This is a genomic window from Megamonas sp. Calf98-2 (assembly GCF_900110235.1).
Lineage (GTDB): Bacteria > Bacillota > Negativicutes > Selenomonadales > Selenomonadaceae > Megamonas > Megamonas funiformis.
The window spans coordinates 1-51,601 of the sequence record NZ_FOCY01000020.1 but is presented as its reverse complement, the minus strand read 5'-3'; the positions used below and the strand labels follow the sequence as shown (position 1 = coordinate 51,601).

General features: G+C 32.1%; 48 protein-coding genes and 1 tRNA gene. 19 read left to right on the top strand and 30 right to left on the bottom strand.

Annotation, left to right across the window (positions count from 1 at the left end; translation table 11 throughout):
* Together BMX03_RS07375 and gyrB are read right to left on the bottom strand one after the other, a co-directional pair.
* Positions 1–294: helix-turn-helix domain-containing protein (locus BMX03_RS07375; RefSeq protein ID WP_143052078.1), on the bottom strand; the 294-nt coding region annotated here is incomplete at its 3' end.
* Between the two features lie 80 nt (positions 295–374).
* Positions 375–2,372: a DNA topoisomerase (ATP-hydrolyzing) subunit B gene (gene gyrB, locus BMX03_RS07370; protein ID WP_008539117.1), complete on the bottom strand. Its 1,998-nt coding sequence runs from the start codon at positions 2,370–2,372 to the stop codon at positions 375–377.
* Between the two features lie 359 nt (positions 2,373–2,731).
* Between gyrB and BMX03_RS07365 the strand changes: the two genes are divergently transcribed.
* Entirely contained in the window at positions 2,732–4,078 is a 1,347-nt protein-coding gene (locus BMX03_RS07365; protein ID WP_008539118.1) for an alanine/glycine:cation symporter family protein, read from the top strand.
* A gap of 54 nt (positions 4,079–4,132) precedes the next feature.
* Here BMX03_RS07365 and BMX03_RS07360 read toward each other — a convergent pair whose 3' ends face one another.
* The 15 genes from BMX03_RS07360 to BMX03_RS07290 all read right to left on the bottom strand — a co-directional run bounded on the left by BMX03_RS07360 (position 4,133) and on the right by BMX03_RS07290 (position 16,617).
* Positions 4,133–4,339, bottom strand: coding sequence for an AbiH family protein (locus BMX03_RS07360; protein WP_177159368.1), 207 nt, complete (start codon positions 4,337–4,339; stop codon positions 4,133–4,135).
* Positions 4,336–4,998: an AbiH family protein gene (locus BMX03_RS07355; protein ID WP_091694640.1), complete on the bottom strand. Its 663-nt coding sequence runs from the start codon at positions 4,996–4,998 to the stop codon at positions 4,336–4,338. The genes BMX03_RS07360 and BMX03_RS07355 overlap by 4 nt, the downstream gene beginning before the upstream one ends.
* An 83-nt stretch (positions 4,999–5,081) precedes the next feature.
* Positions 5,082–5,157: transfer RNA gene (locus BMX03_RS07350), tRNA-Gln, on the bottom strand.
* A 76-nt stretch (positions 5,158–5,233) separates the two neighbouring features.
* Positions 5,234–6,223, bottom strand: a complete 990-nt coding sequence (hypE, locus tag BMX03_RS07345; protein WP_039881468.1) for a hydrogenase expression/formation protein HypE — start codon at positions 6,221–6,223, stop codon at positions 5,234–5,236.
* Between the two features lie 62 nt (positions 6,224–6,285).
* Complete coding sequence (gene hypD / locus BMX03_RS07340; protein WP_075555031.1) at positions 6,286–7,383, bottom strand: hydrogenase formation protein HypD; 1,098 nt, start codon at positions 7,381–7,383, stop codon at positions 6,286–6,288.
* Positions 7,334–7,597 carry a HypC/HybG/HupF family hydrogenase formation chaperone gene (locus BMX03_RS07335; protein WP_075555030.1) on the bottom strand — a complete coding sequence of 88 codons (264 nt, stop codon included), beginning with the start codon at positions 7,595–7,597 and terminating at the stop codon, positions 7,334–7,336. The genes hypD and BMX03_RS07335 overlap by 50 nt, the downstream gene beginning before the upstream one ends.
* 15 nt (positions 7,598–7,612) lie before the next feature.
* Positions 7,613–9,922 (bottom strand): carbamoyltransferase HypF, encoded by a 2,310-nt coding sequence (hypF, locus tag BMX03_RS07330; RefSeq protein ID WP_091694637.1) that lies wholly within the window; start codon positions 9,920–9,922, stop codon positions 7,613–7,615.
* Positions 9,898–10,374: a HyaD/HybD family hydrogenase maturation endopeptidase gene (locus tag BMX03_RS07325; protein ID WP_008539123.1), complete on the bottom strand. Its 477-nt coding sequence runs from the start codon at positions 10,372–10,374 to the stop codon at positions 9,898–9,900. The genes hypF and BMX03_RS07325 overlap by 25 nt, the downstream gene beginning before the upstream one ends.
* A gap of 2 nt (positions 10,375–10,376) precedes the next feature.
* Positions 10,377–11,051 carry a hydrogenase nickel incorporation protein HypB gene (hypB, locus tag BMX03_RS07320; RefSeq protein ID WP_022228428.1) on the bottom strand — a complete coding sequence of 225 codons (675 nt, stop codon included), beginning with the start codon at positions 11,049–11,051 and terminating at the stop codon, positions 10,377–10,379.
* On the bottom strand, positions 11,052–11,393 hold the full coding sequence (gene hypA, locus BMX03_RS07315; protein ID WP_008539125.1) for a hydrogenase maturation nickel metallochaperone HypA: 342 nt from the start codon (positions 11,391–11,393) through the stop codon (positions 11,052–11,054).
* Positions 11,394–11,443: 50 nt separating this feature from the next.
* Positions 11,444–11,686 (bottom strand): cation transporter, encoded by a 243-nt coding sequence (locus tag BMX03_RS07310; RefSeq protein WP_015562036.1) that lies wholly within the window; start codon positions 11,684–11,686, stop codon positions 11,444–11,446.
* 15 nt (positions 11,687–11,701) lie between these two features.
* Positions 11,702–12,433, bottom strand: a complete 732-nt coding sequence (gene cybH, locus BMX03_RS07305; RefSeq protein WP_022228427.1) for a Ni/Fe-hydrogenase, b-type cytochrome subunit — start codon at positions 12,431–12,433, stop codon at positions 11,702–11,704.
* Complete coding sequence (locus BMX03_RS07300; protein ID WP_008539131.1) at positions 12,426–14,327, bottom strand: nickel-dependent hydrogenase large subunit; 1,902 nt, start codon at positions 14,325–14,327, stop codon at positions 12,426–12,428. Before BMX03_RS07300 ends, cybH begins: the two co-directional genes overlap by 8 nt.
* 6 nt (positions 14,328–14,333) lie before the next feature.
* Complete coding sequence (locus tag BMX03_RS07295) at positions 14,334–15,440, bottom strand: hydrogenase small subunit (protein ID WP_008539132.1); 1,107 nt, start codon at positions 15,438–15,440, stop codon at positions 14,334–14,336.
* A gap of 316 nt (positions 15,441–15,756) precedes the next feature.
* Positions 15,757–16,617, bottom strand: a complete 861-nt coding sequence (locus BMX03_RS07290) for a YitT family protein (RefSeq protein WP_008539133.1) — start codon at positions 16,615–16,617, stop codon at positions 15,757–15,759.
* 188 nt (positions 16,618–16,805) lie between these two features.
* Between BMX03_RS07290 and BMX03_RS07285 the strand changes: the two genes are divergently transcribed.
* The 6 genes from BMX03_RS07285 (at position 16,806) to BMX03_RS07260 (ending at position 23,613) form a co-directional block, all read left to right on the top strand.
* The gene (locus tag BMX03_RS07285) at positions 16,806–17,549 is read left to right on the top strand and encodes a DeoR/GlpR family DNA-binding transcription regulator (RefSeq protein ID WP_015562034.1); all 744 of its coding nucleotides are present in this window, start codon (positions 16,806–16,808) and stop codon (positions 17,547–17,549) included.
* Entirely contained in the window at positions 17,550–18,461 is a 912-nt protein-coding gene (gene pfkB, locus BMX03_RS07280) for a 1-phosphofructokinase (protein WP_075555028.1), read from the top strand.
* Positions 18,462–18,498: 37 nt separating this feature from the next.
* Complete coding sequence (locus BMX03_RS07275; protein ID WP_015562032.1) at positions 18,499–20,403, top strand: PTS fructose transporter subunit IIABC; 1,905 nt, start codon at positions 18,499–18,501, stop codon at positions 20,401–20,403.
* 357 nt (positions 20,404–20,760) lie between these two features.
* The gene (locus BMX03_RS07270; protein WP_018999264.1) at positions 20,761–21,102 is read left to right on the top strand and encodes an STAS domain-containing protein; all 342 of its coding nucleotides are present in this window, start codon (positions 20,761–20,763) and stop codon (positions 21,100–21,102) included.
* Positions 21,103–21,114: 12 nt separating this feature from the next.
* Positions 21,115–23,211: a glycogen debranching protein gene (locus BMX03_RS07265; RefSeq protein WP_022227830.1), complete on the top strand. Its 2,097-nt coding sequence runs from the start codon at positions 21,115–21,117 to the stop codon at positions 23,209–23,211.
* 27 nt (positions 23,212–23,238) lie between these two features.
* On the top strand, positions 23,239–23,613 hold the full coding sequence (locus tag BMX03_RS07260) for a desulfoferrodoxin family protein (protein ID WP_091694634.1): 375 nt from the start codon (positions 23,239–23,241) through the stop codon (positions 23,611–23,613).
* 50 nt (positions 23,614–23,663) lie between these two features.
* Here the strand turns inward: BMX03_RS07260 and BMX03_RS07255 are convergent, their stop codons facing one another.
* From BMX03_RS07255 to BMX03_RS07245, 3 genes are all read right to left on the bottom strand, one after another.
* A complete protein-coding gene (locus BMX03_RS07255; protein ID WP_091694632.1) occupies positions 23,664–24,611 on the bottom strand; it encodes a D-2-hydroxyacid dehydrogenase in 948 nt (315 codons plus the stop codon).
* An 18-nt stretch (positions 24,612–24,629) separates the two neighbouring features.
* Positions 24,630–25,934 (bottom strand): M18 family aminopeptidase, encoded by a 1,305-nt coding sequence (locus BMX03_RS07250; RefSeq protein WP_091694629.1) that lies wholly within the window; start codon positions 25,932–25,934, stop codon positions 24,630–24,632.
* 143 nt (positions 25,935–26,077) lie between these two features.
* Positions 26,078–26,623: an NADH peroxidase gene (locus BMX03_RS07245; protein ID WP_008539147.1), complete on the bottom strand. Its 546-nt coding sequence runs from the start codon at positions 26,621–26,623 to the stop codon at positions 26,078–26,080.
* A gap of 362 nt (positions 26,624–26,985) precedes the next feature.
* Here BMX03_RS07245 and agaF point away from each other — a divergent pair, with 362 nt between their 5' ends.
* The 9 genes from agaF (at position 26,986) to BMX03_RS07200 (ending at position 38,291) form a co-directional block, all read left to right on the top strand.
* A complete protein-coding gene (gene agaF / locus BMX03_RS07240; RefSeq protein ID WP_039881461.1) occupies positions 26,986–27,414 on the top strand; it encodes a PTS galactosamine/N-acetylgalactosamine transporter subunit IIA in 429 nt (142 codons plus the stop codon).
* Positions 27,407–28,561, top strand: a complete 1,155-nt coding sequence (nagA, locus tag BMX03_RS07235; RefSeq protein ID WP_091694626.1) for an N-acetylglucosamine-6-phosphate deacetylase — start codon at positions 27,407–27,409, stop codon at positions 28,559–28,561. Before agaF ends, nagA begins: the two co-directional genes overlap by 8 nt.
* A gap of 134 nt (positions 28,562–28,695) precedes the next feature.
* On the top strand, positions 28,696–29,649 hold the full coding sequence (locus BMX03_RS07230; protein ID WP_022227823.1) for a YybS family protein: 954 nt from the start codon (positions 28,696–28,698) through the stop codon (positions 29,647–29,649).
* Between the two features lie 11 nt (positions 29,650–29,660).
* Complete coding sequence (locus tag BMX03_RS07225; RefSeq protein WP_015562025.1) at positions 29,661–31,670, top strand: DHH family phosphoesterase; 2,010 nt, start codon at positions 29,661–29,663, stop codon at positions 31,668–31,670.
* Complete coding sequence (gene rplI, locus BMX03_RS07220; RefSeq protein WP_075555022.1) at positions 31,642–32,085, top strand: 50S ribosomal protein L9; 444 nt, start codon at positions 31,642–31,644, stop codon at positions 32,083–32,085. The genes BMX03_RS07225 and rplI overlap by 29 nt, the downstream gene beginning before the upstream one ends.
* Before the next feature lie 9 nt (positions 32,086–32,094).
* Complete coding sequence (gene lonC / locus BMX03_RS07215; RefSeq protein ID WP_075555021.1) at positions 32,095–34,074, top strand: Lon family ATP-dependent protease; 1,980 nt, start codon at positions 32,095–32,097, stop codon at positions 34,072–34,074.
* Positions 34,075–34,087: 13 nt separating this feature from the next.
* Entirely contained in the window at positions 34,088–35,425 is a 1,338-nt protein-coding gene (gene dnaB, locus BMX03_RS07210; protein ID WP_008539154.1) for a replicative DNA helicase, read from the top strand.
* A 244-nt stretch (positions 35,426–35,669) separates the two neighbouring features.
* Positions 35,670–36,965 carry an adenylosuccinate lyase gene (gene purB / locus BMX03_RS07205; RefSeq protein WP_015562021.1) on the top strand — a complete coding sequence of 432 codons (1,296 nt, stop codon included), beginning with the start codon at positions 35,670–35,672 and terminating at the stop codon, positions 36,963–36,965.
* Between the two features lie 42 nt (positions 36,966–37,007).
* A complete protein-coding gene (locus BMX03_RS07200) occupies positions 37,008–38,291 on the top strand; it encodes an adenylosuccinate synthase (protein WP_015562020.1) in 1,284 nt (427 codons plus the stop codon).
* Positions 38,292–38,340: 49 nt separating this feature from the next.
* Here the strand turns inward: BMX03_RS07200 and BMX03_RS07195 are convergent, their stop codons facing one another.
* Positions 38,341–38,661 (bottom strand): hypothetical protein, encoded by a 321-nt coding sequence (locus BMX03_RS07195; RefSeq protein WP_091694624.1) that lies wholly within the window; start codon positions 38,659–38,661, stop codon positions 38,341–38,343.
* A 186-nt stretch (positions 38,662–38,847) separates the two neighbouring features.
* Between BMX03_RS07195 and BMX03_RS07190 the strand changes: the two genes are divergently transcribed.
* Both BMX03_RS07190 and BMX03_RS07185 read left to right on the top strand, forming a co-directional pair.
* Positions 38,848–40,257 carry a tetratricopeptide repeat protein gene (locus tag BMX03_RS07190; protein WP_167625299.1) on the top strand — a complete coding sequence of 470 codons (1,410 nt, stop codon included), beginning with the start codon at positions 38,848–38,850 and terminating at the stop codon, positions 40,255–40,257.
* Positions 40,258–40,737: 480 nt separating this feature from the next.
* Positions 40,738–41,172, top strand: a complete 435-nt coding sequence (locus tag BMX03_RS07185) for a hypothetical protein (protein WP_143052077.1) — start codon at positions 40,738–40,740, stop codon at positions 41,170–41,172.
* A 900-nt stretch (positions 41,173–42,072) separates the two neighbouring features.
* Here BMX03_RS07185 and BMX03_RS07175 read toward each other — a convergent pair.
* The 6 genes from BMX03_RS07175 to BMX03_RS07155 form a co-directional block, all read right to left on the bottom strand.
* Positions 42,073–42,648 carry an HD domain-containing protein gene (locus BMX03_RS07175; protein WP_091694645.1) on the bottom strand — a complete coding sequence of 192 codons (576 nt, stop codon included), beginning with the start codon at positions 42,646–42,648 and terminating at the stop codon, positions 42,073–42,075.
* 104 nt (positions 42,649–42,752) lie between these two features.
* Positions 42,753–43,244, bottom strand: coding sequence for a YczE/YyaS/YitT family protein (locus tag BMX03_RS07170; protein ID WP_255361446.1), 492 nt, complete (start codon positions 43,242–43,244; stop codon positions 42,753–42,755).
* A 6-nt stretch (positions 43,245–43,250) separates the two neighbouring features.
* On the bottom strand, positions 43,251–43,436 hold the full coding sequence (locus BMX03_RS11415; protein WP_255361444.1) for a DUF6198 family protein: 186 nt from the start codon (positions 43,434–43,436) through the stop codon (positions 43,251–43,253).
* A 241-nt stretch (positions 43,437–43,677) separates the two neighbouring features.
* Positions 43,678–44,805 carry a DUF362 domain-containing protein gene (locus tag BMX03_RS07165; RefSeq protein ID WP_091694616.1) on the bottom strand — a complete coding sequence of 376 codons (1,128 nt, stop codon included), beginning with the start codon at positions 44,803–44,805 and terminating at the stop codon, positions 43,678–43,680.
* A gap of 147 nt (positions 44,806–44,952) precedes the next feature.
* The gene (locus tag BMX03_RS07160; RefSeq protein WP_022228483.1) at positions 44,953–45,384 is read right to left on the bottom strand and encodes a flavodoxin; all 432 of its coding nucleotides are present in this window, start codon (positions 45,382–45,384) and stop codon (positions 44,953–44,955) included.
* 23 nt (positions 45,385–45,407) lie between these two features.
* Complete coding sequence (locus BMX03_RS07155; RefSeq protein ID WP_015562016.1) at positions 45,408–45,977, bottom strand: DUF3793 family protein; 570 nt, start codon at positions 45,975–45,977, stop codon at positions 45,408–45,410.
* Positions 45,978–46,171: 194 nt separating this feature from the next.
* On the opposite strand from BMX03_RS07155, the gene BMX03_RS07150 reads away from it, so the two are divergent.
* Entirely contained in the window at positions 46,172–47,089 is a 918-nt protein-coding gene (locus BMX03_RS07150) for an NUDIX hydrolase N-terminal domain-containing protein (protein ID WP_091694613.1), read from the top strand.
* Between the two features lie 65 nt (positions 47,090–47,154).
* Here the strand turns inward: BMX03_RS07150 and BMX03_RS07145 are convergent, their stop codons facing one another.
* The 3 genes from BMX03_RS07145 to BMX03_RS07135 all read right to left on the bottom strand — a co-directional run.
* Positions 47,155–49,944, bottom strand: a complete 2,790-nt coding sequence (locus tag BMX03_RS07145) for a DNA methyltransferase (RefSeq protein ID WP_022228485.1) — start codon at positions 49,942–49,944, stop codon at positions 47,155–47,157.
* A 125-nt stretch (positions 49,945–50,069) separates the two neighbouring features.
* A complete protein-coding gene (locus tag BMX03_RS07140; protein ID WP_091694611.1) occupies positions 50,070–50,639 on the bottom strand; it encodes a sugar O-acetyltransferase in 570 nt (189 codons plus the stop codon).
* Positions 50,640–50,754: 115 nt separating this feature from the next.
* A partial coding sequence (locus tag BMX03_RS07135; protein WP_091694608.1) for an RNA-guided endonuclease TnpB family protein occupies positions 50,755–51,601 on the bottom strand: 847 nt, incomplete at its 5' end.

Genomic DNA, 51,601 nt, shown 5'->3' with positions numbered 1-51,601 from the left:
CTTTTCCCATGTAGAAATTGTACCAGTATTAGGAATGGAAAATTTGGCTGCTGATTGATTTAATGATAAATGATGTAGCCATTTATATTCAATAACTTTTTGCTTAAAGATAGGAGTATATTTACGATTTTTATGAAGAAGTTGTGGAATACCACCATGTTCATAATGAGATATCCATCTGCAAAGAGGAGCTATATCTGGCATGTTTAGAATTTTAACTACATGAGAAATAGAATTTCCTTTTAAAACCATTTTAATTGCTTTAACTTTAAATTCATTTGAGTATTTAGTCATAAAAAAACTGCACCTCCAAAAGTTGTTTTGTGTCCAACTTTTGGGGTGCAGTTCAATTTAAGTAGTAAGTCTTTTTATTTTTATAAATCGAGATTTCTAACTAGATTTGCATGTTCTTCAATAAAACGACGACGAGGTTCTACTTTATCACCCATTAAGATAGTAAAAATAGAATCTGCTTCTTCTGCTTCACGAAGATGTACTTGCAATACTGTACGTTTTTCAGGGTCCATAGTTGTTTCCCACAACTGTTCTGGATTCATTTCCCCTAAACCTTTATAACGTTGTACAGTGATACCATCTCTACCAATTTCATCTAATTTTTGCGCTAATTCTTCATCGCTATAAGTGTACCAATGGCTACGACCTTTTCTTATCTGATAAAGTGGTGGTTGCGCAATATATACATGACCATTTTCAATTAATGGTCTCATATAACGATAGAAGAAAGTCAATAACAATGTACGAATATGAGCACCATCGACATCGGCATCTGTCATAATGATGATTTTTCCATAACGACGTTTTGTAATATCAAATTCAGAACCAATACCACTACCAAATGCAGTAATCATAGTGCGAATTTCTTCATTGTTAAGGATTTTATCTAAACGTGCTTTTTCTACATTTAAAATTTTCCCACGAAGTGGCAATATAGCTTGGAAACGACGGTCACGACCTTGTTTTGCACTACCACCCGCACTATCACCTTCGACAAGATAAATTTCTGCTTGTTCTGGGTCTTTTACAGAGCAATCAGCTAATTTACCAGGAAGAGAGCTAACTTCTAAGGCATTTTTACGTCTAGTTAATTCACGAGCTTTACGCGCAGCTTCTCTAGCACGAGATGCCATGATGGATTTTTCAATGATTTTTTTAGAAATGACAGGATTTTCTTCAAAGTATTCAGATAAGCCTTCACTAACAATAGAATCTACAATTCCACGAACTTCAGAATTACCTAATTTTGTTTTTGTCTGTCCTTCAAACTGTGGTTCACGAAGTTTAATGCTAATTACACAAGTTAAACCTTCGCGAATATCTTCACCCACTAAGTTATCTTCGTTATTTTTGATAATACCTTGTCTGCGTGCAAAATCATTAGCAGCACGAGTCAACGCACTTTTAAAACCAGCTAAATGAGTACCGCCTTCTTCAGTATTGATATTGTTAACAAAGCTATAAATATTTTCACTATAGCTTGTATTATACTGAAGTGCAATTTCTACAACAGTAGTATCTTTTGTGCCATTGAAATATACAGGCTCTGGATTGATTACTTCTTTATTACGATTTAAATGTTCTACAAAGGAACTAATACCGCCTTCAAAATAGAAAGTTTCTTGACGAACTTCTTCAGGACGTTCATCAGTCAAAATAATAGTAATACCTCTATTTAAGAAGGATAATTCACGTAAACGATGTCTTAAAGTATCATAATCATAAACAGTTTCATCAAAAATTTCTGCATCTGGTACAAAATGAACTAATGTACCTGTTTCATCAGTTTGACCTACTACTTTTAATGGTTCTTTAGTTACACCTTTTTCAAAAGTAATTTCGTGAATTTTGCCATCACGTTTTACTTTTACTTCCATATTTGTGCTAAGTGCATTAACTACAGATACACCTACACCATGTAAACCACCGGATACTTTGTATCCAGAACCACCAAATTTACCACCAGCATGAAGTACAGTAAGAACTACTTCTACTGCTGGTTTTCCACTTTCGTGCATATCTACAGGAATACCACGACCGTTATCTGTTACTGTAATACTATTATCTTTATGAATTGTTACTTCTATATGAGTACAATATCCTGCTAAAGCTTCATCAATACTGTTATCTACAACTTCATATACTAAATGATGTAATCCACGAGCTGATGTACTACCAATATACATACCTGGGCGTTTACGTACTGCTTCTAAGCCTTCCAAAATCTGGATTTGATTTGCACCATAATCGCCTTCTACAGCAGTTACTTCTGCACTTTCTTCATCTAAATGAATCTTTACAGGTTCATCATGTTTAATATCTATTTCATTATTTATATTTTCTTCCAAATTAGCCATGTCGTTCCTCCTATTCTCTTTAATATTGTACCATTTATAAGCCTTCTAAGCAATTAATCTCTTTTTTCGTTCAGATTTTCCTTGATTTTCTTTTGCTTAAAATTCTACTTAAAAGTTCACATATCAATATAGCATTTAAAAAGTAAATAAGCATAGGAAAAATATATACATTAAGTCAAAAATTTTTACTTTCTTGCTATTGTAAGTGGATTTTTATAATTATTTTTGCTATTTTTTCAAATAAAAATGTATTTTTGTGTTTTTTACAGTGACATTTGTCTTTTTTTATGCTATGATAGAAAATATTTTTGTATCACTATACTAAACAAATGTATTTATCTAAGAGGAGGACTTTTTTCATGGACTTTTTTTCTATTATTTCCGCTATTGATAGCTTCCTTTGGGGACCACCTTTAATCATCTTATTGGTTGGTACAGGTATTTATTTGACACTGCGTTTAAAATTATTACAAGTTGCTAAATTGCCTTTAGCTATGAAACTCATCTTGAGTGCTAAAAATAAAGGCGATGGCGATATCAGTAGTTTCAAAGCACTTTGTCTTGCTTTATCTGCTACTGTAGGTACTGGTAATATCGTCGGTGTTGCTACTGCTGTTGAAGTCGGTGGCCCTGGTGCTATTTTCTGGATGTGGGTTGCAGCATTTTTTGGTATGGCTACAAAATATGCCGAAGGTTTACTCGCTATAAAATATCGTTCTAAAGACGAAATTGGTCAAGTTGCTGGTGGACCTATGTACTATATCGAACTCGGTATGGGTAAAAAATATAAACCTTTAGCTGTTATCTTTGCTGTTTTTTGTATTTTAGTTGCATTCTTTGGTATTGGTACATTTGCTCAAGTAAATGCTATTGTTGATAGTGTTTCTTTGACTTTTGGCGTTCCAGTTTACATAACTGATATTATTCTTACTTTATTAGTTGCTGGTATTACTTTAGGTGGTTTAAAAAGTATTGCTCGTGCAGCTTCAGCTATTGTTCCTTTTATGGCTGTTTTATACTTCGTAACTTGCTTAGGTATTATTTTACTTCATATCTCAGATGTTCCTGCTGCTGTTGCACTCATTATTGATAGTGCTTTCAATGGTCATGCTGCTGTTGGTGGTTTTGCTGGTTCAACAATCATGATGGCTATGAAAAATGGTATCGCACGTGGTGTATTCTCCAACGAATCCGGTCTTGGTTCTGCACCAATCGCAGCTGCTGCCGCAAAAACACATTGGCCTGCTGAACAAGGTTTAATCTCTATGACTGGTACTTTCATTGATACTATCATTATCTGTAGTATGACTGGTTTGACTTTAGTTTTAACTGGTGTTTGGTCTGGAGACCTTTCTGGTGCTGCTATGACTAATACAGCATTTAGCATGGATTATGGTTTTATGGGTGGTATTTTCCTTACAGTTTCTTTAGCTTTATTTGCTTTCACTACAATCTTAGGCTGGAATTATTACGGTGAACGTGCTTGCCAATATTTATTCGGCATTAAAGGTATCCTACCTTATCGCATCATCTTCATCTGCTTAGTTGCTTCTGGTGCCTTCTTAAAACTCGAAGCAATTTGGATTTTAGCCGATATCGTAAATGGCTTGATGGCTATTCCAAACTTAATTGCTATCATCGCTCTTTCCGGTGTGATTTCTCTTGAAACTAAAAAATACTTTGAACATCTAAAAGAAAATAAATAATGAAATTTTTTATCTTATATAAAAAGCTAGTGTAAAATATTTTACACTAGCTTTTTAACAATGAAAACTATCATATTGTCCGTTAAATCCACACGATTTAACTAAATTTTTATATTTTTTATTTTCATCAATATTATAATCATAAAAAAACCATTTACTATTTTTATTATTAGATATATTATTAATAATTTCTTTTATATATGGTAAATCTACTTTTCCATATGAAAAGCCATAAGAATACACTTGTTCTACATCTTTCAATTGCTCAAAAAATTTTCTATTTTTTTTAATAAGCTATATACATCTTTTTTTAATATATTATGAATAAAATCTATATTATTTTGCATTTCTATTAATTCACTAAAAGTAGCATAATTATCTGTATAATCTTTAATATTACATTCTTTTGTATGAATATATTTTTCACCATGACCTAGTATCAATTTCCCTTTTAGATTACCATGTATATGACAAACTCTTCTTATATTATATTTTTTCTCTAATGTATCTGTATAATTAAAAGACAAAAAATAACATTCATTATTCTTTATTAAATCAAAAAATCTTTTTCGCTTTATAGCTTTAGAAGTATCTATTGTTTTTATCCATTTTTTAACAAAATAATTCATAGATTCCATTATTTTTCTACACTCATATAATGTTACTACCATATTATTAACGGCACTATAACTATCAAAACCATCTTCTATTTCTCTATAATAATACGATATTTCATCTGAAAAATCTAAATATCCTAAATCTTCTTCAAAATTACTCCATAAAAAATCAGACATTTTGTTTTTCAATAAATCATATAAAACACTATCAGTTTCATATAAATATTCTTTAAAATCATTATAGCAAGTATGTAAACCATGTGATAAATCAAATCCATTACCTATTATAAATAAAACTTTCATACTTTATCATACATACCTTTCTATATATATCTATATATAAAATACAAAAAAACGTCGCTATAATAGCGACGTAAACTTTCAAATGGCAGGGGTAGCTGGACTCGAACCAACGCATGCGGGATTCAGAAACCCGTGCCTTACCAACTTGGCGATACCCCTATATCTTATTGACTTATAATATTATAAAAGCCAATAAGCCTTTTGTCAACCATAAATAATATTTTTATGATAAAAATTAACAAATACGTGGAATTTGTTCACCTTGTGGCATATCTACAATACGTATACCACCTATAGCTGTGCGAAGTCCAACCTCGCCAATAGCTTTATCAATGACTTTGCCAATCACTCTAGCATTTTTACCATATTCAAATTTATGCATTGTAGCTAATACATTTTCTGTATCTTCTTGGTCTACAAAAGCTACTAATTTACCTTCATTTGCCAAATAAAGTGGATCAAATCCTAAAATATCGCAAAAACCTTGTACTTCTTCACGCACTGGAATACTATCTTCTTCTAATAAAATTCCCACTTGAGCTTGCTGTGCTATTTCATTTAAAACAGCTGCTACACCACCACGAGTTGGATCACGAAGTACAGCGATATTTGGCGCTACTGTGAGCATTTCTTTCACCATATGATTAAGCGGTGCACAATCTGTTTTTATCACGCTTGGCAATTCTAAATTATGACGAGATGCCATAATTGTTGCTGAATGGTCTCCTAAATAACCACTGACAATTATATTTTGACCTGCTTTCGCTTTCAATGGAGATATTTCCACACCTTCTATGCGTTCTCCCACACCAGCAGTATTGATAAAAATACCATCAGCACAGCCTTTATTCACTACTTTAGTATCACCTGTAACGATATAAACGCCAGCTTCATCGGCAGCTTTACGCATAGTATTTACTATTTCCTGTAAATCTTTTAACGGAAAACCTTCCTCAATTATCATGCCCACAGAAATATATTTAGCAATTGCTCCTGTCATAGCCAAATCATTTACCGTACCACAAACAGCCAATTTCCCAATATTACCGCCAGCAAAAAACAAAGGTTTTACTACATATGAGTCTGTAGTAAATGCTATTTTATTTGTACTTAAATCTAATTTAGCACCATCGTGCATTTCCCTTAATATAGGATTATCAAATGCTGGCAATAAAATTTTTTCCATAAGCTCATGACCTGCTTGACCACCACTGCCATGTGCCATAGTAATTACGTCATTTGCACCAAAATTACCTACCAATATTATCACCACCAAAATTTTTAAACTTATTCAAAATGAAATACTCTCGAACCATATTTATACCAAGCAGCACAAGTTCCTTCAACAGAAACCATACATGAACCTACTGCATGATTTGGTGTACATACCTTGCCAAAAAGAGGACAATCTGTAGGTTTTACTAAACCACGAAGTACTTCACCACAACGACAACCAGCAGGTTCTTTGGATATTTCCTTATTCACTGGTATCATCTTCAAAGCATCAAATTCACTGAAAGCATCTGTTAAGTCCAATCCTGAATTTTCGATTACACCCAAGCCACGCCAATTAGCAGATGCTTTTTTATATACTAAATCCATGATTTTTTGCGCTTGCATATTACCTAATGTTTTTACCACACGCTTATATTGATTTTCGATTTTAAAATCTTTTGCATGAATTTGTTTTGCAATCATATAAATAGCCTGCAAAATATCAAGTGGCTCAAAACCTGCTACAACTGCTGGCAAATGATATTTTTCTGCAATAAATGTAAAAGGCTCTTCACCTGTGATTACACAAACATGACCAGGAAGTAAAAAGCCATCTATTTTTATTTTTTCATCACAAAGCAATGCTTCAATTGCTGGCGGAGTCAATTTATGTGCTGTTAATACAAAAAAGTTTTTTATATTTTGCTGTTTTGCTGCAAGTATTGTAGCTGCTGCTGTAGGAGAAGTTGTTTCAAAACCAACAGCAAGAAAAATAACTTTTTTATCAGGATTATCTTTTGCTATTTGCAAACTATCCATAGGAGAGTAAATAATTCTTATATCTCTACCTTCTGCTTTTACCTGATTTAAACTAGATGATGTACCTGGTACCTTTAACATATCGCCAAAAGTAGTGATAATAACATCTTCTTGACGAGCATATGCAATCGCTGTATCTAAATAATCATTTGGTGTAACGCATACAGGGCAACCTGGGCCACTTACTAGCTCTACTTTTTCTGGCAATAATTGGCGAATTCCTGCACGGAAAATAGATACTGTATGTGTACCACATACTTCCATAATACGCACGGGTCTATCTATTAATCTATCTATTTCTTTAAGCAAGAATGCTGCTATCTGTTTCGTTTCGTCCACTTGCTGGCTCATTAGTTCCAAGCACCTCTTTCAATAATTCAGTAGTGATTTTCGCTTCTTCTTCATCAATTACTTGAATGGCAAAACCAGCATGCATCAAAATATAATCCCCTTCATTAGCCTCTGGTAATAACATCAAGCTAATATCACGGCGAATACCTTCTACTTCTACAGTCGCCACCATGTCTTTTTTTTCAATAACTTTTGCAGGTACCGCTAAACACATAAAAACCCTTCCTATCTATTTCACTATTTCAATATCATTTTCTTGTAAATAACGAGTCAAAGCCACTGCCATTTGACCTAAAGCTATACCGCCATCATTAGACGGTACTTTTTCATTAATGTAAATATCATATCTATCTTGTAATTCTTTGTAGATTAAATCCAACAAAGTGATATTTTGACATACACCACCACTTAATACTACTTTATTTAAATTACTTTCCTTACCCAATAAATCTATCATTTCACAAATAGCTTTTGCCATAGTCAAATGGAAAGATTTCGCTATATATGCTACAGAATATTTCTGTTTTAAATCATATAAAAGCTGATACATAGGCATAAAATCTATGATATATTGACCTAATTCTTTATTTATCATAAATGGCAAAACTTCGCCATCGCTATCGTAAGCTATTTTTTCCAATTCAATAGCTGCTTGTCCTTCATAATTTATCTGATAACAAATACCTAGCAAACTAGCTACAGTATCAAAAATTCTGCCAGCACTAGAAGTAAATGGAGCATTAAATCCTTTTTGTGTAGCTTTTATCAATAATTGCCAATTCACCTTTAATAATTCAGGATATTTGTCCTTGATATCTTCACCATACAGATTATACGCTATCCATAAACCCAATCGCCATGGTTCTTTTACCGCTTTGGCTCCAGATGGCAATGGCATATATTGAAAATGTCCTCTGCGTTCATATCCAGATAAATTGGCTATAAAAAATTCTCCGCCCCAAATATGACCATCATCGCCAAAACCTGTACCATCTAGACTAACACCGATTACATCACCTTTTAAATCATGTTCTGCCATAACTGAGGCAATATGTGCATGATGATGTTGTACCTGTATTAATGGTAAATCATTATCTTGAGCATAGCTTTTAGCAAATTTTGTCGAAAAATACTCAGGGTGCATATCACAAGCAATAAGCTTTGGTTTAATAGTAAATAGACGCTTAAATAAATCAATACTATTTTTATAAGCGTTATTGACTGCCATATTTTCTAAATCACCTATATGCTGACTCAAAAAAGCCTTTTGCCCTTTCGTCATACAAAAAGTATTTTTTAATTCTGGGCCACAGGCTAACACAGGAATATCACTTATCAAATCGCCTTTTAATAATACTGGAGAAGGAGCATATCCTCTACTTCTGCGTATTAACATCTGTTTATCATTAAACACTCGCACTACAGAATCATCTACACGCGTTTGAATAATTCTATTATGTGAAAGTATATAATCCGCTATTGTTGATAAGTGCGATTTAGCTTCTTCATCTTGATAAACAATCGGCTCATCACTTAAATTAGCACTTGTCATTACAAATACATCATCATCATTTAATAATAAATAATGAATTGGTGCATATGCTATCATCACACCTAAATAAGCATTATGAGGTGCTACCTTTGATGCTAAGTTATAAGCTTTTGCTTTATGCAATAAAACAATCGGTGCTTGCATAGAAGTCAATAATTCTTCTTCTTTATCGTTCACTTCACAGATTTTTTTTACTATATCAAGATTAGTAGCCATCACTGCAAAAGGTTTATCCTCGCGAATTTTTCGCTGTCGCAAATTAGCTACAGCTTCTTCATTAAAAGCATCACAGACTAAATGATATCCGCCTATCCCCTTTACAGCGACAATAGCACCTTTTTTGATTAATTCATGTGCTTTTTTTATACTTTCATTAGCTATATATACTTTATCAGCTACTAATTTATACTGTGGTCCGCAAATATCACAAGCATTTGGTTGAGCATGAAATCGTCTATCTAATGGATTAGTATATTCATCTTCGCACTTTTTACACATAGGGAATACTTTCATCGTAGTATTTTGGCGGTCATAAGGAATGTCTTGCACTATGGAAAAACGTGGCCCACAATTTGTGCAATTCGTAAAAGCATATTGATATCTTCTATTGTTTTTATCTTTTATTTCTCGTTTACAATCTTCGCAAATAGCTAAATCTGGAGAAATCAAAGTTTCTTTCGTCAAACCTTGTGGGCTTTTTTGAATTATAAACTCTTTATCATCACAAATTACATCAATCTCATGATAGCTGATATTTGTTATATATGATGCTTTAGGCGCTTTTGTCTTTATACATTGACAAAAATTTTCTATATCTATATCTTGTCCCTGAATTTCCAGCAAAACGCCTTCTACATCATTTAATACATAACCGCTATAACAAGACTTTATAGCTAAACCATATATAAACGGTCTAAAACCTACACCTTGTACAATACCTTCTACACGTATCTGATATCTTTTTATTTCTGATACTCTGCTACCCATTTATCAACTAGCTCCTTAGCCTTTTGAGCTACTTCTGGTACTTTTTCAGCTATTTTTTCTGTCATATCCAATCCCATAGAAACAACCTCTGGTTTTACACCCATTACAACGACTTCTTCAATAGGATTATCTGTCAATTTCAAAACAGCTAACATATCATTAACGCCTAAATCATGTACAGATATTTTATCTTTAAAATATGCATTTAATTCATCACCTGTAAAACTATGAAAACTACCTACAGGCGCATCAATGTTCATCGCATCAATCAATAATAATTTCTTAGTACCTGCAATATATGGCATTAAATCCATACCTAGAGTACCACCATCAATAATTTGTACAAAATCAGGATAGTCAGTGATTTTCTGCAAATATTCTGCACATCTAACACCAAAACCTTCATCTTGCATGATGATATTGCCAATACCTACAACTGAAATATCTGCCATAATTATTCTCCTAATTTTAACTGTTCTTGTTTTTTCTTAAATTCACTGCGGATAAAATCACACCATTTATCTACACCTACATCTTTAGAAGCAGCAGTTTCCATGATTTCAAGCTGTGGATGAATGCATTTTAAATCATGTTTAGCAGCTTCCATATCAAAATTAGTAAATGGCAAAATATCAACTTTGTTTAAAATAGCAACTTTAGACTCTTTGAAAATAATTGGATATTTTAATGGTTTATCATCGCCTTCAGTAATACTTAAAACGGTAACCTTCATATCTTCACCAACGACAAATTCTGCTGGACAAACTAGATTACCCACATTTTCAATGATTACAACATCCAATTTATCAAGGTCTAAATCGCCAAGTACTTCTTCTACCATTGGCGCATCTAAATGACAACCGCCATTTGTATTAATCTGGATTACTGGCACATTATGCTGTGCTATTCTATCAGCATCTTTATCGGTAAATAAATCACCTTCAATTACAGCTAAGCGTAAATCATTTTTTAAGTGAGCGATAGTTCGTTCTAATAAAGTTGTTTTACCTGAACCAGGAGAACCCAATAAATTAATAGCTAAAATACCATGTTTATCAAATAAAGATTTATTCTTGCCAGCAATTTCATCATTTCTGCCAAGAATATCTTGCATTACAGGAATATCCATTCAATCCGCCTCCAATGATTCTACTCGAAGCTCTCGTCCCGATATAGTTTCCATGCGCAAAGAACCACAATGAGGACAAGTAAAGTTATATCTTTCTATTTTAGTTTCCTTACCACATTCTAAACATCTTGCTACAAGTGGTATTCTCTTTAAAATCAATTTTGCTCCTTCAGCTTTCGTGTCTTTAGCTATAGAAGTAAAACAAAACTCTAAAGACTCATCTACAACACCTGTCATTTCGCCAACTAAAACAGAAATTTCTGTTACTTTTTTTGCTTCATTTTTATCTGCATAAGAAAGCACAATATCTAAAATGCCTTCTGCTAATGCCATTTCATGCATAATCTAAAATAATAAAACAGTCGGGTAAAAACCCGACTGTTTTTATCTCCTTATAACAGAGCAGTCAACCCACGCTGAGCAAATTCAGCCGTCAACTGTGTTAGCGGTGTTTTAGCAGGATTATAATTAATCGTTGTTTCACCGTTATGCGCATGAATATGAACGTTATATACTCCAGGTAATCCTAATAAACTTTCTTTAAGTTCTTTAGCATTTTCCTTTGTATATCCTTCAACTTTAAATCTTAATTTATTACCTTTTCCACCAAAAAGGCAACCACAAGTAAGACACATGAAAGTTACATCTCCTTAATCTTCTGCAACATGTCCTTTTTTATCTTTGAGGTCATCAATATCAGATGGAATATGTGCTAAAGTTTTTGTACCAGAGAACATACTAGCAGCTTCACCTTCACGTTCCATTAAATCTGCTCTGAATACCATATATACATGACCCATAGCAAAGAACATAATGAACCAAGCAAAATAATGATGAACCCAATGGAAAATCATTTCACCATACATACCGATTGACCAACCAAAAATAGAAGCTGGTACACCTGTGGAGTTAGGCATATAGTACATAGCAAAACCTGTTACGATTTCTACTAAAACCATAATATATAATGCTAAATATGAGCCACGAGCCAAAGGATTACGTAAATATGGTTTATGAGAATATTTTAATAGGCTGTAGTGAAGTGCTACTTCTACAGTTTCTTCCATGTATTTAGTAGTCCAGAATTTAGGTAACAAACGGTCACCACGATTGATAATCCAGCCATAAATACGCAAAGTAAATGAAGCTGTAAAAATAAAGCCTAATAAGAAGTGAATATTACGGATTAAATCTACAGACAAACGCCAATCTGCAAAAGTTGGTTCATGACCTGGACCACCAGAAATAGGGTCCATAATCAACAATCCTGTAATAAATAATCCAGCAATACACCAAACCATAATCCAATGAAATATTCTTAAAAATGGACTAAAAATATAATATTTCTTTAATTGTCCCTTTGGATGAACTAACTTAGCCATTTAAACCACCCCTAATATAAGGGTCAGTATTAACTGTACTTATTGTTCTTCCCTTCGCATCATATAAGTGAGTAGCACAAGCTATACATGGGTCAAAAGAACGTATAGCTTTGACAATTTCTAATGGTTTTTCTGGAATTTTAACAGCAGTATCCATCATAGCGCGTTCAAAAGCACCTTGACCTGCCACTTCATCACGAGGGCAAGCATTCCATGTAGTTGGTACTACTGCTTGATAGTTGCTACATTTTTTATCTTTAATTGCAACCCAATGGCTAAGTGCACCACGAGGAGCTTCATAAAGACCTACACCTTTTACTTCTTCAGTTGGCCATGTAGATGGATCCCATTTAGTAGTATTAGCTGTATCTGTATCACCATTAGCAATATTTTTAATGAGTTTTCCGAAGAAATATTTATTCATGCAAGCATTAAGCTGTGCATCTAAACCACGAGTAATTGTACGTCCAAGTGTAGATGGTAACCATACTTCTGGTGCTACATTTAATAATTTAGAAATAGCATCTACTTGATCTACCATCATCTTTTCTGCCCAATTTGGTTGGAGAAGATTTTGTTTAACTTTTGTATAAATAATAATATAACGAGCAAGAGGTCCAACTTCTGCCATTTTGCCACGCCATAATGGTGTTTTAATCCAGGAATATTTGCCTTTTTCATTAAGCTGTTCCCAATGGCTCTTATTACCGTTTTTATCACCAGTGTATTCAGCTTCAGATTTACCATCCCATGGATGAAGAGCATCGCCATCTTTATACCATGCATGAGTTGTAGTTTCTGTTAATACTTCTGGATCTTTTAAGTCATCAGCTGTAACTTCAGTAACTTTTGCGTTCATAACGCCAGCACCAAAGTTTTCAACTACAGCATTGCAGTGAATCATGATTTGATTGAACCAATCTCCACCATTAGCTGTACCTGCAAATGGTTCTTCTGGGAAGGAGCCAAATCCTAATACACGTTCTTTAGCAAGACCAGCACCGCCAGTGATTAAACCTTTCTGAGCATAAATATGACCAATAGCTAATAAGTCAGGTAAATAGAAATTATTTACTAAATCCATGCTTAAATTGATGGAAGTATCTACAGCAGCTAAACGCTGGCTATTAACAGGAGCATTCATTTCGTCCATGGAAATAGCGCATGGCATACCACCAACAACATAATGAGGATGTGGGTTTTTACCGCCAAAAATAACATGAGGAATAACTACTTCACGTTGTTTATCGAGCATATTTAAATAATGAGCGATAGCCATTAAATGTACTTCTGGAGGAAGAATTTGATAATCTGGATGATCCCACCAGTTTGCAGCAAAAATACCAAGCTGTCCACCGCTAACTAAAGCTTGAACTTTATCTTTAATTGCTTGGAAATATGCTGGTGTTGCTTTTGGGAAATCTTTTGGATATGCAGAAAAATCATATTCCATTGGACCATTAAATGGTAATTTATAATTTGCAAGCACTGCATTTTGTAAATTAGCAGTTGCTGTTGGGTCTGCTTTTAATGCTTCAAGTGGGCTAACCCAATCCAATGCATGTAAATGATAAAAATGTACTAAATGGTCATGAACAGTAAGTGTTGCTGCCATTATATTACGGATATAGTTTGCATTTTTAGGAATTTTAATGCCGAGTGCATCTTCTACTGCACGAACACAGCCCAAAGAATGAGAACTAGTACATACGCCACAAATACGTTGAATATATGCCCATAAATCGCGAGGGTCACGATTTTTAGCAATTACTTCAAGACCTCTCCAAGCTGTTCCGCTAGAAATAGCATCTGTTACTTTATTGCCTTCCACTTCAATTTCTACACGTAAATGTCCTTCAATACGTGTTATTGGGTCTACTACTATATGTGCCATTATTTATCAACCGTCCTTTCTTTCAGAGCTTTTTTTAGCTTCAGCTGCATCTCTTTTCTTTTTCTGAATAGCAGATGTAGCTGCATGTCCTGCGATACCGACAGCCATAGCACCAAGTGCAATACCACCAACTGTATCAATATTACCAAGACCTAGGCTACTAATACCTGGAACATCTGGTATACGTTCATATAATGGATCTTCATCCCAGAAGTTTTTGTTTGTACAACCGATACAACTTGCCCCAGATTGTACAGGATAAGATAAACCATTCCACCAACGAAGGTTACCACAAGAGCTATAAGTTTCAGGTCCACGGCAACCTAATTTATATAAGCACCAACCTGCTTTAGCACCTTTATCATTGAAATCTTCAGCGAAAAGACCAGCATCAAAGAATGGACGACGATAGCAAGTATCATGCAAACGATTGCCAAAGAACTGTTTTGGACGTCCTTCATTATCTACAGGTGGTAATTTACCAAACATAGCATAATGAGCGATAACACCAGTCATTACTTCTGGAATTGGTGGACAACCTGGTACATTGATAATAGGTTTATCACCAATAATATTAGGTACGCCAGTAGATTGTGTAGGATTTGGTCTAGCAGCTTGAATACCACCCCATGCAGAGCAAGAACCATAGTTAATAATTGCAGCACAATGAGCTGCTGCTTCTTTTAACTGATTAATGAAAGCATGACCACCTACCATACAATAGCCAGAATCTGCAAGAGCAGGTACTGCTCCTTCTACAGCCAAAATATATTGACCATCATATGCTTTAATAATTTCTTGAAGATGTTCTTCAAATGGTTGTCCGCTGGCAGCTGCTAAAGTATCGTCATACTCTAAAGCAATCATATTTAACACTACGTCAGATGCCATTGGTGCTCCAGAACGAATGAAGGCTTCACTACAGCCTGTACATTCATGACCATGAAGCCATACCACAACTGGTAATCTTTTTTCTGCTGCTTCTACAACTTCAGATAACATACTTGGAGCTATGCCAAGCATAGCAGCCATTGCTGTACAAGCTTTGATGAAGGAACGACGACTCATTCCTTTTTTTTGGTACATGTCCCAAATAGAATTATACTTTTCCACAGTACCCCTCCTAAATAAATTAAATACTAGACCCACTCATTTTTCCTGACTAAGGTATGAATGAAAAATATCATATTAGACCCAATATTTATATAAAATAATAAGAATATTATTTATTCCCTAATTAAATTTTTATAATATATGTAAATGCAAAAAACACATAATTTGTAGCTATATTTTTATATATTATTTTTATTATTTTATTAAATTATATAAAGTTTTCTTATACCTTGTATTATAGTTCTCTAGTTATTATATCGTCAAGCATTTTAAAAAGTTACAAATTATTTATGTAATTATACATTTAATATATTATTTAATGATTTTTCTTTACTCTCAATCTTCCACCTACAATATCACTAACAGGATTAATAGTTACAAATGCACCTTCATCTATATCTAAAACCATATTTTTTAATTTATCTATCTCTAATCTAGTTACTACACAATATAAAATTTTTCGTTTTTCTTTCGTATAACCACCTTCTCCATGAAGCACAGTTACACCTTTATCCATTTCCAACATCAAACGATTTAAAATATCCGTATGTTGTGAAGTAACTATCATTACAGAATAAGTTTCCTCTAAACCTTTTAAAACCACATCAATCATTTTAGCGATAACAAAATAAGCTACTAATGAATACATAGCTTTATCCCAGCCAAAAACTAAACTTGCACTACTTAAAATAAATAGATTTATAAACATGACAATTTCGCCAACAGAAAAAACTGTTTTCTTATCTGTCAAAATCGCCACAATTTCCGTTCCATCTAAAGAGCCACCATTGCGAATTATAAGACCTACACCTGTTCCCGTGATAATACCGCCAAAAACTGCTGCCAAAAAATAATCATTAGTTACCGGCAATACAGGTAAAAATACACTAGACCAAAATGACAATGATATTACAGCAAAAGTAGTCGCTATAGCAAAAGCTTTACCTATATGTTTATATCCTAAATATAAAAAAGGTAAGTTTATCAAAATTAAAAATGCACCGAAAGGAAGTCCTGTTATAGCACTAAGCATAATAGAAACACCTACTACGCCACCATCAATTATATTATTAGGAATTAAAAATATTTCTAACCCTATTGCTGTGATTATCGAACCAATAAAAATATAAATATATTTCTTCACGTACTGGCTCAATTTACTTTTTTTAGTATTCAATATGTAACCTCCTTTTTTATTTTAATCATATCATATTTATATATATATTCTCTATGAAAAAATACTTATGATAGAGATAATTATAATTTAATTGACTGACTTTGGTTTATTTTGGCAAATTTCAATCATTATATGATTGACTTTGATTGAGTTTGAGTGATATAATAATCTTGAAATGAGGTGAGCTTATGTTAACACAAGATCGTCATTGTGCTATTTTAAATTTACTAAAAACTAAATCTAGCGTTACTTTATTAGAATTAACTACTTTATTAAATACATCTGAATCTACTATTCGTCGTGATTTGACAGCACTTGATAAAGCTGGAAAACTCCGTAAAGTCTATGGCGGAGCAACTAGCATTGATTTTTATACTGCTGATGAAAAAGACATTCACACTAAACATGATTTACAAATTACAGAAAAGAACTTAATCGCCAAAAAAGCTGCTAGTTTAGTAAAACCTCATGATTTAATTTATATTGATGCTGGTACTACTACAGAATTAATCATTGACCATTTAACTGAAAAAAAAGCCACCTATATAACAAACGGCATTATTCATGCTCAAAAATTAACTGATAAAGGTTTTAAAGCTTTCATCATTGGTGGTCAATTAAAAAAATCTACTGGAGCTATTATCGGCACAACATCTATCGAAAATCTTCAACCTTATAATTTTACTAAAGGCTTCTTTGGCACAAATGGTATTAGCCTTCAGGCAGGGTTTTCTACTCCTGATAGTGTTGAAGCTTGTGTGAAGAAAACTGCTTTAAAACACTGTCAAGAAGCTTATGTCTTGGCTGACTCCACTAAATTTGACCAAATAACACCTATAACTTTTGCTAACTTAGAAGATGCCATCATCATCACTGACATCTTAAAAGATAAAAAATATCTTGATTATACAAATATCATGGAGGTGTTGTAAATGATTTATACTGTAACATTTAATCCTGCTATCGATTACATTGTTCGCATGCCAGAATTTATTGCTGGAGCTACTAACCGTGTAAATTATGAACAAGTTTTAGGTGGCGGAAAAGGTATTAACGTTTCTATCGTATTGAAAAATCTTGGTATTGATAGTACAGCTTTAGGCTTTATTTCCGGTTTCACTGGAAAAGAAATCATTCGCCAGCTTCATAGCTTTGGTTGTAAAAGTGATTTCATTGAATTACCAAATGGCTTTTCTCGTATAAATGTAAAAATTAAAACAAATGACGAAGAAACTGAAGTCAATGGTCAAGGCCCTGATATTCCAGCAAATGCTATTGAAGAATTATTTGCTAAATTAGATAAATTAACTGCTGGTGATACTTTAGTTTTAGCTGGTAGTATTCCTAAAACTTTGCCAGATGATATCTATGAAAAAATCATGGCTCATTTAGAAAATCGCAACATCAATATCGTTGTTGATGCTACTAAAAATCTCTTACTTAATGTTTTAAAATATCATCCCTTCTTAATCAAACCTAATAACCATGAATTAGCTGAAATGTTTAATGTTACTCTAACTTGCAATGATGACATTATCACTTATGCTAAAAAACTTCAGGATATGGGAGCGAAAAATGTATTAGTTTCTATGGGTAAAGATGGTGCTATCTTAGTCGCTGAAGACGGTTCCATAACATATAGCCCTGTTCCTAAAGGAAAATTGGTAAACTCCATCGGTGCTGGTGATTCCATGGTTGCTGGTTTCTTAACAGGCTATATCGAAACAAATAGCTATGAAAAAGCTTTCTATATGGGAGTTGCTACTGGTTCTGCTTCTGCTTTCTCTGAAAATTTAGCAACTCGCAGTGAAGTTGAAGCTTTATTAAAAACTTTAAATAACTAACTTCATAAAAGTTAATAATATTAAGGAGATATATTAAATGAAAATTACCGACTTATTAAAACCAGTTAGTATTCAATTAAATGTTGCTCCGCCAAAATCCAAAACTGAAGCTATTGAAATCTTAGCTGATTTAATGGAAAAAAGCGGTAACCTCAATAACAAAGAAGAATACTTAAAAGCCGTAATAGCTCGTGAAGAATCTGGTTCCACTGGATTAGGCGATGGTATCGCTACACCACATGCAAAAAGCGCTGCTGTAAAAGAAGCTGGTCTTGCTGCTATGGTTATTCCTGATGGTATGGACTTTGAAGCTTTAGATGGCAATCCATCTCGCTTATTCTTCATGATTGCAGCTCCAGATACTGCAAGCGATTTACATGTAGAATTATTAAGTAAACTCGCTATGATGGTAATGGATCCTGATTTTAAAGAATCCTTAATCGCTGCAAAATCTGTAGATGAATTCTTAAAATTAATCAATGATAAAGAAAATCCACCAACTGAAGAAGAAACTAAAGCAGAAACTGCACCTGCCAAAGAAGAAACTTCTACTGGTTATGATGTATTAGCTGTTACAGCTTGCCCTACTGGTATTGCTCACACTTATATGGCAGCTGAATCCTTAGAACAACATGCTAAACGCAAAAATATTTCTATCAAAGTTGAAACAAATGGTGCTGGCGGTAGAAAAAATGTATTAACTGATGAAGATATCGCTAATGCAAAATGTATTATCGTCGCTGCCGATAAAAATGTACCAATGGCTCGTTTCAATGGTAAACATGTTATCATTACTAAAGTAGCTAATGGTATTAATAAAGCTGATGAGCTTTTAGACAAAGCTATGGCTCAAGATGCTCCTATCTATAAAGGTTCTGGCGATGATGACAGTGCTTCCACTGCTTCTAGTGAAAATGAAAGTATCGGTCGTCAACTTTATAAACACTTAATGAATGGTGTTTCTCATATGCTTCCATTCGTTGTTGGCGGTGGTATCTTAATCGCTATTGCATTCTTAGTCGATGTTTATGATCCAGCTAATCCTTCTAATTTCGGTTCTAATACTCCACTTGCTGCCTTCTTCAAAAATGTCGGCGGTGTTTCTTTTGGATTTATGCTTCCTGTACTTGCTGGATTTATCGGTATGAGTATTGCTGACCGCCCAGGTCTTGTTGCTGGTTTCGTTGGTGGTGCTATGGCAAACACTGGTGGTTCTGGTTTCTTGGGTGCTTTAATCGCAGGTTTTGCTGCTGGTTATATCATTTTAGGTCTTAGAAAAGTTTGCAAAGTATTACCTGAATCTCTCGAAGGTATCAAAACTATCTTAATCTATCCTTTATTTGGTGTATTATTGATGGGTATTGCTATTACCTTCATTATCAACCCTCCTGTAAGTGCTATTAATACATGGCTTGTTGAAACATTAAAAGGTATGGATCCTAGTAGCCGTATTTTAATCGGTATTATCGTTGGCGGTATGATGTCCATCGATATGGGTGGCCCATTCAACAAAGCAGCATATGTAACAGGTACTGCTCTTTTAGCTGATGGTGAATTTGGTATTATGGCTTCTGTTATGGCAGGCGGTATGGTTCCTCCAATCGCTATTGCTCTTTGTACTACATTCTTTGGCAATCGCTTCACTGAAGCTGAAAGAAAATCTGGTATCACAAACTACGTAATGGGATTATCTTTCATCACTGAAGGTGCAATTCCATTTGCTGCTGCTGATCCTGCTCGTGTAATTCCATCTTGTGTTATCGGGTCTGCTGTGGCTGGTGCTTTGTCTATGGCTTTTGAATGTACTCTTCGTGCTCCACACGGTGGTATTTTCGTTGTTCCAACAATTGGAAATCCTCTCATGTACTTATTAGCTATAGCTATAGGTGCTGTCGTTTCTATGATTCTCTTAGCTATCTTAAAAAAACCATTAAATAAATAATAATAATAAAATCAATGCAGATTAATTTCTGCATTGATTTTTTATTGACCAAAGCTAACAAATAAGACTCTAATACTTGCAAAACAGTGTAAACTTTTATAAAATAATATTAGGAAATATACCATAATATAATTTAGTCATTTTATTCAGATATATAAATCCCTATTTCTAGCTATAATTAAATTTAAAACTATATTAAATTTTATATTAGTAGGCAGATATCGTTATATTCCAATTTACAATATATTGCTTATTTAGCTAATATATATACATTAGTAGTATTATTTATATTTTTGTATAGCTAAAATTTATTATAATATTATTTTTATTTATAGTCATTAGGAGGTATTTATTATATTGGAAACTCGCACTAATCAAAAGGAAAAACTTCACATTATAGCAATAAAGGGTAAATTAGATATATCTACTGCACAACAAGCAAAAATTGAAATTTTAGATAAAATGACTTCTGGTGACAATATTATAATTGATATGTCTGATTGTAATTACATTTCTAATTATGGTCTATATTTACTTTCTAATATTGCCAACAAAGCTAAATTATTAAATATAAAAGCAATCTTTGTTTCCATAATTGATAAAATATCAGAAATATTTGATTTAACAGGTTTAACAGATACAATTGAACTCGCTCCTTCAATTGATGATGCTATAAAAAAATATGCTCTGATACATTAATGAGGTGTTATCATGCAATTAGATATTCTGCCTACTGATACGTTCAAACAATTTAAAATTAGACGCGGATTTTTCCGCTTAAACGGCTCCTCTATTGTTCCTGGAGGAGTTAATTTTTGCATATATTCAGCCGGTGCTACAAGTTGTGAATTAGTATTGTTCAAAGACAGAGCACCTAAACCTTTTGCGATAATTCCATATCCTGAAAATTATCGTGTTGGCAACGTTTTTGCCATGATTGTACTCGATTTAGATTATGAAAATATAGAATATGGTTTTCGCATTGATGGAAAATATGATAAAACTACTGGCGATATTTACGACCGTCACAAAATCATCTTAGACCCATATGCTAAAATGGTCTCTGGTCGCAACGAATGGGGTAAATTGCCAGATAAAGATAATATATTTCAATATCGTTCCAAAGTAGTAATCAGTGATTTTGAATTAGACTATGATTTACCACAAAAAACAGACCATGGTGATTTAATCATTTATGAAACACATTTACGTGGTTTCACTCGTCATGAATCTTCCAAAGTAAAACACCCTGGGACTTATGCTGGATTTATTGAAAAAATTCCTTATCTCAAAGAATTAGGTATCAATGCTGTTGAATTTTTACCAATCTTTGAATTTGATGAAAACGAAGATGTCATTAATGATACCATTCGTTATGATAGTAAAGGTAATCGCCTTTTAAATTATTGGGGTTATAATCCAATATCTTTTTTTGCGCCTAAAGCAGGCTATGCTGCTAGTGGAAAATACTCCATGCAAAATTATGAATTTAAAAATCTAATTAAAGAATTACATAAAAATAATATAAAAGTTATTCTTGATGTTGTTTTTAATCATACAGCAGAAGGCGATGAACGTGGCCCATATATATCCTTTAAGGGTATTGATAATAAAGCCTATTATATTCTAGGACCAAATGGTGAATATTATAATTTCAGTGGTTGTGGCAATACTTTAAATTGCAATAATCCAATTGTTCGCCAAATGATTTTAAACTGTTTACGCCATTGGACAGCTGAATATCATATTGATGGCTTCCGTTTTGACTTAGCTTCCATCTTAGGACGCAATCAAGATGGTTCTCCTATGAGTAACCCTCCACTTTTAGAATTATTGACCTTCGACCCATTGCTCAATAATTCTATTTTAATTGCTGAAGCATGGGATGCTGGTGGATTATATCAAGTAGGTACATTTCCTGCTTATGGTAAATGGTCTGAATGGAATGGTCATTATCGTGATGATGTTCGCCATTTCCTCAAAGGCGATTTAGGTTTTGCTCAGGCTATAGTAAATCGTATCACTGGTTCTGAAGATATTTACAATCCTTCTAATCGAGGTAATTATGCTTCCATCAACTTCATTACTTGTCATGATGGTTTCACATTATGGGATTTATTCTCTTACAATGAAAAACACAATGAAGAAAATGGTTGGAATAATACAGATGGTGCTAATGATAATATCAGTTGGAACTGTGGTGTTGAAGGCGAAACAACAGACCCTGAAATTTTGACTTTACGTAGAAAAATGGTACGCAATGCTGCAACAATCTTATTCTGTAGCATTGGTATTCCTATGCTTCTAGCTGGTGATGAGTTCTGTAATTCTCAATTTGGCAATAATAATGCTTACTGCCAAGATAATGAAACTTCATGGTTGAATTGGAACCAATTACAAGAAAATCATGATATGTTCTTATTCTTCAAACAGCTAATTGCGTTTAGAAAAGAACACCCTCTTTTCCGCCGTGCTTCTAAGAGTACACCTAAAAATTATCCTACTGTAAGCTTACATGGTATTAATCCATGGCAGTTTGACTCTTCTCATGTCAATCGTGTTGTCTGCATTATGTTGACAGGCAAAACAGAAGATGGTCGTGATGATTTTATCTATATCGCTATCAACGCTCACTGGGAAAATCATCGCATTAATTTACCATCACTTCCACATGATACGCCTTGGCAGTTAATCATCAATACAGAATTTGATGATAAAGCATTTATCAAGCCACAAAATAGACCTAAAATTTACCAACAAAATACATTAAATGCTAGGTCTGTATCTGTATATAATGCTATAATATAGTTATTATATATTTGAGGAGGGATTTTTATGTCTCAAAAATTTTATATTTGTTCACACTGCGGTAATATCATTGCTTTTGTAAAAGATAAAGGCGTGCCTATTATCTGCTGTGGCGAAAAAATGAAAGAAATTATTCCTGGTACTACTGATGCTGCTGTAGAAAAACACGTTCCTGTGATTTCTCAAGAAGGAAATATTGTTACTGTTTCTGTAGGCTCTGTTGAACATCCTATGATTCCTGAACATTATATTGAATGGATATCACTTGAAACAAATAAAGGCAATCAACGTAAGGTACTACAACCAAATACTTCTCCAATAGCTCAATTTGCTCTTTTAGATGGTGAAGAAGTAATTACAGCTTATGCTTATTGCAATCTTCACAGCCTTTGGAAAGCTTAATATAAAAAACAAAGCCACTCATTATTTATCACTATAATGAGTGGCTATTTTTATTTTTTATATCCAGTTTCAAAATCGACAATATTTTTTAATTCTTTATCATCTATCAAAGCTTGCAAATTATCTTTAGCGATATTCACTATATTGTCCAAAGTCTTTGCCAAATGATATTGACCTGCTGTATGTGGTGTAATATGCAGATTTTTTGTCTGCCATAAAGCACTTGTTTGTGGTAATGGCTCTATATGCGTTACATCAATAGCAGCACCTGCTAAATGATTTGAATTTAAAGCTTCTATTAAATCATCTTCAACTACAGCACTTCCACGACCTGCATTAATAAAGAATGCACCTTTTTTCATCAAAGCGAATTTTTCTTTATCAAAAATCTGATAAGTCGCTTTCGTTCCTGGCAATACAGTAGCCACTATATCAACTTTAGGTAAATACTCATTTAGTTTATCTAGGCTAACTAATTCATCTATATAGTCTGGTTTTTCACCAAGGCGACGCTTAATACCGATTACTTTTGCACCTAGGGCTTTTACTCGTTTAGCAAAACAACTTCCTATATCACCTAAACCCACGACTAAGATAGTAGACTCAAAAATAGAAGTTACTTCTCCTTCATCTTTCCATAGAGATTGTTTTTGATTATCGTGATAACTATATAATTTTTTCTGCATAGCCATCAATACAGCAAGCATATATTCAGATAAAGCTAAACCATATGCTCCTGTAGCATTAGTTAATATAGTCTGCATTGGCAAAATACCTTTTTCACAGTATCCATCAGTACCTGCGCTATTTAATTGCAACCATCTTAAATTTTTAGCATCTTTCAATAGACTCGGCTTAACATTGCCAATAATTGCCTCCACATTTTCCACTAGTTCTTTGCCTGGATTGCGTTCATAAATAAATTCTACTTGAGGAAAATTTTGAGCCATTAATGCTTTATGCTTATCTTTAAATGGCATCACTACTAAAACTTTCATCTATATCACCTCTATATTTTAATAAAAACCTTCAAAAAATACTCTAACTAATTTTTCTAAAGATTTTTGGTCATCTTTTCCCATAGTTTCTCGTGCTGAATGCATAGCTAAAATAGGAATACCCACATCTAATGTTCTCATAGTCAATAAAGCGGAAGCCATCGAGCCTATAGTCGACCCACCTGGAATATCTGAATTATTTACATACATCTGATAATTTATTTTATATTTTTCACATAAAGCTCTTACGATAGCAATAGCTTCAGCATCTCCTGCGTACGATTGACTAGCTGCCATTTTTATAGCCAAACCTTTATTTAATATTGGTTTATTAGTCAAATCATTTTTTTCTACATAATTAGGGTGCATAGCATGAGCTACATCTATAGATAACATAAAGCTCTTTGCTAAATCTGCCAAAACTGCCTGTCTAGTATAACCAAATGCCATATAAATGCGTTCAATTACATTTGCCAAAACATTAGAAGCTCCGCCTTGTTTTGTTCTACTGCCCACTTCTTCATTATCAAATAAAACGGCTATATCTAAACCCGCCTTACGCTTATCAGCGATAATTCCTTCGATACAAGCTTTAACAGAAGTTATATTATCTAGTCTAGGTGCTGTTACTAATTCACCTGCAAAACCTAAATAATATGGAGTTTCTACTTGATATACAGTTAAATCATAGCTTAAAATATCCTCTTGAGCACAAGATAATTCTTCCGCTAACAATTTAATTAATTTACTATTATCATTTGCTAATTTATCTTCACTATTATTTTCAGTTTGCATAAAAGCTAAAGGCAACATTTCCTTTTGTTTACTTATACTTTTACCTGAATTAATACTTCTATCCATGTGAATAGCAAGATTTGGAATAATCATCAATGGTCGTTTAAAATCTACAAATTTTACATCTGGCTGATAACAATCTTGACCTTTCAAAACGACTTTTCCCGCTATGGATAATGGTCTATCAAACCATGTATTTAAAATCATACCACCATAAATTTCTACATTTAATTTGCCATAATCATTTTGCATAATATCAGCACTAGGTTTTATCTTTAAACAAGGAAAATCTGTATGGCTGACAGCAATTTTCATGCCTTCACGCAAATTTTGATGTGGAATAAATGCAATCAATGTTGAATCATATATCTTCGTAAAATATTTTTTATCTGCTTTTAACTGCCAATCTTCACTAAAATCGACCTCTTCAAAGCCATTTTTTGTTAAATATGATTGTGCATTTAAAACTGTATGAAATGATGATGTTGAATTGTTAATAAAATTAAATAATGAACCTGTGTAACTCATAAAATCAATCCTCAAAAAATTTAATAAAAATTCTATCAAATTTATTATACTAATATAAATTTATAACATTCAATAACTATTTATAAAAATAAAAAAGAGTATGGCTTACACCATACTCTTTTAATAATCCTATCTATATCAAATTATTTACCGAAGTAACGTTTTAAGAGGCCATTGAAGCCACAACCATGACGAGCTTCGTCTTTAGCCATTTCATGAACTGTATCATGAACTGCATCTAAGCCAAGTTCTTTAGCTAAAGTAGCAAGTTCTTTTTTACCAGCGCATGCACCATGTTCAGCAGCAACACGGAGTTCAAGATTTTTCTTAGTGCTGTCAGTTACAACTTCACCGAGAAGTTCAGCAAATTTTGCAGCATGTTCTGCTTCTTCAAAAGCATAACGTTTGTAAGCATCAGCGATTTCAGGATAACCTTCACGTTCAGCAACACGGCTCATAGCGAGGTACATACCAACTTCTGTGCATTCGCCAGTGAAGTTCTGCTGTAAACCTTCGATAATGCGAGGGTCAGCACCTTTTGCTACGCCTACACGATGTTCATCAGCGAATACTAATTCACCAGATTGTTCTACAAATTTATCTGCTGGTGCTTTACAAATTGGGCACTGTTCTGGTGCGCTTTCACCTTCATATACATAACCACAAATACTGCAAACCCATTTTTTCATTATAAATTCCTCCAATACTTAGATATATACACATTAAATAAATTGATAATCTCTAATTCCTTATCAATATTGTTTGTTCCTTATGTGTATATTATATGATTATACTAGCAATAAATCAAACGGCAAAAATTCCATATTATCTCCTTTTTTCTCCTATTTTCTTTTATATTCTTCATTATTCTATGTTTTACTAAATAAAATTAATTTTTTATAGCTTTTTTTTACTTTTTAATAATTATTATCATTTATTTATATACTTAAAAAAATACATTAAATAAACTGTAGATATACTTATTTTATGATACAATTAATATACAAAGAATTTAAAATATGAGGATATTCACTCCAGGGAGGTTTTTTTGTTGATAGGTATTATAGTTACAGGACATGGTAACTTTGCATCTGGCCTTGCTTCATCTATTGAAGTTATTGCTGGCAAACAAGATAAATTTGAAGCGATTGATTTTCCTATCGGTTCTACAAATACAGAATTAGCTAAACAATTACAAGAAGCTGTTGACCGCTTAAATTGTTCTGATATTATTTTCTGCACAGATATAGCAGGTGGTACACCTTTTAATCAAAGCGTTATTTTATCCACACATTTACCAAATAGTAAGGTTATTAGTGGAACTAATGTTCCTGTTTTATTAGAAGCACTCTTTAGCAGAGCTAATCAAACAGCTTTAAGTTTATCTGAAATTTTAGTTGATAGTCATCAGTCCAGAATTCAAGTATTCCAATCTCGTTCTCAAAATAAAAAAAATCGAGGAAGTGTTCTTAATGACTAAAATTGCTATTAAGGCTCAAAAAATTTTTACTGCAGATTTTATTGAAAGCAATAATTATCTAATTGTTGAAGATAATAAATTTTCTGGTTTTCTTTCTAAAGAAGACGTCAAAAAAGAAAATATTCCTGTAAAAGAATATAATGATGCATTCATTATTCCAGGTCTTATTGATACTCATATCCATGGTGCTGTAGGTCATGACACTATGGACTCCACTCCAGAGGCTTTAAAAAGTATTGGGGATTATCTTTTAACTCAAGGTACTACTACATGGATGCCAACTACAGTAACAGCTCCACTTGAAGATATCTATAAAGCTATTGCCAATGTAGCTGAATGTAAAGATACATTAAATAGTGCTCGTATTCTTGGTATGTTCATTGAAGGACCTTATATCACAAGCAAACACAAAGGAGCTCACCCTGAAGAACATATTCGCCCATTAAATAAAGAAGAAATCGAAAAAATGTCTGAATATAATACTGTAAAATCCATTATCATTGCACCTGAAAAAGAAGATGCACCAAAATTCACTAAATGGATAACACAAGATTTAAAAATCAAAGTTTCCTTAGGTCATAGCAGTGCAAATTACGAAGAAGCTTGTGCTTGTTTTGATATGGGTGCTGATGCTGGTGTTCATACTTACTGTGCTATGGAACAACTCCATCATCGCAATCCTAATTTATTAGGTGCTATCATGACTCGCAATGATGTATATGCCGAACTCATTGCTGATGGTATTCATGTTTCTTTACCAGCTATGAAAATTCTCTTACAGAATAAACCAAAAGATAAAGCTTTACTCGTAAGTGATGCAATTCAAGGCACTGGCTTAAAAGATGGTCGCTATATGCTTGGCACTTTACCATTTAATGTAAAAGATGGAATTGCTCGCATTGATAGTGGTAATCTCGCTGGCAGTACAACAACTCTTTTAAAAGAAGTTCGTCGCCTCGTTTTAGAATTACATGAAAATCCTATTCATGCTGTTAATATGGCATCATTAAATCCAGCAAAACGCTTCGGTGTTGATGATGAACTTGGTAGCATTGCCATTGGTAAAAAAGCTGACTTCCTTATCATAACTCCTGATTATGAACTCAAAGAAACTTGGCTCGATGGAAAATGTGTATTTAAAGCTTAATAATTAATAAAAAACACTTTCTAATTTTTATTTAGAAAGTGTTTTTAGTTTTTGCAGTAATATAGTTTTTATATTATAATTAAGAATTAAGGTTTATCAATTATTAAACTATCTCTTAATGAAAGGATTTTTTTATGAAAAATACTAAGCTACGACCCTTAACTGAAAGTAGCCTATTGACTGCTATAACAGTAATCATTGCTATGGCAGGAATTTATATACCTTTTATTATTTTATTTTGGACTTTACCTATTACAATTATTACAGCCAAACATAATCTTAAATATGGTATATTTAGTGCTTTAATTGCTAGTATTTTATTATGTGTATTTTTAACACCTGTTACTGCCATACCACTTGTTCTAGGTTCAGTGCCTCTAGCTTTAACTTTAGGTTTTGGCTATAATCATTGTTGGTCTGCTGTAAAGATTTTTGCTACATCTTTTGTAGCTTCAATCATTGGTGTATGTCTATTTTTAATATGTACCTTCTATCTGACAGGTATAAATTTATTTGTAGACCAATTAGATGCTTTTAAAACAGCTATGCTTGATACAAATGAAATGTTTAATTCTATGGGCATAACTTCAGAAGCTATGATTGATGCACAAAGACAAACTCAGCATTTAATAGAAACTCTTGCGCTTGTCTTACCTATGATTTTTATTTTAAATGCTATAATAAAATTAGTGATTAATTATATTGCTAGTTCTTTTTTATTAAAACGCTTAGGAACTACAAATATTAATTCTTTGCCACCATTTAGATTATGGCGCTTCCCTAAAGTTTTCATATATATATATGCCTTTTCTTTAATAGGCATGTATTGGGGCGATACTCGCAGTATTACGCTACTTTATCAAATTGCCCTAAACACTTATTTATGTGCTAATGTCTTAGGTTTAGTACAAGGTTTATCTGTCATAAGATTTTTTTATAAATTAAAAAATTGGCCAACTGCTGTTTGGATTTTCATTATCATTATGTTATGTCTAAACATGATAATTGCTCAAATCATTGCTCTTGCTGGCTTCTTTGATATGATTTTCGATTATCGAAAGAAATTCAAAAATAGCAATGATGTTTAGGAGGTAATTTTATGCCTAATAAATTATCCACTTGGATTGATATATGTGTTACTTTAATAGTTTCTTTGATATTATTAGTCATATTATTTCAATACAATTGGTATATATTTAGTGGCGGTATTGTTTTATGGATATGTTTATTCTTTTATCTAAAAGAACGCAGTATTGAACGACGCAAAAATCTAAAAGCTTACTATGAAAATGTCATTAAAAATGTAAATGAATTATCTAATTATGCTTTGGAACAATTACCTCAAGTAATCATGGTTATCAATAAAGATTTACGTTTAGAATGGTATAATCATGAATTAGAACGCTGGCTCAAGCAACCACCTGAAATAGGTTCTTTTATCACTGATATTTGGCCAAACATTCCTATCGATAATATTTGGAACCGCAATGGTCAATATATCTTTTCTCAAGATAATAAATTCTACATGGTAATCTATCGACCAGTAAATACTGATGACGATAGCCATTTAATGACTTTATATATCTATGATATTTCAGAATATGAACGTTTCAAATTAGATACAGCTATGCGTACTATGGTATTTGGCTATATCCAAATAGATAATTATGATGACGTTATGCAAGGGTTAAGTGAAGCTCAACGTACATCTATCTTATTTGAAGTCAATAGTCTTTTAGATAAATGGTCTCATTCTCTAGGTGGATTACTTCGTCGCATCTCTGATGATATGTATGTAATCATCTTAGAACGCCATGCTCTTGATTTAGCTGTCAGTGAAAAATTCGATATCTTAGACAAGGTTCGCAATCTTCACGGCGATAACAAATTCCCTGTTACTTTGAGTATCGGTTTAATTCAAAGCAGACCAAAAACTTCTATGGAAGAATTAGGTGCTCTTGCTCAATCTCACCTTGACTTAGTATTGGGTAGAGGTGGAGACCAGGTAGCTGTTGACTTAGATGGTAAAGTTCAATTCTTTGGTGGAAAATCCAAAGCTGTAGAAAAACATACTCGTGTAAAAGCTCGCGTTGTCGCTCATGCTGTTTTTGAACGCATGGAAGCTGCTGATGTTGTGTTTGTCATGGGACATCACAATGAAGATTTTGATAGTTTAGGCTCTGCCATAGGTGTATCGCGTATGGCTCGTCAAATGGGAAAACCTGTTTATATCATTTTAAGTGATATGAATGAAGGCGTAGATAAATTAATTAGTCTTTGCAAAACTGATAAAGACTTTGAAAATCTCTTTATCACGCAAAAAGAAGCGCTAGCAATGACTGCTTTAAATCCTGTATTATTCGTAGTCGATACACATATACCTCATCTTGTGGCTAGTCCTGATTTATTGCAATCAATAAATAATGTCATTGTAATCGACCATCATCGTCGTTCTGAAAATGTAATCAAAAATGCATTATTAATCTATATTGAGCCATATTCTTCTTCTACAAGCGAATTGGTAACTGAATTATTAATGTATTTCAATGAAAATATCAAGTTATCACGTTTAGAAGCTACTGCTCTTTATTCTGGTATAGTTGTCGATACGAAAAACTTCCGTGTCAATACTGGTGTTCGTACATTTGATGCTGTATCGCATTTACGTCGTTGTGGTGCTGACCCTGAAGTAGTTCATTATTTATTCCGCACAGATTATGAAACTAATCTTGCTGAATGTACTGCTATTGCTAATTCTGTTTTCTATCCAGAAGGCTTAGTTGTAGCAGTTTGCCCTGATAATGCCAATAGTATTCAAGCTATATCAGGAAAAATCGCTGATGATTTATTGGGAATTGAAAATGTACGCGTAAGTATTGTATTTTTCCGCTTAAAAGATAATGTCATTGGTGTAAGCGCTCGTTCCACTGGTGAAATCAATGTCCAAGTCATCATGGAACAATTTGGTGGTGGCGGTCATCAAAATGTGGCTGGCTCCCAAGTAAAAAATAGACCTTTAAAAGAATTAAAACAAGATGTAGTAAATACTACATTGTCATATATGAAAGAGGCTGATAAGAATGAAAGTAATAATGTTGCAAGATCTTAAAAAAGTTGGTAAAAAAGGTGATATCGTAGATGTTGCTGAAGGATATGGTAGAAATTTCCTCATCGCTAAAAAATATGCAGTAGAAGCAACTAAACAAAATATAAATGTAGCTCAAGCTCAGAAAAAATCTGCTGAACGCAAAAAACAACAAGCTAGTGATGAAGCTCGTTTAATGGCTTCCCAATTATCCCAAGTAGAAATCACTATTCCTGTTCGCGTTGGCGAAGGCAGTCGTTTATTCGGCTCTGTTACAAGTAAAGATGTTGCTTTAACACTTAAAGAAAAACACAATATTGATATTGATAAACGCAAAATCGATATAAAAAATATAACTTGTCTCGGTGATTACACTGCAACAATCAAAGTTCACCCTGAAATAACAAGTACAATCACTGTACACGTTGTAGAAAAATAAGAGGCAATTATGAGTATATTTTCTCGTTTTTTCAAATCTAAAAAAAAATCTCGAACAACTAAGGCTGCTGTAAAATTACAGCAGCCTAATATTTCTGCTACAAAAGTTGAAAATTCTCCTGAAGAAATCGTAGTTGAACCTATAGACCATGATATTGATGCTCTTTATGATATCTTAGTTGATATCGAAGGTGCTGACCGTCTTGTATTAAAAGCGAGTAAATTAGAAGCTTTAACACTAATTCGCTCAAATAACCGCAATCAACGTATCTTAGGTCTGCAAAAAATAGTTTATGAAAATCCTACTTTAGATAAATTACCTAAAGATGATGAAATTCCTATACTTTTAAAAGAAATGATGGATTATTTAGCCAATATTATGGCACGTCGTTCTTTTGAAGATGAATTAGAAAAACGCATATCTGCGAAGATGGAAGAAAATCATCAAGATTATATTTTCGATATAAAAAAACAAATCCTTAAAGAAGAAAGTTCTCTTAAAGAGTCTTCTCAATCATTAGCAAAACTAAAACAGCTAGAAGATAAAAATAAAATTCATCTAACAAAATCCATCATGGAATTGTTACGACCAGAAAATTTATCTGAAATCATAGGACAAGAAAGAGCTATTAAAGCTTTAAAAGCAAAATTAAGCTCACCTTATCCTCAACATCTAATACTTTATGGCCCTCCTGGCGTAGGAAAAACAACTGCTGCAAGGCTCGTACTTCAAGAAGCATGTACTCAGCCACATACACCATTTAATGCTGATGCACCTTTTGTAGAAACAGACGGCACTACACTTCGCTATGATCCTAGAGGTATAACAAATCCTCTACTTGGTTCTGTTCACGATCCTATTTATCAAGGAGCTCGTAGAGATTTAGCTGACAGCGGTATTCCTGAACCAAAACCAGGGCTTGTTACAGGCGCTCACGGTGGTATTTTATTCATTGATGAAATTGGTGAACTTGATGATACTTTACAAAATGAATTATTAAAAGTCCTTGAAGATAAGCGCGCTTATTTTGACTCTGCTTATTTTGAGCCAAACGACCCTAATGTACCAGAATATATCAAAAAATTATTCACTGAAGGTGCGCCTGCTGATTTCGTTTTAATTGGAGCTACAACTCGCGATAGCTATTATTTAAATCCAGCTCTTCGTTCTCGTTGTGCTGAAATCTATTTTGAACCACTGACTCCAAAACATATTGAGACTATAGTTTTAAATGCTGCTCATAAACTAAATGCTAAATTAGATGATGAAGTAGCCCAGATTATCAGTGAATATACAATTGAAGGACGTAAAGCTATCAATATCTTAGCTGACGCTTACAGCAATGCTCTCGTTCGCCAAGAAAATGATATGGATAATATATTAATCACTAAAGAAGATATTTATACTGTAGCTCAAGTAAGTCGCTTAACACCATTTATCACTAAAAAAGCTTCTGACACTAGCGAGATTGGTAAAATTTTTGGCTTAGGCGTTGCTGGTTTCATTGGTTCTGTTATCGAAATTGAAGCTATCACTTTTAAAGCTCATGAAAAAGGTAAAGGTATCTTGCGTTTTAATCAAACAGCTGGCTCTATGGCTCAAGACTCTGTCTTCAATGCTGCTGCTGTTGTGCGCAAACTCACAAATGAAGATATTCACGATTATGATATTCACATCAATATAATTGGTGGCGGTAATATTGATGGGCCATCTGCTGGAACAGCCATTTTAATAGCTTTGATTTCTGCTATTACCCAAAAACCAATTCGTCAGGATATCGCCATTACTGGTGAAATCTCTATTCAAGGATTAGTTCGTCCTGTAGGCGGTGTCTTTGAAAAAGCTTATGGTGCTAGCCAAGCTGGTATCAAAACCTTGATTATTCCTGAAGAAAATGCTAAAGATATCCCGCCTGATTTACATGGCTTAAAAGTACATCCTGTTAAAACAGCACAAGAAGCTTTAGCATTCGCTTTTGATAAAATTTAAGAGGTGATTATTTTTGATAGATAGAGTACCTCCCCAAAATATAGAAGCTGAGCAAGCTGTTTTAGGTGCTATGCTCATCTCTAAAGAAGCTATTGCTGAATCTGCTCAAATTTTAAATCCACAGGATTTTTATCGCGAAGCTCATCGCATTGTTTTTGAAGCTATGCTTGATTTATCCAATCGCAATCAGGCAGTCGATAATTTAACTGTCATTGAACAATTAAATAAAACAAATCAATTAGAAAAAGTTGGCGGTATTGCCTTTGTTACTGCACTTGCCAATACTGTACCTACAGCTGCAAATGTAGTTTTTTATGCTAAGATAGTCAAAGAAAAGGCTCTCATGCGTCATCTCATCAATACAGCTACAGCCATTGCTGCTATGGGTTATGAAGGTGCTGATGATGCTGATAGCATCATGGATAAAGCCGAAAAAATGATTTTAGAAATCGCTTCCAATCGCAAAACTGGCGATTTCACACCTATTAATCAAATTGTCATTGATACTTTTAGCAAAATTGAAAATCTATATGAATCAAAAGGTGGTCTAACAGGTTTATCCACTGGCTTTAAAGACTTAGATAAACTCACCGCAGGGCTTCAACCTTCTGATTTAATCTTAGTCGCTGCCAGACCTAGTATGGGGAAAACAGCCTTTACTTTAAATATAGCTTCTCATGTTGCTTTAAAAGAAAATAAACCTGTAGCCTTTTTCTCTCTTGAAATGTCCAAAGAACAATTAATGCAACGTATGCTCTGTGCAGAAGGGCTTGTCGAGTCTCAACGATTACGCGTCGGTGATTTAGATGAACAAGATTGGCAAAAATTAATTGCCGCTGCTGATAAATTTTCTAAAGCGCCACTTTATATTGATGATACTCCTGGTATCAGCATCATGGAACTTCGCTCCAAAGCTCGCCGACTTCAACAAGAAAAAGGTTTAAGCTTAGTATTAATCGACTATTTGCAATTAATGCAAGGTAGAGCAAATAAAAATGGCGATAATCGACAACAAGAAATCTCTGAGATATCTCGTTCTTTAAAATCTCTAGCTCGTGAACTCAATGTTCCTGTAATTGCACTTTCTCAGCTTTCTCGTAGCGTAGAGTCAAGACAGATAAAAAAACCTATGCTCAGTGACCTTCGTGAATCTGGTTCACTAGAACAAGATGCCGATATCGTTATGTTTTTATATCGTGAAGATTATTACAATGCTGAAACAGAAAATAAAAATATAACTGATGTCATTGTCGCAAAACATCGTAATGGTCCTGTTGATACTGTTCAATTATTCTTCCATAAGGAATTTACAAAATTCGCAGATTTACTTCGTACTCAAGATAATATTTAACAAAAAAAGCTATATTAATCGTAAAATTAATATAGCTTTTTATTATGCACATCTGTATCGTAAACTTATAATCCCCATTTTCATTGACACTAAAGTACATAAAATGCTATTATATGAAGGTAAAAGCTACATATAGATTTTACAAACAAAACTCAAATCCTTGACATAGTGTCTATTTGAGTTCTTTTTGCTGTTATCAGTAGAAAATTTATGCTGGTTTTAAATATGAGGAGGAAATTTTTAAATGATTGAACGCTATACCAATCCTGAAATGGGAAGAATTTGGACTCTCCAACACGAATTTGAAGTAATGCTTGAAGTTGAAATTACAGCTTGTGAAGCTATGGCAGAACTTGGTCAAATTCCTGTAGAAGCTGCTAAAAATATTCGTGAAAAAGCACAGTTTAACTTAGAACGCGTTAAAGAAATTGAAAAAGTTACTAATCATGATATTATCGCATTTTTAACGAACGTTGCTGAATACGTTGGTGAAGATTCTAAATATATCCATAAAGGATTAACTTCCAGCGACGTAAAAGATACAGCACTCGGCATTATGATGAAAAAATCCGCTGAGCTTATTTTAGAAGACCTCAAAAATTTACGTGATGTTTTAAAACGTCAAGCTAAAAAATATAAACACACTGTTTGCATTGGTCGTACTCATGGTATCCATGCAGAACCAATGACTCTCGGTTTAAAATTTGCTTTATGGTATGATGAAGTTTGCCGTGACATCGAACGTGTTGAACACGCTAAAAAAATCGTTGCTGTTGGTAAACTTTCTGGTGCTGTAGGCACTTATTCCAATATCGACCCTCGTATTGAAGAAATCACTTGCAAAAAACTTGGCATTGAACCTGTAAAACTTGCAACACAAGTTATTCAGCGTGATCGCCATGCAGAATATATGACTACTCTTGCTATTGTTGCTAGCACATTTGAAAAAATCGCTACAGAATTACGTAACCTTCAACGTACAGATATCCGTGAAGTTGAAGAATATTTCCAACCAGGTCAAAAAGGTTCTTCTGCTATGCCTCATAAACGTAATCCAATCACTGGTGAACGTATCTCCGGTATGGCTCGCCTTGTTCGTGGTAACGCTATTGCAGCTATGGAAGATATCACTCTTTGGCATGAACGCGATATTTCCCATTCTTCCGTTGAACGCGTAATTTTACCAGACAGCACTATCAACGTTGATTACTGTTGCCGTAAATTAACAAATCTTTTAGATAAACTTCTCGTTTATCCAGAAGCTATGATGGAAAATCTTAACAAAACTGGCGGTCTTATCTTCAGCCAACGCATCATGCTCGCTGTTGTAAGCAAAGGCGTACTTCGTGAAGATGCTTACAAATGGGTTCAAAGAAATGCTATGGCTAGATGGCTCAAAGGCGAAGATTTCCGCACAAATGTAGAAAAAGACCCAGATATCACAAAATATCTCACTAAAGAAGAAATCGACAACTGCTTCGACTATCAATGGTTCTTACGCAATGTAGACATGATTATGGCTCGTTTCGGTATTGAATAAGCAGTTAATATTAAACTTGAGTAATAGAGAGGAAGTTTTCTTATGTCAACAGTTGTTGTAACTGGTACCCAATGGGGTGATGAAGGTAAAGGTAAAATCGTAGACTATTTAGCAGAAAAAGCTGATATAGTTGTACGTTATCAAGGTGGTAGTAATGCAGGTCATACTGTTACAGTAGACGGCAAAGAATTTAAACAAAGACTCATGCCATCTGGTATGCTCTATGATAGTAAAATTTGTGTGATTGCAAATGGTGTAGCTTTTGACCCTGAAGTAATCCTTCAAGAAATGGAAGCTCTAAAAAAAGATGGTTACTCTGTTGACGGATTACGTATCTCTAATCGTGCTCACGTTGTAATGCCTTACCATCGTCTTATGGACGGTCTTGAAGAAGAAAACAAAGGCGAATTAAAAATTGGTACTACTAAACGTGGTATTGGCCCATGCTATATGGACCGCGATAACCGTATTGGTATCCGCGTTTGTGATTTAATTGATGAAGAAACATTCAGCGAAAAATTAAAAACAGCTCTTGAAACTAAAAATCGTGAGCTTGTAAAACTCTATGGTAAAGAACCATTAAACTATGAAGATATTCGCACTGAATATCTCGGTTACGCTGAAAAACTCAGAAAACATGTAATTGATACTTCCGCATTCTTAAATAGAGAAATCAATGCTGGTAAAAAAGTAATGTTTGAAGGTGCTCAAGCTACTATGCTTGATATCGACCATGGTACTTATCCATATGTTACTGCTTCTCATCCAACAGCTGGTGGCGTAAGCTCCGGTGCTGGTGTAGGTCCTAACAAAATCGATAAAGTAGTAGGTATCGTAAAAGCATATTGTACTCGCGTTGGTGAAGGTCCTTTCCCAACTGAACAGCTCAACGAAATCGGCGATAAAATCCGTGATTGCGGTCATGAATATGGTACAGTTACAGGTCGTCCTCGTCGTACTGGCTGGCTTGATGCTTGCGTAGTTCGCTATGCAGGTTACCTCAGTGGTATTGATTATATGGCAGTTACTCGCCTTGATATCCTCGATACTTTCGATGAAATCAAAATGTGTGTAGCTTATAAATACAATGGTGAAATCTTAGATGAAATGCCTGCAAGCTTAAAAGTTCTTGCAAATGTAGAACCAGTTTATGAAACATTCGCTGGTTGGAAAACAGACATTTCCGGCATCAGAAAATATGAAGATTTACCAGAAAATGCACGTAAATATTTAGAAAGAATGGCTCAGGTTACAGGTATTGGTCTTGGATTTGTTTCCGTAGGTCCAAACCGTGACCAGACAATCATTCTTCATGATGTATTTTAATTAATTTATAAATAAAAAATCCCAGAGATATAAATTCTCTGGGATTTTTTTATTTATAAAGATTTTTTACATAAAAATTAAACCTATCTTTTTTTATTTGGCTAATTTTTGATGATAAATACATTCTTATGCCAATATATATAAAAATGACTAATATACCTAAATATTCTAAAGAATATCCTATAAAATGAATACTACTATACATACTTAATAAAAAAATAGCTTCAATTATAATACTTAACCCTAAAATTCTTGATATTTCTTGAAAATTTTTCTTAAAATCTTCATCAGAAAAGACCTCTAATTTATGGAATAAACTATATAGATTTAATATTTTTTTGCTTCTATCATTGTATTTAGAAAAAATCATATATAAGCCTATTATAAACATAATAGAAGAACTGGATATAATCATTATATTTATTATTAATCTAATTATAGAATCACTTCCTATAAAATAATTTTATTAACACCAATTATAACCTCTATGATATTATTAATATATACAAAAGATATTGTTTATACTTATATTATAGCAAAATGGGAGGTGTTATTCGTGAAAAAATACATCACTATTAATAGTTTTATTCTTACTGTTATTAGTTTCTTATTTGCTGAAATTATTCTATTTCCAAATATATTATATGAAGCAATACCTTATCAGTCTTATAAACTAATAAATAATAAAGAAATTCTTCCTTTTGAAAAAGTTTGGTATGATGTATGGAAAAATATTGATAATTTAACAATAAGAGAACAGATAGCTATTACCACATATATTGTAAATTATATTAATCCTGATTTTACGCCTGCTTATATTGTTCGTGGTGATGCTTATTTTACTAATAAGGATTATATTGAAGCACTCCAAGATTATACTACAGCTATTGAACAACAACCTAATAATGCAGAGATATACTACAAACGTGGTCTAACATATAACTATTTAAAAGATTTTTACCCTACTGCTATCAATGATTTTAAACAAGCTACTGATTTAAATAATAATATTGCTAATTTTTGGGCAGAATATAGTTATGCCTTGAAATTTTCGCACTATGGAGCAGATGAAATGTTAGCTAAAGCTATAGCTATAAATCCTCAATATAAAAATTTTAATTATAATGAACTAGAACAACAACGAACTACTATAGTTTATTCATCGGCTTTAGAAAAAGCTTTGTTTTATAGTTATATAGGGAATTATTTTTTAGCAGATAAGTATTTTGAAATAGTTAATAGATTAAATTATCTGCCAAAGCAAGTTAATATTAACTATAATTATATTATTAATATGATGAAAAGTGCTATATTATCTGGTCATTTTGAAAGTGCTTTTTATATAGGAAAACATTTTCTTTCTACAAACTCAAATAACTTAAATAATGATAAGTTAGCAGAAGTATATATGTGGGAAGCATTTGCTTGTGCAGGTATTTATAAAGATGATTTATTTGTTCAATATAAAAATTTAGCTTTAAATCTATCTCCTAAAAATCCGCAAGTTTATTGTATTTTAGGTAATATCTATTGGAAAATTTATGATGATACTAGCAATGCTATTGATAATTATCAAAAAGCTTTAAATTTAATGCCTAAAGAAAATCTAGACTATTTTATATTATCAATGGAATTAGCTCAAATCTACAAAAATTTAGGTGATATTACTAAGGCATATGCTATTGCTTATAACATGATTATCTCACAAAAAGAATTACCTAATATAGAAAACATCAATCCACTTGATACTCCAATTTATTTAACCTATGCTAAAGCCTATGATATTTTAGGTAATACTCAATTAGCTAAAATTTATTATCAAATTGCTTTTAATCTAAATCCTAATATTGACATTCCTGAAAAATATTATCCAAATAAGGTTGAAAAATTACAATATTTACCTTCTATTATCATTGATATTAATGACACAACTGCTATTGAATTAAAAACTAATATATTTAATTAACAAAATAAGGTAGAAATGCTATATATAGTATTTCTACCTTATCTTTAAATATTAATTCAATTATGGAACATAATTATTTTAATTTAGGAGATGTTATTTTGAAGCTATTAAAAATCTTATTAGTAATCCATTTCTTAAGTTGTAATATTCTCGCATTTTGTTTTCCTATACTTTATTCATTTTCTATTCTTCCACGTAAAGAAAGTATCTATCATTTAATATTTTTAATACTTCCTTTAATATATATTTTTTTCCTTTAAATGGTAAGTTGTCCTCAAAAAAAATAATCTGTTCCAAATACTAGCAAGTATTATTTATCTATTTATTTATTTTAATATTCCTATTAATAATTTTTGGGGTATTCTTTGTATTGTATGTATAACTACAAGTATTTTATATTTATATTTTCCTATTAAAATAAACAAAAATATTTACTTAAAATATTTTTTCAGGCTCATCCTATGTATCTTTTTTATTGGTATGTCTATATTTAACTTGATAATTCCTTCAACTATTTTTATTACTCAATTTAGAGAAGCTAATCAATCTTATATATCTTATATTAATATTATTCCAATAATAAAATATGCTATTATCACTAAAGATGGATATGATGAAAAAATATCTCCATACATGTCAGAAGAAATTTTTAAAAAACTTAATCAAAAAACACAATATCCGGAATTAGACCATTTCAGCACAATTGAATTGACGGAATTACATCAAAAACAAGATGAAAACGACTCCAGAATTATTTATGTAGATATACGTTATATTAAATCTTTAGAAGATAAGCATAATAATCATATTTCTGGTGGTCAAGGTTATCAACAATTTACAGTTCTGATAAAAAATAATGTTTGGTATATTATCAATTTAGTTGAACCTCTTGTTGATTATCAATTTTGGGAATGAAATAAAGGGATATATCTTCCGATATATCCCTTTATTTCATTGTTCTTTTTTATTAAAGTAATTATTTATTAGAGTATTGATAAAATCGTTAACACTGATATTGTTTTGTTGGCAGTGTCTCTTCATTTGATTAAATTCTTGGTTGCATAACTAATTGAACTCGTTTAGTATGTTTTTCACGAAATATATTATTAATTGTTGTTCCTTCAGGAAGTTGTATTTGAGTGATATTTCCTTAGTTGAAGTAGTTACAAAAACTGTATAATTGTTTTCTCCCATAAATTTTAATTGATTTGCTATTAATGCAGAATTTAATACAATAGTATATACTTAATCTAAATTTTATTTTTTATTTTAGATGCACTATATATTTCAATCCATATCATTACTACAAAAATTATAAATTGTATACTTAAAAGAATATCATTTGTAGTATATACGTAATCAAGGTCATAATATTTTAGTATTGGCATAATTAAAATATCTATTAATATTATTGTTGAAGATAAGTCTCTTAGCCCTAAAAATTGTAAAGTTTTAAGAAAAAATTTTTCTGTTGTATATGATAAATTATTATTAATATATCCTAAACGCTTATATATAGTTACAATATAAACACATATAAAATTTATTTTTAAAATTAAACAGATATTGACCAACAAACTAACCATTATAATGGTTACTATGAAATATATTAAAAATATATCTGTATTTAACAAAAATTTAGACAATATACACAATAAAAATATTGTAATATAACTTCCTATAAATATTTTTCTGAACATAAATATTGCTCCTTTCTTAATATAATAAATATACATCTTTTAAGTAAAACCTATTTTACTATTATATAACAAAAGAGATTTTCTATAGTAACAACTATAAAAAATCTCTTTCATTTTACAAATTACCTTTTAAGCCAATAGCTCCTGCTTCTGTCTTCATGCCTTCAATAGTTTCCTTGATGACTTCATCTAAGCTCATACCTAACATTTCACAACCATCTTTTACAATCTGACGATTTACACCAGAGGCAAATGATTTATCTTTAAATTTCTTTTTAACTGATTTTACTTCTAAATCTAATACACCTTTTGAAGGTCGCATCAAGCAAAGTGCATTGATAAGTCCAGTCAATTCATCTGTAGTAAATAAGACTTTCTCCATGATATGTTCCGGTTTCACATCAGAACATATGCCATAACCATGACTACATACTGCATGAATATAAAAATCATCAATTTCTTCTTCTTGCATGATTTCTACAACTTTATGACAATGTTCTTCAGGAAATTGTTCATAATCTAAATCGTGAAGTAAACCCACTACTCCCCATTTTTCTACATCTTCATTATTTAGTTTTGCAAAATACTTCATTACAGCTTCTACTGCCAATGCGTGCTTTTGTAAGCTAGGAGTTTTTGTATATCTTGTCAATAAATTCCAAGCTTCTTGTCTTGTCAACATTTTACCCATAATCAAAATCAGCCCTTCTCTTTATTATGTATAAAATTAATAAGAATTTTAATTTTAGTTTACCACTATTTTCAAAAAAAAATAAAAAAAGTTTATCTAAATTATTATACTTTATTTCCTTTTGATTTTAACTTTTCCATTTTATATTGCTGTCTTAATTGCCCAAATCTCTTCACTCTAAATTTCAAAAGCATATTCATAAAGAATTTCACTAATAACCCTGTAGCAAAAGCTGAAACAAGTGTTCCTTCTCGTATTCCTTCAATAGTGCCAAAATAATATAATGATAATCCACCAGCTATAGCAACAAGTGACCAATCAAAAATAACTTTTATCTTGCCAAAGTCTAATTTACAATGAGTAGCAATCGCATTCACTAAACCTTCACCAGGAAGTATAACCACACGCCCTAATAATTGACATGTAACACCTATTCCCATACAGATACAACCGATTAACAATACTAAAATATGTTGATAATAAGCTTGAGGATGGAGCCAACTAAATATATACATAAATAAATCAATAAAAGCACAGAAAATAAAGGTCATTGGCACTTGTAAAATCTGTACCCATTCAAATTTATTGCGTAAAATAATAGGTTATAAAATAAACATCAATGAACTAACAGCAAAATTAAATTGACCGACTGTAAATGGCAATGCCAAACTTAATACATATGGTACACTAGAAATTGGAGAAGTCCCTAACGCTGATTTGATGATTAAAACAATTCCTAAAGACATAAATGTAAGTCCAATTAAAAAAATACCATATCTTTTTATCATGTAAATTTTCCTTTCTTGTATTATATTGTTACTTAACTATTTAATTATTTTAAAACTAAACAAAAAATTTTTCAATAGTTTATAATAATTAAAACCTATATATTTATAGTTTAAATTTATTAACTATATTATTATTTAATTATATAAATTTAATAATAATTTTCTTATTAAATTAAAGATAGATAAAAAAATATAAAAAAACAGCACTATTAAAATTTAGTGCTGTTTTCTTATTTCTAACTTAAATTTTAACTAATTCATATTCACAAGTACCAAGTCCAATTTTTTCAGCATGTTCAAGACATACATGCCAATTTGTATTTGGATGAGTATTATGGAAATGGTCATGTTTTGCTGCTTCAATACTATCTTTTAAGATATTATCAGCTAGTTCAGAGCCAGCGATTACAGGAGCTTCATTTACAAGATCTGCACTAGCCTGATCAATAGCAACTGGATCGAAAGATGCTAACATACCAAGGTTTGGTACAATTGCCATGTCATTTTCACCATGACAATCACAATTTGGAGAAACATCAGTGATAATATTGATATGGAAATTTGGTCTTCCATGTAAAATAGCATGAGCATATTCTGCCATACGTCTATTCAATAAATCTTCTGCATTCCAATTTGTAGGTTTAATAGCATCAAAATGACAAGCACCGATACAACGACCACAACCCAAACATTTATCTGGATCAATATAACATTTTCTATCTGTGATAATTGGCGCACCATGAGCACAAATTCTGCTACAAGCTCCACAGCCTACACATTTATCTGTATCTACGCTTGGTTTTCCATCACAATGCATTTCCATTTTACCAGCACGAGAGCCACCGCCCATGCCAATATTTTTAATTGCTCCACCAAAACCAGTCATTTCGTGACCTTTAAAATGAGATAAATCAATGATGATATCTGCATCCATTAAAGCTTGACCAACTTTAGCTTCTTTTACATATTCACCATTTGGCACTGGAACATAAGCTTCATCTGTACCTTTTAAACCATCTGCAATAATTACCTGACAGCCTGTAGTGAATGGATTATATCCGTTTTCATAAGCTGCGTCCATATGTTCTATAGCGTTTTTTCTACGACCTACATATAAAGTATTACAATCTGTTAAAAATGGTTTACCACCGCGAGCTTTTACTACATCAGCTACAACTTTAGCATAATTTGGACGAAGATATGCTAGATTTCCTGGTTCACCAAAATGAATTTTAATGGCTACAAATTTATTTTTAAAATCAATTTTATCAATACCAGCTTTAACCATTAAACGTTCAAGTTTTTGTAATAGATTTTCTTTACCTGGATATGCACGCATATCCGTAAAATAAACTTTAGCTTTTTCCATGACTACCTCTCCTATGTATATTATTTATACCATATAATACCATAATATAAATATAGTTTTCTACATACATAGTCATTTTACAACTTAAAGTACACTTCAAGTCAATAAAAAATCCCTAGCTTTCGCTAAGGATTAATTAAAACATATTTATTTACTTACAGCAAAACGTTTGCCAAAATCTTCACAAGTATTTAAACCATCTTCATCTGGTGTTTCATTGATGATTAAGCCATTTTCAAATAAATCAGCACCAGCTTCTTTAACTTGTTCTTCCCAAGTCGTCATCCATTCGCCACTGCCCCAACCATAAGAGCCAAATAAAGCTACGGATTTACCATTTAAAGAATTTATCATTTCATCAAAAACTGGCTGAAATTCACATTCTTCCAAAACTTCTGCACCCATAGCAGGACAGCCAAAAATAAGCCCATCATAATCATTTATTGAAGTTACATCAAAATCACTTACAAAATATAAATCACAAGATACTCCTGCACCATCTACACCTGTTTTAATTGCATTTGCCATTGCTTCTGTATTACCAGAACCACTCCAATAAATAATCGCTATTTTATTCATCAAAAAACCTCCTAAAGTTCAACTTAAACAGCTTTCACTAAATCTTCTATTGATTGCCCTTGTGATAAACAAGCACAAAAACGGTCTGAGCATTCTGCGTATTTTGCAAATAATTTTTCAGCTCGTTTTGTATCTGAATATACTTTCCATTGACCACATATTTTGAAATGACGTCCGCTATTTTCAATAAAACCTTTTACATCTTCTAGCGGATAGCCTAAAAATATGCCAATCTCATGAGGAAAGCCTTTTTGCAAACTCATGCGAGTCTTTAAATAATTTAAGCATTGATTTAGATTTTTTAAATTCACATAGCCATAAAAACTTAAAAACTCTTGAATTTTGTCCTCTTGAATTACCTGATTTAAAGCATTTTGGCGATAAATGAAGAGTAACAACCAATTATCCGTTTCTGATATTATAAAAAATCTTATGCCTTTACATTCCATGCATTTCTTATATCGCTTTAATATCAAATGACAATTTTTTATACGTTGTTTATTGAATGAAATCAAACTACCTGGCTTTATACCTTCTAATGTTGGGGCGCCATGAAAAGCCAACATAGTTTCTACATTATCACATACTCTCATTTTCTCACCTCTTTAAATTGATAATCATTATCATAAATTTATTATATAATAATTGATAATAGTTTTCAATAATAAATTTAATCAAAATAACTACTTTTTCAAATAAAAATAGATATAATAAAAATAAATAGTTCCTCGCTTTAAATATAATAAGCTAATAAGCCAAGAACAAATAAAACTACGGATGTGATTTTATGTATAAGAAACTATTTATCAATAAAACCTTACAAAACAATGAATTCAAGCAAATAATTTCCCTTTTAGAACAAAAAAATATCTCTATATCATTTGTAGAAACTAAAACAGATTTTACAGATAAAGATAATGCTTTATTCATTGGTATCAATGCCCAAGATAGCGATTTAGCCCAAGAATTAAATATAGATTTTGCCCTTGCTACATGGTCTTGCCATGATTTTAAACATATTCAAGCAAAATATTATTTCCGTCAACCTTATGATATTTTAAATACATTAACTATGATTGAAAAACCATATATCAATCATAAATGGCTTACGACTGCTATGGAAATGCAATTTATTGCTCAAGCTGGTCTTGCCTATACTAAAGATGATTTTGATTATGAACGCTTCACTAGACTTAGCGAAATGGCTGCTGAAATAATGAGCGAATATGTAGATTTACCTGTAGAAAAAGTAAAAACTCTATTTTGCAATGAGACTGGCTATCAAACACCAAAATTAGATACACGTTCTGTTATCTTCAAAGATGATAAAATACTGCTCGTCAAAGAACGTGATGGTCGTTGGTCTCTCCCTGGTGGCTGGGTAGATGTCAACCAATCCATCTGCGATAATCTCATCAAAGAAGCTAAAGAAGAAGCTGGTCTTGATGTCGTTCCTACTAGATTAATCGCAATACATGATAGAAATCGCCACAATGTACCATTATACGCTTATGGAATAACTAAAATCTTCATGCTCTGTGAAGTCATCTCCGGCAAATTTAATCAAAATATAGAAACAAGTGCTAGTGCTTATTTCACGCTAGATAATCTCCCTAATCTATCTCTAGGCAAAAATACAAAAGAACAAATTGAGCTTTGTTTTGCTGCTTATAAAGATAAAAATTGGATACCAGTTATTGATTAATAAAAATGTTTCACGTGAAACAATAAAAGCCTTAAGAAAAATTCTTAAGGCTTTTTATTATCTATTTATTTTTTTAATATTAATTTCTGATACATTTTCATCAACTCAGCTACACATTGGGCTTCATTCATATTTCGCCAATCAAAGCCATAAACTTCCATTACAGCTTTATCATTTTCTTGATGTGCTTTTCGTAATTCTTTTGGCATAGTAAGTTCATCATACAAATCAGCAAGTGAAGCATTAGGATAAAGATTTCTAGCATCTAAAATCATTTGAGCAGTTTTTTCTATTTTATTTTTTTGTTCTATTGTAGGATTGCACCATGGAAAATTATTATAAACAATATTTTTAGAGTAACGATAATCACTTTTTAATCTTCCACAAACACTTCGTACCCATGCCATATGAACATTAGAAGTTAAAATTCCAAAATTATATAAAGAATTACTATTAATAATATGAACTGAATCACTAGACAATATTTCTGATGGTATAAACCCAATTGGAATATATTTTCTATTTACAGAGGATACTCTAGGAATAATTATATATGTCGATTTTGGCATATTTTCAATATGAAAATGTAATGGTATATTAGCTATATCTCGTGTAGGCTTACTCTTACTAGCTAATCTAAAATTTTTAACTAATCTTACCCGTTCCATTACATATGGCATTTTTCTAATATCTGATATATTACTATCACCTAACCATAGACAGTATCTATAAAAACCATTAATAAATTCTTTTGAACCAATCCATTTTTTAAAATATTTTTTGGATAAAGGTTCTTTTTTTATAAATTCCTCCATTTCTTTTTTTGTAAATAAGTAGTTTCCACCATCAATAGGTTTATTTCCAACTCCAATTGTAGGAACGTTACAAATAGGCTTAGTTCTATTTTCAATAAAAATGTTATCTAAATTTAATAAATAAGCATTAATATTATCTACTATTTGTACTCGATTATCATTACTATATAATTTTTTTAAATGTTTAGATCTATCTCTACTAAAACCAATTATTACACAATGAACATGAGCTTTTGTACTAGCTTCACTATCCCAAATAAAAGTACGATATGCAAAATCAAATTGTATACCACTATCAAATAACGGTTTCCATAATGTAGGAACAGCTTCACCTTGAGTAATAGAATTTGTTGATACTAATGCTGTTTTTATAAATGTATTATACATAAAATCAGCAGATTTTTTATACCAACAACTTACATAATCTAAATTTCCTATACTTTTCCAACCATCAAAAATATTATTAACATCTTCTTTTTGATCTTTATTCATTAATCTAGCACCAATAAATGGAGGATTACCCATAATATAATTTAATTTTTCTTTAGCAATAATATCTTGCCAATTCATACGCAAAGCATTACCTTCTACAATATAAGCGTTGGTTTTTAATGGTAAAAAATCTAAATCCATATGGATAATATTTTCTGTTTCCTTCATCATCTGATTTTCAGCAATCCATAGAGCTGTTTTTGCTACATTTACTGCAAAATCGTTTATCTCTATACCATAAAATTGACTTATAGATACTTTTATTAAATTATATTGATGTATATCCGTAATTAAACCAGCAAGTGTAGAACCTTTACCTTCTGTTTGTAAAAGTTCCTTTAAGACTTCATTTTCTAATCTACGCAAAGATAAATATGTTTCAGTAAGAAAATTTCCTGAACCACAAGCAGGGTCTAAAAAGGTTAAACTAGCTAGTTTATTTTGAAATTCTTCTAATTTCAATTTACGTGATTTTTTTATAGATTTTATTTGTGTAAATTCTTCTTTTAATTCATCTAAAAATAATGGATCAATTACTTTATGTATATTTTCTATTGATGTATAGTGCATACCTCCATTACGACGAGTTTGTGGATTTAAAGTACTTTCAAATACTGCTCCAAAAATTGTAGGACTAATCATACTCCAATCAAATTGTTCACTGCAATCTTTTATTAATAAATCTATTATTTCATCATTAAATTGAGGTATTTCTATATCTTCTTGAGCAAATAAACCACCATTAACATAAGGGAAAATTTTTAAATCATCCTCAAGATATGGATCTCTATCTTCTTCTTTTGTATCTAAAGTTTTAAATAAATCTATAATTGCTTTACGAACTTTATTTTTAGGAATGCTTTGTAAATAATCATGAAACATATCACGTTTACCAAAAATTCCTGCATCTTCTGCATATAAACAAAATACTAGTCGCACACATAACATATTTAAACTTTTTAATGAGTTTATACTATCTGGTTTTATATATTGATTTAATAAAGCATTATATAATCGTCCTACTAATTCACCAGCTTTTATAGATATATCTTCTTCTCTTTTTATATGTTTATCTTCAGCATTAACTATAAAATTTAAACGATAATATTCTTTTGATAAATTTTTTAATAATAATTCTTCTGGTTCTCCTTGTGGATTTTCCATATCATAAATTAAAAATGACCAAAAATTACATGTAATGATATATCTAGGTCGTTTAGAATATGGTAAATTGGCAGAATAACGTTTTGCTTGTTGAAATGGAGATAATAATGACCCATCAGATTGTCTTATAGCTTTTCGTAAATTTTTACTACTATCTTTTTGTTCAATTAAAACATGTGTTGATTCTATTATGCCATCTATAAAACTTGTATGATCTAACATTACTTTATCTTCAAATTTTATAAGTTTTTCTGGTTCTTCTACACCTAATACATCTCTTAATAAAGACAACCAAAATGATTGGCTTTCTCCTTTTTCATAACCTTTATCTTTCCAATATTCCGCAAAAGCTTTAGCTTTTTCACTTTGTCTTTTTTTATCCATAATTTATAAACCTCTAAATAAAATTTATTTCTTTACTAATATAAGTTTAACATATTTAAAATGTTTCACGTGAAACATTTTAAAAGCCTTAAGAAAAAAATTCTTAAGGCTTTTTCATTATCTATTTATTTTTTGCGGATTGGATTTATTTTGTCATCTTCTGTAATTTTTCTAATCACTCGACAAGGATTACCTACAGCTACTACATCATCTGGTATATCTTTTGTTACCACTGAACCAGCACCAATCACTGAATGTTTGCCAATGCTTACACCTGGCACTACTGTTACTTTACCACCAAGCCAAGCACCATCGCCGATATTGATTGTCTTTGCCTTTTCAATGCCTTCATTTCTAGCTTCTACATCAAAAGGATGTATAGCTCCATAAAGCCCAGATTTTGGCCCAATTAAAGCATGTTTGCCAATATTGATTTCATTCGTATCCAAAAATACACCACTGTGATTGATAACAGTATTATCTCCTACTTTTACATTACAGCCATAATCACAAGTAAATGGTGGTATAATATTAGCATTTTCACCAAATTCTTTAACAATAGCCTTTGCCATTCTATCTTTATAAGATAAAGTATTTATAGTTATTCTGCTATATGCTTCTGTCTTTTTATTATTTTCTTGACGCAATTTCAACATAGAATAATCCATTGCATTATACCATTGACCAGCCATCATCTTCTGAACCTCCCACGACTAAAGTCGCGGGGTTCTCGGTCAAGTATTCTAACGAATACAGTATCTCCGAGCTATCCCCATAGTTCCTACGGTTCTTGTATATATTATTTAAAATTTATGCTATGTTTAATATTTTTAATCCTTCATTTCTAATATTTATAGCTGCATTTACATCCCTATCGTGATGTGTTTTACATTTAGGACAATTCCATTTTCTAACATTTAAGTTTTTTACTTCAATATTTTTATACCCACAAATATGACATAATTGGCTTGAAGGATAAAATTTATCTATTTTGACAATAATCCTACCAAACCATTTGGCTTTATATGTTAGTTGTCTCATAAACTCTGACCAGCTAACATCAGCTATGTTTCTTGCTAATTTATGATTTTTCATCATATTTTCAACTTGCAAATCTTCAAGACAGATTACATCGTAGTTTCTGATAAGTTGACATGTCACTTGATGAAGTAAATTATGTCTTTGGTTGGCAATTCTATCATGCAATTTAGCCACTTTTACTCTAGCCTTTTCCCAATTTGAGCTTCCTTTTGTTTTTCGAGAAAGCTCTCTTTGGAGTTTAGCTAATCTAGTCAGTGATTTTTGCAAGTATTTAGGATTGCTATATTTTACTGCATCTGAGGTTATGACAAAATCCTTTATCCCTAAATCTAAGCCAACATATTTATTCGTTTTGATGAGTTCAGGTTGAGGCAGGTCTGTACAACATAGTGCAACGTAATATTTTCCACTAGGAGTCTGTGATACTGTCGCACTTAAAATCCTACCTTCTATTTGGCGATATTTATCTCTTGTTTTAATCTTGCCTATTTTAGGTAGTTTTATTTTATTTCCTAAAAATACAATGTTGTTATTTGTCATATTTGTTTTGTACGATTTATACCGATTCTTTTTAGATTTGAATTTAGGAAAGCCTGCTTTTTGTCTATTAAAAAAG

Excerpts from the sequence above, each read along its gene's own strand:
- purB (WP_015562021.1), top strand. The coding sequence starts at position 35,670 with ATGATTGAACGCTATACCAATCCTGAAATGGGAAGAATTTGGACTCTC.
- BMX03_RS07250 (WP_091694629.1), bottom strand. The coding sequence starts at position 25,934 with ATGAGTTACACAGGTTCATTATTTAATTTTATTAACAATTCAACATCA.
- nagA (WP_091694626.1), top strand. The coding sequence starts at position 27,407 with ATGACTAAAATTGCTATTAAGGCTCAAAAAATTTTTACTGCAGATTTT.
- BMX03_RS07365 (WP_008539118.1), top strand. The coding sequence starts at position 2,732 with ATGGACTTTTTTTCTATTATTTCCGCTATTGATAGCTTCCTTTGGGGA.
- gyrB (WP_008539117.1), bottom strand. The coding sequence starts at position 2,372 with ATGGCTAATTTGGAAGAAAATATAAATAATGAAATAGATATTAAACAT.
- BMX03_RS07260 (WP_091694634.1), top strand. The coding sequence starts at position 23,239 with ATGTCTCAAAAATTTTATATTTGTTCACACTGCGGTAATATCATTGCT.
- lonC (WP_075555021.1), top strand. The coding sequence starts at position 32,095 with ATGAGTATATTTTCTCGTTTTTTCAAATCTAAAAAAAAATCTCGAACA.
- BMX03_RS07245 (WP_008539147.1), bottom strand. The coding sequence starts at position 26,623 with ATGAAAAAATGGGTTTGCAGTATTTGTGGTTATGTATATGAAGGTGAA.
- BMX03_RS07185 (WP_143052077.1), top strand. The coding sequence starts at position 40,738 with ATGTCTATATTTAACTTGATAATTCCTTCAACTATTTTTATTACTCAA.
- BMX03_RS07175 (WP_091694645.1), bottom strand. The coding sequence starts at position 42,648 with ATGGGTAAAATGTTGACAAGACAAGAAGCTTGGAATTTATTGACAAGA.
- hypE (WP_039881468.1), bottom strand. The coding sequence starts at position 6,223 with ATGGCACATGGCAGTGGTGGTCAAGCAGGTCATGAGCTTATGGAAAAA.
- BMX03_RS07155 (WP_015562016.1), bottom strand. The coding sequence starts at position 45,977 with ATGAGAGTATGTGATAATGTAGAAACTATGTTGGCTTTTCATGGCGCC.
- BMX03_RS07140 (WP_091694611.1), bottom strand. The coding sequence starts at position 50,639 with ATGATGGCTGGTCAATGGTATAATGCAATGGATTATTCTATGTTGAAA.
- hypD (WP_075555031.1), bottom strand. The coding sequence starts at position 7,383 with ATGAGCCAGCAAGTGGACGAAACGAAACAGATAGCAGCATTCTTGCTT.
- BMX03_RS07195 (WP_091694624.1), bottom strand. The coding sequence starts at position 38,661 with ATGATTTTTTCTAAATACAATGATAGAAGCAAAAAAATATTAAATCTA.
- BMX03_RS07225 (WP_015562025.1), top strand. The coding sequence starts at position 29,661 with ATGCCTAATAAATTATCCACTTGGATTGATATATGTGTTACTTTAATA.
- BMX03_RS07200 (WP_015562020.1), top strand. The coding sequence starts at position 37,008 with ATGTCAACAGTTGTTGTAACTGGTACCCAATGGGGTGATGAAGGTAAA.
- BMX03_RS07325 (WP_008539123.1), bottom strand. The coding sequence starts at position 10,374 with ATGGCAGATATTTCAGTTGTAGGTATTGGCAATATCATCATGCAAGAT.
- hypF (WP_091694637.1), bottom strand. The coding sequence starts at position 9,922 with ATGGGTAGCAGAGTATCAGAAATAAAAAGATATCAGATACGTGTAGAA.
- BMX03_RS11415 (WP_255361444.1), bottom strand. The coding sequence starts at position 43,436 with ATGATAAAAAGATATGGTATTTTTTTAATTGGACTTACATTTATGTCT.
- cybH (WP_022228427.1), bottom strand. The coding sequence starts at position 12,433 with ATGGCTAAGTTAGTTCATCCAAAGGGACAATTAAAGAAATATTATATT.
- BMX03_RS07310 (WP_015562036.1), bottom strand. The coding sequence starts at position 11,686 with ATGTGTCTTACTTGTGGTTGCCTTTTTGGTGGAAAAGGTAATAAATTA.
- BMX03_RS07335 (WP_075555030.1), bottom strand. The coding sequence starts at position 7,597 with ATGTGTTTAGCGGTACCTGCAAAAGTTATTGAAAAAAAAGACATGGTG.
- BMX03_RS07145 (WP_022228485.1), bottom strand. The coding sequence starts at position 49,944 with ATGGATAAAAAAAGACAAAGTGAAAAAGCTAAAGCTTTTGCGGAATAT.
- BMX03_RS07230 (WP_022227823.1), top strand. The coding sequence starts at position 28,696 with ATGAAAAATACTAAGCTACGACCCTTAACTGAAAGTAGCCTATTGACT.
- BMX03_RS07160 (WP_022228483.1), bottom strand. The coding sequence starts at position 45,384 with ATGAATAAAATAGCGATTATTTATTGGAGTGGTTCTGGTAATACAGAA.
- pfkB (WP_075555028.1), top strand. The coding sequence starts at position 17,550 with ATGATTTATACTGTAACATTTAATCCTGCTATCGATTACATTGTTCGC.
- rplI (WP_075555022.1), top strand. The coding sequence starts at position 31,642 with ATGAAAGTAATAATGTTGCAAGATCTTAAAAAAGTTGGTAAAAAAGGT.
- hypB (WP_022228428.1), bottom strand. The coding sequence starts at position 11,051 with ATGGATATTCCTGTAATGCAAGATATTCTTGGCAGAAATGATGAAATT.
- BMX03_RS07165 (WP_091694616.1), bottom strand. The coding sequence starts at position 44,805 with ATGGAAAAAGCTAAAGTTTATTTTACGGATATGCGTGCATATCCAGGT.
- BMX03_RS07355 (WP_091694640.1), bottom strand. The coding sequence starts at position 4,998 with ATGAAAGTTTTATTTATAATAGGTAATGGATTTGATTTATCACATGGT.
- BMX03_RS07150 (WP_091694613.1), top strand. The coding sequence starts at position 46,172 with ATGTATAAGAAACTATTTATCAATAAAACCTTACAAAACAATGAATTC.
- hypA (WP_008539125.1), bottom strand. The coding sequence starts at position 11,393 with ATGCATGAAATGGCATTAGCAGAAGGCATTTTAGATATTGTGCTTTCT.
- BMX03_RS07255 (WP_091694632.1), bottom strand. The coding sequence starts at position 24,611 with ATGAAAGTTTTAGTAGTGATGCCATTTAAAGATAAGCATAAAGCATTA.
- BMX03_RS07275 (WP_015562032.1), top strand. The coding sequence starts at position 18,499 with ATGAAAATTACCGACTTATTAAAACCAGTTAGTATTCAATTAAATGTT.
- BMX03_RS07285 (WP_015562034.1), top strand. The coding sequence starts at position 16,806 with ATGTTAACACAAGATCGTCATTGTGCTATTTTAAATTTACTAAAAACT.
- BMX03_RS07300 (WP_008539131.1), bottom strand. The coding sequence starts at position 14,327 with ATGGCACATATAGTAGTAGACCCAATAACACGTATTGAAGGACATTTA.
- BMX03_RS07265 (WP_022227830.1), top strand. The coding sequence starts at position 21,115 with ATGCAATTAGATATTCTGCCTACTGATACGTTCAAACAATTTAAAATT.